The following is a 57,671-nucleotide window of genomic DNA, read 5'->3' on the forward strand; positions in this document are numbered from 1 at the left end:
GGTTTTTGTGGCGTCCGGGGGGGCCGGTGGGGGGGGGGGGGGGGCCGGGGGGGGGGCGCCCCCCCGGGGTTGGGGTGGGGTGGGGGTGCTGGCTTCGGGGGTACAGGTGGCCGACGGTGCGGATGCGTTCGCGCAGGTCTCGGCTCTGCGCCGGGAGCAGCGGGGTCAGCGATGCTCGGGGCTGGAGTCAGCGCGCCACGCGGTGTGGCGCTCGTGTCCCTCTTCCAGGGCCGCGTCCTCGTCGTCCGCCTCGACGGTGAAGGCGAGCATCCCGTCGTCCTGGCCTTGCGGGCTGTACAGGAGCGCGTCGTAACGCTTGCCGCGCTCGGCGGGGTCCTGGGGGGCCGGGGTCACTTGCGTGCGGGTCAGGGTGTCGTCGGCGCTGTAGCCGGTGACGAAGTAGTGAGGCATGGTCTTCTTCCGATCAGGGGCGAATTCGGCCGCGTCCTGCCGTTGTTGGCGGAGGGGCGCGGCATTCCACGTGCCTGCCTGTCAGGCGAGGTTCGCGGCGGCCAGTCGCCGACAGATGCAAACTATGTAATCCGTAGAATCTGTTCAATGCGTTGGGAGAGGTGCGACCGGCCAAGGTCGGGCGGTTGTGGGTTCAGGGGTCAGCGTCTGCGCGGATACGGGTGAGCTGCACGTCCTGGAGGACGGAGCGCAGGTAGTCGGGCCATGTGGCGCGGGGCCCGTATTCGGTGGCGAGGGCGTCGTCGGCGGCCTGGGCGGAGTCGAAGGTGCGCGGGGCCTGCACGTCGGGCGTGGTCCAGGTGCGGTGGCCGGTCCAGTACAGGTCGTGGCGGCCTCCGCCGAGTTTCGGTGAGAGCTGGTCGGGCCTGACCCAGGCGTAGCGCAGTTCGGGGTTCTCGTAGCCGGGGAGTTCTGGTTGCGTCATCGGTCGTCGTCGTGGGCCTGGGCGGTGGCTTCGGTGTCGGGCTCCCCGAAGCCGTGGTAGATGTGCCGGTCGCTGCCTTCGTAGGAGTCGAAGTCGGCGGGGTCGGGGCCGGTCGCTTGGGTGGCTGATCCGGTGCCTGCGCAGTGCGGGCAGGAGCCTTCGGGGTGGGTGAAGGCGGCCTGCTGGTCGGTGATGAGGGCGGTGAGCATCCGCAGCAGTCCGGGATGGATGTCGAGGGTCGTTCCGGCGACGGTGACGGGCACGGGGGTGGTGTCGCTGGCCTCGGGCGGGATGGCGTGCGGGTGGCCGGTGGCCCACGCGTGCAGGGCCTGGATGAACTCGGTGACGGGCACGGTGTGCGGGGTGCTGGACTGGGCGTGCATCGGGCTCCTTGCGCGGGTGGCGCGCGGCGCCGGTGCGGCGCCGCGCGGGTCGGGTGGGCAGGGTCAGATGGCTTCGCCGTTGACGGTGGGCGGTTCGATGTGGTCGTCCGGCTCGCACGCAGTGCCGTGCTGCGGGCAGATGGCTTCCGGGTCGAGGGGAATGCCCAGCGGCTTGCGCTCGGCGGCCACCTCGCCGTCCCGCATGGCCTGCTCGGGCAGGAAGTGGAAGAACTCGTACCGGCTTATGGAGTCGACGCGCTGGAGGAGGTAGAGGACCGCAGCCGGGTTACGGGGGTCGGTGGCGCCCCACAGGGCGCCGATGTCGTCCGGGACGGCTGGGAGTTGCGTGCTGCCCCGGTAAGGGTTGAGTCGGCACACGGTCTTGCCCTGCGCGTCGCGGATGGAGTTCAGCATGACGTCGTCGTCGTTGCCCTCGTAGTCGGTCGGCCGGGTGAGGACCAGGTAGGCGCCGGTGGGGTACTGGGCGCGCAAGGTCCTGGCGATGAGAGTGAGGGCCGCGCCGGCGGCGGTGCGTAGCTGTGTCTCTGCGTCGTCGAGGACGGAGAGCGGGGCGAGGTCGGCAGTGGACACATGGGGGCGCGCTGTCTGGGCGCGGGCGACGACATCGGCGGGGATGACGGCCATGGGCCGGTTGCGCAGGACGATGGTGCATGGCTCGCCGTCCTGGGACGGGGCCAGGCACACGAAGCGCCAGCCGGCGTCGGCGGTACGGCTGTCGTCGCCGAGAGTCCAGGCGGTGGTCTCGTCGCAGGTCTCGCAGCCTTCGCAGGGGCAGGCGGGCAGGGAGTGCGGATCGGCCGGATACGGGCCGGGGATGTGCTCGGTGGGGCGGACGCCGGTGCCGTCGGTGAACTCGGCGACCAGGAGGTCGCCGGGGCGGACCTGGTGGGCGCGGACGGCGACCGTGTCGGCGAGGCTCAGGCCGTGGGGCAGGGGGGCGTAGTCATCGGTGGTGGGCCGCTCGGGCAGGGTGAGCGGGCCGGAATGGCCGGCGAGAGTCAGGGTGCGCATGGGGGTTGCCTTCCTGGCGGTGCGGCCCGGGGATGCCCGGTGGCCGCACCGCCGGTGCGGTGGTGCGGGAGGGGTGCAAAGTGATGGCGCGGAACGGCCGGTTACCCGGGGCGCGGCCTGCCGCGGCGCCCCAGGCCGGGGAACGTCAGTACGTGTCGGGGCGACCTTGGACGTCTAGGTGACGCGGGCGCTGAAGGCCCGCGCCGATCCGTCAGCCGATCTCGTCCGCCGGGACGTCGTCGACGCTGACCAGGTCGGCGCCGTCGGCCTCCCCAAGCGTGACGTGCCCAATGACGTGCCCGCCGCGGGTGCGCACGTCCACGTCGAAGTCCTCGTACTCGATCACCTGCAGTGCATCCCGGGCGGCGGTCTCATCGGCGGCGTCCACGTGCACGGTGACGGTGCCGTCCAGGCGCAGCGCGAACCGGTGCCCGGCGGCGGGCCGTTCCGGCTCCCCGTGCGCGGTGACGACCGCCTTCACGTCGTCGGTGAGTGCGGTGTAGGCCAGACCGTCGGCACTCGTGTCGACCAGCGGCCGAGGACCTCTGAGGGTGACCCACGGCTGGGTCGCGCCGAGGAGTTCCACCTCGTCCCCGAACAGCGTGTCGGCCTCTTCGCGGCCCAGGGCGTCACCCGTGTTGATGCGCCAAGCCCAGCCGTGTGCTCGGTCGCCGAGCGGCCGGTAGGCGGCGGCCACGCTGATGACGGCGTCCGGGTCGGTGGCCACGGAGTGCGTGAGCCACGCCAGGAGGGTGGACACCTCCGCCGGGTTGAACCGCATCAGGTAGTCGTCGAGCACACCGGCGACGGCCAGGCTGGACCCGTTGCTCCGGTGCAGGGTGATCGTCATGCGCGGGTCGTCCTCGTACACGGAGTTGAACGCCCCAACGAACAGTGAAGCGGCAACGGTCTCGGGCGCGGCGACGGGAGCGGGAGAGGTGGTCATGCGGGATGTGCCTTTCTCTGGAGTAGGCGGCGGGCTGGTGGGTACGGGCGGGTGGCGCGGGCTTGCTGGGGGGCTCAGGGTGCGGCACGGAGCGCGGCCGGCGGGCGCGCGCAGGGCGCGCCCGCCGGGCGGTGCGGGCCTACAGGTGGCCGACAGTGCGGATGCGCTCGCAGATTCCGCGGGCGGTCTCACGCGCCTGGTCGACGTCATCGGCGAGTACGCCGAGGACGTAGTGCTTGCCGTGGATGCGGGAGTTGTCCTCCCAGTTCCCGATCTGGTTCCAGGCGTGCGCGTGGGCCTTGCGGCAGGGCACGGTGGTCTGGAAGTAGGGGTCGGTGGCGCGGGGAGCGCACATGTCGCACGGGTGGCCGTCTCGGAAGCCGTTGGCGCCCCGGTAGCGGTCCTGGTCATCGAGGCTGACCGCGAGCCACCAGCGGCGGTTGCTGGGCTGTGGGTACTCGGCCTTGACCGACTGGTGCTGGGCCAGGGGGACGGTGAGGGAGCTGTTCCAGGGCTTCAGGATTCCCATGGCGTCGTCGTGGGAGAGAGCGACCACCATGAGGTTCTGACGCTCGTTGTGGTCGTCGCCGCTGTACCAGGCGTTGAGGACCAGACGGCGCGCGCCGTCCGCGTGCAGGACCATGCCGGGCTTGACCGCGATGCGGGGGGTGGACAGGGCCCCGGACATGTCGTCGAGGAGCGCGGTGGCGTCGAACTCGGTGCAGGTGGGCACAGGGGTGCTCCGTTCCGTTCGGGTGTGGGATGCCGGGCAGTACAGTCGGGCGCGACCAGGGTGGGGAAACGCGGGCCGAACACAGCCGGACAACCGGTGACAGCTGCCAGTGACCCGGGCGGGGCCGGGACCGGGTTGGTTCCGGCCCCAAGCGCGGTCAGCAGGGCTCCGCGGGTAGGCTTTCCGCCCCGGCGGGGGCATCGAAGAGCTGCCACCGCCCCTTTTCGGGGTAGCAGTAGCTCTCCTCCTCGTACGCCTTGATCTCCAGGAATCCGGCCGTCCCGGCGACGAGCCAGCCCTTGAGGACGGTGCCGTGTTCCTCGGTGGTCTCGATGAGGCGCCGGAACCCGATCACCTCGCCGAGCCGGTCCCGCTCGCGGGCGGCAAGGCGGCGCACGCGGTCCTGATCCAACGCGGGCCATTCCGCGTCCAGGTGGGCGAACATCCAGGCCGTCAGGCCGGACATCGACTCGAACGAACTCTCCTCGGGCTCCACCCCGCACTCACACATGCCTGCGTAGCCCTCGTAGGACGGCAGGCGTCGAAGCATGTGGCGGCCCGGGCGTGCGTCGCCGGCGATGATCTGCCGCACCGCCTCCCGCACCCAGCGCGACGCCGGGGTGTCGTCGTCCCAACCCAGTTCCACCATCTTCGGCACGTCCATTCCACTTCCGCTGTTCCATGCGGCCAACACCGCCCAACACCTGCAAACTATGCAACCGGGAGGATATATTCAATGACGGATGTCCGGTCAGGCAGCTCATGCGGCCGGGAAGGCAGCGGTGAGAAGGAGAGGAAGCGGGATCAGCACCCCCCGCTCCCCCCTTCTTACTGCCGTTCCGGCACCGCCCGCCGAGACACCACCATCCGCAAGGCAGCACCGGCTTGCACAGGTCCCCGCTGGACGCCGCACTGGGGTATCAACGGCCGTTCGCCCGCCCCCGTGCAGCCCCCGCGCCCACAGTGGGCGGGCAAACGGCCGCTGATGCCCGCCGGAGCGCTGAGGGGCTAGTTGGGGTTGTGTGCGGCCAGTTCTCGCAGCAGATTCAGGGCCTGCTCGTCGTCGGGGTCGCAGAGTCGCCGGGTCTCGGCCTCGCTCAGCGCAAGGAGTCGCTGCGCGGTCTCGCGGAGGGGGGAGGTCATGCGGTAACGGCCGATCGCGTGAGCGTGGCCGGGCACAGTGTGCAGCGCGTATCCGGCGAGGTGGCAGACGATCGCCGCGGCGGTCAGGGTGACGCCGGCGGTGGCGGGGTCGGCGTCCTTGGACAGGTGGGCGAGGCGGCTGCCGGGGCGGGCACCCAGGGCGCCCATGCCCTGCTGATCGTGGATGCCGGGGTGGCTGGCGATCCAGTCGAGGACCTGCCGGGCCAACAGGCCCTGGTCCGCCTCGGACAGCAGTCCCTGCGGCCAGGTGCCTTCGGCGTAGGTGCGCCGTTCGCGGTTGCTGTCCTCGGCCAGGTACTCAAGGCCCTTGCGGTCCAGCTCGGTGGCTGCCGGGCAATAGGCGTAGGTGCCCTGGTAGCCGTCGTCGGTGAGGACCGACTTGCCGGGGCCGCAGCCCCCGCCGGACGCCTCGCAGTGACGGGCATGGGCTACGACAGCGGCACCGGTGTCGGCCTGCGCCGACGACAGGGAACCGTTCGCGCGGCGGGCGAGATCGAACACCGACGGGACCGGGATGGTGATAGGCATGTGGGGCCTTCCTCGAAGGATCGGAGGGTGCGGGGCGGAGCGGCGGGGGGATTCACCACCCCGCCCCGGCACACGCAAACTATTTAGTCAGGGTCCCGCATTCAATAAGACGGGGGCTTCAGAAGACAGATTTTCGAGGTGAGTACCACGGCATCTCCCACAGAGGCACGACGAGTTCGGCGGCAGACAGGAAGAGGGAATGACCAGCGCGGCCACTCCCTCTTCCATCTGCTTTGCTTCTCGTCGGCGCCTCGCGCGGCAGCACAGGCGCTCGCCCCGGGCCGAGCTGGAAGTCAGCGAGAAGGACCCGCGCAGAGGACCTCCTCACAGGGGCGCGGGGGCCGGGGAACGTCAGCCGCCGAAGACCGGGAGCTGGTCGGTGATGTCGGCGTCCGCGTCGAAGAGGACGTAGGCGCAGTCATGGGCGCGGGCCATGCGCACGATGGGCAGCAGCTCGTCCGGCCAGCCATACGTGCGGGCCCGCTCATCAGCGGATTCCGGCGCGTACATGAGCCAGCCGTGTTCGAGGCGGTAAGCCAGCACTCCCTCGATGGAGTTGAGGGCATCGCGGGTGGTCGGGGCCAGGTGCTGGGTGGACAGGTCCAGGAAGGACCTCACTCGGGGTCGGCCGCTGCCAGCGGTTTCACCGGTGAGGGGGACGACGGGGATGCCGTCGGCGTTGCACTGGGCGCGGCGTGTACCGCCCTGGGGGGTGTGGGTGATGTGCAGGCCGTTGGTGGCGTCGGTGGGGAACTGGGTGATCACGAATGCGGTGTCGTGGGTGGTTTCCAGCAGGGCAGCGGCCAGGAGTTCGCCGGTGTCGGTGGTGGTGCGGGTGGCGTAGACGCGGCCGGCGTGGACGGTGGTCAGAAGGTCCGGGTCACTGGCGACCGGGTCGGCGGCCAGACGGTGTTCGTTGAACGCGTCGATCACCGCCTCGTGGTCGGTGTCACTGGTGGCGTGGATGACGGCCTGGACGATGGTCAGGTCGGGCACGGGAGCGCCTTTCGTTCGTGTGCGGGCGGGGCTGGGCGTTGTGCGGCCGGGCCGGGGCCGGTTCGGGCGGCTGCGGCTGGCGGGGCCCTCGGGGGGCTATGCGCCGCGCTCGTCGGCGTACACCTCCAGCGCGCCGTTGGTGAGGAGCGCCTCGGGTGAGCCGTAGGCGCAGGCGAGGGCGATCAGGTCGCCGACGAGGAACACAAGGGCGCGCACGTCGTAGGTGACGGAGTGAGGGAAGCGGTCACCGGCGCGTGCGGCGTGCAGGTCGAGGACGTCTTCGGGGTCCATGTGGTGCGCGTCGGCCGCGTGGTGGAACGCGTCTGTGATCGCGTCGCGGGCCGCTGCGTGGATCATGTGGGCGGCTGTGGGGTGGTCGTGGCGGTCCTGACGGGTGAGGCGGCCGGTGGCGCGCAGGGCGGCGCGGCCGGCCTTCGCGGACGGCTTCGGGGCGCGGCCCGATTCGGGATGGGCGCGGTTCGCGGTGAGGGCGGTGACGGTGCGGGTGCCGGGGTTGTCCGCGAGGGCGTCGGCGAGGTTCCCGGCGGCGGCGGCGTAGCGGTGGGGCTTGGAATCACCGATGTAACCGTGGTTGAAGACGTCCCGGTAGGCGGCACACGCTTCGAGTTCGGCGGCGACGTGTTCGGCGTGGGTGAGGACATGGCTCATGGGTGTGCTGCTCCGTGCAGTGTCTCGTGGTCGTGCAGGACGGAAGAGCGCCGGGGCCGCCGGACGGCGCCGGGGCGGGGCGGCGGCGGACCGGTGTACGGACGGCGCCGGGGCGGGGCACCGGGACGCGTGCCGGGCGGGGCGGAGTCGGCACCCGGCCCGGCCTCGCGGCTTGCGCGGGGCGGGGCGGGCCCGGTCCGAGGGCGGCAGGCCCCTGCCGTCACCCGTCCGCAACACCCCACACCCGCACGGGAACCGGCCGGCCCCCTGGCGGCGCGGGCCTGATGCGAGTGCGGGCAGCGTCAGCGCTCGCGAAGCGTCGCTGTCTCGGCGAGAGGGTCCCCGACCCCGTGCCGCTGGCGGCACTCCTGGGTGGAGCGAACGTGAGCGGCACGGGGTTGGGGTTCAGGCGTGATGGGGGTGCGTCGGGCACCCGTCTTCGGTGCAGCGGTCGTTCACGAGGTGACCATCGCAGCCCTTTCGAGGGCAGGGCTCGGCCAGTTCCTCGCCATCGACCTTGTAGAGCTCGGGCCGGGCGTCCTCCAGAGCAAGTTCGTTGAGGACGTGGCCCTTGACCGTGGTGAAGCCGATGGCGAACTCTTCCTGATCAAGCTCTTCGTAGGCGGCTCGGGCTTCCTGCTGAGTAGGAGCGGTAATGGTGACCAGAACGGAAGCGTTCGCCAGAAACGTGAAATGGCGGTTGTCGGCCGCGTTGTTGGGATGTATCACTGTTGGGTCCTCGGCATGTGGGGCTTTCCTCGTAAGGATCGGAGGGTGCGGGGCGGAGGGGCGGGGGGATTCACCACCCCGCCCCGACACACGCAAACTATGCTTTCCAAGCTCACCATTCAATAGATATTGCGGGACGTCAGGCCCTGCTCCTCCTCGGCTTGCCCTGCGGGAAGCGCAGGAGGGAACACCGGTAACCGCGCAGTGCGGGGTAACGATGACCGACTACCCGGGGCGCGTCTCGTTCTTGGAGCGACGCGGCACTTCGTCCGTGGCGCGGTGAGACTTGGGTCCCTGCTCGGTCGGGTTCCTGGTAGGCATCTCGGCTGCCATCTCGGCGACCTTACTCTCGGCACTGTCGACGGCGTCTCGCAGAACGTACGACAGGGCGTCACGCAGGCTGTAGGGGTTGTGCCACTCGGCAAGGAACCAGGCCCGTCCCACCGTGACGCCCGCGACGTCGACCGAGGCGGACACGATCACCTCGTCGCCCTCGGCCGTGGCGTTGTAGTCGGCGCGGTCGTCCTCGGTGGTGTAGCGCACGCGGACGTCCACGAGGTGTCCGTCAACTTCGAACCGGGCCGTACCGTCCGGGTTGAGACGGAAGCCAGGGTCTGCCAGCGGGCTGGGGCGAAGCTGCTTCCAGGGCAAGGGCTGAGACGGAATCACTGCTCCCCCTCGGTGGTGTCGGTGGCGAGGCCCAGCATGTCCAGGTGGCCGAGGGCCTCGCGGTGCTCCTCCGCGGTGATCCGCCCCAGGGCGGCCAGCCCGGCGAGGTGCACGCGCAAGTGGTCACTCTCGGCCAGCCAGCTCGACGTGATCCGGGGGGTGTACGCCTTGCTTGCCCGTCCGCCGGTGATGACCTCCGAACCGACGAGGGCGTTGACGCGGGCTGCGGCGTTCTTGAGAGGCATCTCGCGGGCTTCCCGCGCCTCCCGCTCGGCACGGGCCTCGGCGGTCTTGCGCTGCTGCTGCTCCCGAGCGGCCGCATACGCGGCCTGCCACTGCGGAAAGCGTGTATCGGCCACGATCCGGGCTCGCAGTTCCTCGGGCTTGCCCAGGTTGGCGATGCTGCGGGCCGAGGGCACCTTCATGCGGGTCGGCTCGCTGGTGCCCGTCCAGGGCTCGCCCAGGCGGGTCAGGTCCGTGTCGAAGCCGCCACGCGGGGCGACGGCCGGCACAGCCTCAATCATGGTCGTGCCGCGCTTCGCCGTGACGGTCATGAACGAGCCCCCGCGTTGCGTAAGGGCTTCTCGGGCCGTGCAGTTGGAGAAGACGTCCCAGTTATACACGCGCTTTTCGCTGTCAGGCTCGATCACGTACAGCAGGTCACCGGCCTCGACTCCGTCGGGGCTCTCGACGTTGGCGAACCGGTCCGCGGGCCTCGGCCGCTGCTCCTCGGAGAAGCGCTGCGACGGCGGGCGCTCAAGGGTCTCGTCGTGCGGGAACAACTCGCGGAACAACCTCAGGGCCAGGTCAGCCGCGACGCGGGCGGGGTCTTCGATGGTGTCCATGGAGTCATGCTCCTGTCTGGTGGGTGAATGCCCTGGGCAGGGCCTTTACGGGAGGAGGAAGCCGGGGCGCCCGCCTGAAGCGGGCGGGCGCCGGTGCTGGCGGTCAGCGGCACTGCTTGATGGCTTCGGCCGCGCTGGCGGCGTGCACCACTCCTGCGAACCGCCTCATGTTCCTGGGCAGTTCGTCGTCCAGGTCCTCGGGGATCTGCAAGCCGGGGAAGACCGCGGTCACGGTCAGGGTCGTGTTCGTCCAGTCGTCGGTAGTGGTCTGCAGGCCGGTCACGGTCCACTGCGGGAGCGCGGCAGTCCTCGGGTCCATCACCATCACGATTCCTCTCGAAGGTGGGCTGGTCGCAGGGTGGCGGTCACGGGCAGGTGCACCCCTTCGGGGTGAGGCGGAAGACTTCCGGCGGGGTGAACAACTCGCCACGCGCCATCTGGTGGGCGAACTTGAACAGGGGGGTGGCGTAGTGTCCGCGTGCGGCGGCGTCCTCGGTGTCCGCGCGCCAGAACACGGTGCCGTTCTCAACCTTGTCGACGGTGCAGCGGTTGGTCTTGCCGATGCAATATGCAAACTATGCTTCTCAGATACGTCATTCAATGCATGGGAGGCGGCCTCTCTCCGAAGGACGTCCGCCCGTCACCCGTTTTCCGCCGACAGGAAACGGTGGCACCCACAGGCACATGCAGCACCGGCCCGACCGCCCGCCCCCTCCCCTCCCTTTTGCTGCTTCGCCCGCCGCGGGCGGGACGCGGTCCTGTGCGCCCCGCCGTTCGGTGAGGTGGGACTCAGTCGGTGAGCTCCACGGTGACATCCACGCCCTCAATCGGACGCAGCAGCTCTGCGAGGGTTCCGAGCGTGGCTGACAGGACCTCGTCGTACAGGTCGGCGGTTACGGAAATGTCCTTCTCCTCGTCGTACAGCTCCACCTCGTTGACCCGGTAGTCAGCGTGACCCATGCCCAGTTTGGAATCGCGGGCATCGAAGACGGCGTGCGTGTACCGGCGGCCGTCGGCCGGCGTGAGGAGGCGGACCCGGCGGGCGATCGCTTGGTGGAGGGCGGCTTCCTCGGCTTCGGCGACGGTCTCCCGCAGCTCGGTCAGCATCACCGGGTCCACGGTGTCCAGCAGGGCCCGGAGTGCGGTTTTGCGGGCCCTTGCGCGCGCACTGTCGGCGGCGACCTGGGCGCAGCACTGCGCGCGCCAGCACACGCAGCGGTGGCAGTCGAAGCAGTCCTCGGTGCGGTCGCAGCCGCAGCGGCAGTCGAAGGGGCGACAGTAGGCGCCGTGCTCTGGCTTCGGCGTGTTGGGGATGGCGGACAGGGAGCGGGACAGCTCGGTGAAGTCGCGGTCTTCTTCCACGAGGTTCGCGGCCAGTGTCTGGCTTTCGTCGCGGAGCATCGCGGCGAGGTGGTCGCAGGTCTGGCGACGGATCACGAGGGCGTACACCTCGACCTGGGCGCCGACAAGCAGCGGGAGCGAAGCCGGGATGTCAGGGGCGTTGTCGGGAGCGCCGGGGGCATTGTCGGGGGCGCCGGGAGCATTGTCGGGGGTAGTCACGGTCGTCTCCGGTTGTGGGTGGGGGTCACGGCGTGGGGAAGTTGGGGAGGGCGGGCTGATGGTCGTAGACGGCACCGATGGCCGCGGGCGGGTAGAGCCACGCGCCGTACTCGGCGTAGGTGACGCGGGCGTTGAAGGAGGGTACCCAGGTCGTTCCGCCGTCGTCGCTGCGCATAGTGGGGCCGAGGTAGGTGGCGGGGTGTCCGGCAGGGTCGATGATTGTGTCGCCCGGCCTGATCTCCTCGCCCGTGGCCATGCGGCGCAGGCGGCGGACGGGTTCGTGTGGCCGGTGGAGCTCCGCGCGCAGCGGGCTGCGGGTGAGGGTGTAGGGCCGGGCCTGGTCGGCGGCGCGGCGCTGCTGGTAGTCGGCCAGGGCGGCGCGGCCTTCGCGCGTAATGTCGATGTGGTCACCGCGGCGGGTCAGACAGCCGGCGGTGAACAGCTCGGGAGGGGGCGGGGCGAGGTAGCTGGTGTGAGGGCCGGAGCGGTCTTCGAGATAGCGCCAGGCGCCGTACTCAGTCACCAGGGTCAGGGCTCCGTTGCCGGCTGCCGTGAGGTAGCGGGCGTCCCGGTCGCTGATCGGGCGCGGGGGCTCGGGTGAGTTTGTCTGTGGCATCGGGTCCTCTGAGGGCTGTTCGAGCGGGGGCGCAGCGGGCGCCGCGCCCCCGCGGTGTCAGTTGGTCGGCCTAGTGCGGGTCAGTCCCAGCGGGTGAGCTGTCCGGTGTCGCTGATGTACTCGCTCGGGTCGAGACGGCGCGGGGTGCCGCTCTCCACCACCCACACCGTGTAGCGGCCCCCGGCCTCGTCGGCGAGGTTGAGCCCTCGGCAGACGGCTTCAGCTTCCAGTGCGCCCAGGGCCGTGCGGACGAACTGGCCAGTGGTACCGTCCCCGACGTTGAACGTGAGCGGTGCGGCGTTCTCGGCGACCAGCGCGGCCAATCGGCTCAAGGCCGCGAATGGGTGGGAGGCGGTGTCCTCCCCCATCCGGGTCTGCTCGATGTAGTCGGCGCGCTCACGGGCGATGAACTCCTCGACCACGATGCGGATGTCGGTGAGGATTTCGGCGGTCATCAAGGTGCTCATGGTGTCCTTCCGCATGCGGGTGGGCGGTGGCCCGGCTAAGGGTGTTGCTCTTCCTCAGGGCTAGGGGTGCCGGATGTCCGGTGGAGCGTGTAGGAGCCCACCGGGTGCGGGCGGTGGTGTCAGGCGAGGTTCGCGGCGGCCAGCACCAGCGAGCCGAGGGCGGCGAACAGGTGGGCATCGCCATGGCTGTATCCGGCTTTGAGGCCGTGGGCGCGGGCGTTGGCAAGGTGCGCCATCCCCCGGATGCTGTCGTCGTCGTCCATGTCGCCGTACTTCGCTTCGGCCGCCTGGATCACCTCCCCAAGAAGGTCGGACAGGTCGGCGGCGTAGCTCATCTCCCAACGTCCGGGGATGTGCACGACCGTCCCGAACGTGGCGGGCGCCCACGTGGCGAGCTGCACCCGGATGGTTTCGATCAGCGCCGCTTCGTTGATCGTGCGGCGGTCGTCGTTGAACGGGTCCAGTTCGAACCGGCCCTCGTAGCTGTCCCGGAGGTAGGCGCGGGCGACGATGAGCGAGTACAGGGCTCCCAGCAGGTAGGCGTCGCCGTGGCCGTGAGCGGCGTACAGGGCGTCGGCGTGGGCGTTGAGCAGGTGCGCAATACCCCACGCTTCAACATCCCCGTCCGCCTCCACGCCCCAGATGCGGACGTGTTCGGCCACCGCGGCAATGAGCTGGGATACCTCTTCGGCGGGCGCGGCGGCGACCATCTCAGGGCGGGGGACCGTGATCCCGAACTCGGTTGTCACCCAGGTGCGGAGCTGCACCCGGATCGCTTCAGCCAGCGCGCCCGTGTCCATGACCGGCTTCGGGTGCGGGTAGGTACTCAACCCGGCCGCGATGCCGTCGGCGACGTAGGTGTTGGCGGACTCGGTCATGAAGTCGTCTCCCTTGTGTCGGGGTTTATTGGTGCGGGGTGGAACACCTGAGCGACGGGGAATCACCGGCGACCAGCAGCCGCAAACTATGCTTCTCCGCCTAGTTATTCAATGAAAAAGCGCACAGATGCTGACGCGCCAGGCGGCCCGGGCAGAGGCGCGGCAGACGCCGCGCCCCTGGAGCGCCGACCGAAAGGACTGGAGCGGGACGGTCCAGTACCCCGTTCAAGGTCGTAGCGGTCACGTGGTGTCAGTCCCGGCCGCGCCCGGCCCGGGCTGCGTGCGGCTGGTCGCTACCCCTTGGTGCACACAGTCTCAGCGGGGCGACTGCGGGGCGCTGTAGGGGCGCAGGAGGCGTTCGCGGTGGTCTTCGTTTTCGGTCTCCCACCGCTCAGGGCGGGCCTGCGGGGACAGCAGCAGGCATGGGATTTCGCCCTCGCCGTCGCCCTCGTTGCGCAGGTCCTCGGGGAAATCGTCGAAGACTGCCCCGCTCACGCGCAGGGTGCGCAGGACATGACGGATCTGGAAGGCGTCGGCCGGGTCGTGGCTGCCCCACCGAGCGCGGAGGGGGTGCCTGGCAGGCAGCGGCGGCAGAGAGTCGGCATCCGTGAAGTCCGTCAGGATCTTTCCCTCGCCATCGCGGATGCTGCTTGGGAAGAGGTCCGTGGCGAGATCGCGCTCGGGGTCGATCCACAGGACAAGGTAAGCGGCCTGGGGGAACTGGGCACGCAGAGTGTCGGCAACGAGGTGGGCCACATCACGCGCGGCGGCCCGCTGGGTGTGGACGGTCTGAGTCCACGACGCGATGTCGGTGGCACGGGGGGGGATCGGGCTGGAGCCAGCGGGAGTCGCCGGCGGGGAAGTGCGGGTCCATGGCGGCAGGTTCCTTTCCAGGACGGGAGACGGTGGCTGCAGAGTGGGGCGCGGCGAGGTACCGCGCCCCTGGGAAGGCAGGGGTCAGGCGCAGCAGCCGGCGGCGGGGGTGCGGTGCGTGGCGCAGGTGGTGCGCTCGCCCGGAGTGATCACGCCGTACTGCTGGCATATGTCCTCGAAGGTGAGGAGGAGCACCGGGTGCGTCCCCTGGCGCGGGTCGTAGTCGGGGGCGGTGAGGTCGGCGTGGATGGCGGTCAGGAATTCCAGGGCCACGCGGGGAGTTTTTTGGGGGGGCTGGGTGGCGCCCAAACGTTCCGCGGCGGCGAGGGTCACGGCAAGGGAGCGGGCAACACGCAGGGCGGCGCTGCACTCGTCCATGGCCGACTCGGCGGCGGTGCGTGGCTTTTGCACTCCTTCGGGCTGGGAAAGCGCGGCATCCGCCCTGGTGGCTTCGTAGACGACGACGGTGACGTGTCGTATCGCGGGGGTACCGTTGGGCGCGGGCATGGCTGCGTCCTCTCGGGACAAGGAGCGTGGGTGAAGGAGGAGGGCCAGGCGGGCGGCATAGAGGTGCGGGGCCGCCCGGCGTCCTGCAGTACGCGGCGTCGCTACGCCGAGGCCGCCGGGGAGCGGCGACCGGTGTTGTCCTCGCGCCGGTGCGGGACGACCAGATGTAGGACGCTTCTCCGGTACTCCAGCGTCGTGAACGTCTTGCCGTCGGCCAGCTCATCGGCATGCTGGTCGGCCCACCACTTCCTGGCGGAACCCCGCCGCGCGGCAACGGGCCTTGCCCTCGTCAGCCATCTAGCGGCGAGCACCTTCACGGCCGTAGGGGCGCGTTGTGCCGATGGCTTGCTTCCCTCAGCGCGCACCCGGACCGCCCTGCCCGGGCCGGTTGTTGCACGGCGGCACTGAGTCGGTCGACAGCGGCACGGCCGCCCGGTTTGTGCCGGGCGGCCGAAGGATCCCACTTCGACGTGGGCCCACCGCCCGCCCACAGCGGGCTCGGCCGGGGTGAGCTCTCTGCTGTGCGACGGGTCAGGCGTCGCGACGTTCGGCGAGGCGCGCACCTCGCCGAATAGCCTTGGCGTCGTCCCAGCCGAGCGCAGCGGACGCCTCGAACACGACCTCTGCGGCAGGGGCCAGCGTCTCCTGCGCCTGAAGCAGGAACATCAGCCGACCGCGGTCGGCGCTGCCTTCGGGAGCACCGAGGAAGGGGGCTTCCGGCGCGCGGAGGGCGGCGGCGCCGTGCTCGGTGACGTGCTTGATCTGGGCGATGTATCCGGCCCAGTAGGCGCGGCTCGTGGTGCCCTGTCCGGCCGCATTCTGCAGGGCCTCGACGAAGGCGTCTGCGGCGTTCGTGAGCCGCTCGATCGCGTCAAGGGCTTCGTTGGTGACCTTCTGAGGCATGGTGTCCCTCCGGTGTCTAGAGGTGCCGCAGGGCGGCGCGGCGGTCTCCGGGGAAACCCCGGCAGTCCTCGGGCCAGGACGGCAACGTGCCGAAGGTTCCGAGCGGGTTGGACTGAAGCGAACATATGAGCTGGGTGGGGTTCATTCAACGGTGAGTTGTGATGGATCCCGGGGTGCTCCGACTGAGGCCGGCCAGTGGTGTCCCTGCACTCCGTGCGGCCACGGCCTGAGCTGCCGTCCCGGCCTCTCCCCCAGGTAGGTCCAGGTCAGCGGGCGGCTGCCCGGATGATCTCTTCGGTCTCCCTCGGGCCGTACTGCACGACGAGGTAGTCCACTTGGCCACTCAGGCCGCTGTTGTTCACATCGGCGGCCTGACGTCCGGCCTCGTCGTAAATCGCGTCGGCAACGACGGGGTCCTCGGCCTCGCTGGTGGCGTTGCAGTGATCGCTGGCGTAGCGGGCGGCCGCGTCGTGCACGGCGTCATACAGGCCGACTGGGTCAATGCCGATGCTCTCGGCTAGTGCGAGGAGGCGTGCGGCGTCCGCAGCGTCCTGCGACCCGAGCGGCGCGGTGGCTTCGATGTCAAGTGCGGTGTCGGGCATCAGCGTTCTCCTCGTGGTGAGTCACGTTGGATAGTGAGGGCCCGCCCAGCCGTCGTGACTGAGCGGGCACCAGCGCCGAGGGCTTCTGGCGTGAGGCGCGCCGACTGCGGGCAGCGCCTGGCTGCGGAGCGCGGGGCGATTAGTTCGTTGCCTCATGCGGGAGGGCGTGGTCAGGGGAAGCACAGGCCCACGTGGTCGACGGGCTGCGGACAGCCGTCGAGGCACTGGTGTCCGGCCCGCGCCTGGCAGGTGTGCAAGGTCTCGTGGCAGTCGATGCAGAACGCGGGGTGCCCGGCCCACTCGGTGGCGCGGGCCAGGAAGCCGACGCGCCTGCAACGCTGACAAACATCGCTCGCCAGAGGCGGCCAGGTAGTACCGAGGTAGGTGTAGACAGTTTGTGGGTCAGGGGTGTTGTTGGTGGTGATGTGGGGGGAGGCAGCGAGTTCGGGGAGCCTGGCGGCGGGGACGATGAGGTGGTGCAGGCGTCGGTCGCCGTACGGTGAGACGGGGGTGCAGTTGAGATCTCCGAGGATGCGGCGGGCGTCATCGCGGCCTCGGATGCTGCTCGGGTGGACAACGGCGGCTTCGGCCAGGCGGGGCACATAGCGGTGGCCGGCGGCGGTAGTCCATGTGCCGCGGTCGTCACGCCAGAAGCCGCGCGGTTCTCCGGGCTCGCGGGCGTCATCCCAGCCGGCGACGATGAACCGCATCGCAGCGGGGCTGATTCCCCTCGTGCCACTGTGGCGGGTGCCGTCGATAAGGAGGTCGTGGGTTACGCCCCACACTCGCCGGGCCTCCCATGCGGCGGCCACTGCGAAGTCGCCGTCGGCAAGTCCGTAGGCGGCAGCATGTGCCACCTCCCAGTCAACCGTTGGCGTTCCGTCGGCGAGTTGGTCGAGTGCGGCGATCACCTGCTCAGGCAGCAGGTCATTGCAGAACAGGCGGGCAGCATCGGACTGAGAGATGTCGAGTCCGGTGCGAGCCGCGTCTTTGATGGGCAACCGTGCGGCCCCCTTGCTGGCCCATCCATCCGGTCGCAGCACGTAGTTGGAGAGATGGGCGGCCCAGTGCTCAACGTACATCGTTGCGGGCCGGTAGTCGGGTTCGTGCCCTGTGCCCGAGGCGGCTTCGTGTGGATCAAGGACGGTGAGATCTGCGGCGCCTCTGGCTTCTTGGTCTTCCTGGGTCATGTGCTTAAGGACGGCTCGGGCGAGTGCCGCATTCGGCATGGTCAAGTCCTTTCAGGGTGCAACGGGCGGGGCGGTATGGGCGCCAGTTCAGGAGCCGGTTCTGGTGTGCATCGGCCCCTCCTCGGAGGGGCCCGTGTAGGGGGCGCGGCAGGTGGGGCGCGAGTGGCGCGCGTGGCGCGGCCAAGATTGGGGCGGTCCAAAACCCGACCGACGTCGGCAAACTATGCAAGTCATCCCCTTCATTCAACAAATGGAGAGTCTGATTCATTGAGCACTGACAGCCGGGGAGACCGCCCGAAGGAGCCTCTCACCCCGCCGCCGCCTGATAGAGCAGGGGCACAAGGATGCAGCCCAGGGCCTTGCTGCCCCGCAGGGGAAGCGGATGCCGCCGAGGTGCTGCTAGAACGCGCATTCACGCTCGGTGGGCTCCAGGGGTCAACGAGACACAAGCCTTCCTTTCTCATGGGACCCGCGATAGGGACTGCGTGTGGGTGAGGAGCCGGGCCTGTGTGATAGCACCGCCGATGGCGGCTGACTGCCTTCCCTTCGCCACAACATTCAATGAACGGGTCGACGCGTGAGTGCAGGGAAAGGCGTGACCTTGCGGAGCAGCGGCGCGTACAGGGGGGACCCGAGGGGCTGCGCGGAAGTCCTGCGTGGATGATCCTCCCGGCCCTCGCAAGTCTCAGCGCCGGCGCAGCAGGGCGCGGTCTGAGAGCCCACGAGGGGCCGTCGCGTGGGGCGAATTTCGGCTCCGCCCTTGGTCGCCCGATTCGACGGACCCGGGCCTCGGAGCCCGGGTCCGTCGTAGGGTCAGTGCCAGGCGATCAGCTCGTAGGGGGCCGCGGCGAGTGGATGCCACGGGCTGGGGACAGGCTCCTGTGCGGGCCCCGGCGCTGAAGAGAGTGCCTCGGGGAGGGCAGCACGCTCCTGGAGGGGTCCGTCGAGCCGGTACAGCGTGGCCTGGTAGGCCGCCGTCGGCTCGTACCAGTCATCGCCCTGGACGGCGGCGGAGAAGGCCGCACCGTTGAACACTGAGACGCCGTCCGCGATCATCTGGGCGATGTTCCGGGTCCCCTTCGCGCCCGCGCGGGTCGGGATGTAGGTCCACGGGTAGTCGCGGCGGAAGCCCACGAGCGCGCCGAGTTCTGGCAGGCTGATGGTGACGGTGCCCTCACCCTGAGGTACGTCCGCCGGACGGAACTTGATGCCGTACCACGGTGCCGTGACGCACTGGCCAACGTCGTTGAGTGGGAACGATCCGCCGCCCAAGGGCTTGCCGGTCTTGGGGTTGATCCCGCGCTTACCACGGGTGTCCGCCCACCAGTCTTCCGGGAGGTTGAGTGCGGTCGCGACGGTAACCTTCGGCAGGGCAGGGCGGCCCTGGTAGGGCTCGATCCGGCGGTCGAGGTCCGGCGTCCAGTCCGGCAGTCGGCCGGTGCGCTTGAGGACGTGCGCCCACATCTCGCGGGCTGCCTCGTCGCCGTCCACGTGGTCGGCGTAGCGGGGCCACCCGTAACGGGTGGCCACCATCCACGCGCGCTCGCGATGGGTAGCAGCGCCGAAGTCGGCGGCATCCGCGACCTGCCATGAGCACCAGGCCCAGCCGAAACCCTCCACGCTGGTGATCTCGGACTGGATGGCCTCCGCCAAGGCCGGGGACTGCTTGAGCAAGTTCGCGCTCTGCTCCATGGTGATGGAGACCAGCGGGGCGCCGATCTGGACGAGGCACATCGGCCAGATCAGCATCTCGGCCATGAGCGCCGTACGGTCGTCGGTGACGACGCTGGCCGCCCACTTCCGGAAGTCCGCGGGGGTCATGCAGGGGGGCAGGTGACCGCCGCCGCAGAACTCGCCCAAACCGTCGGCGTCGGGGTGGTCCTCCATGCCGTCAAGGACGTCACCGAAGTAGCCGTGCGGGCCGCCGTAGAGGCTGCACAAGTCGTCCACCTCCAAAAATCCGAACGCCTCGCTCGCCTGCCACATGATCGACTGGAGCTGTGCGACCTCGTCGGAGTCCCACCCGGACCGCTTGCCCGCGCCGGAAAGGGTCTGGCACGGCGGGGAGCCGTGGACGCGACTGACGCCCCGCAGGACTGGGTGGCGGGGGTCGAGCGTGCGCACGTCCGCCTCGACCACCCAGTGACCGGCCGCCCGAGCAGTTGCGGCAGCGTCGCGGTTCCACTCGATCAGGACCCAGTCGCCGCTACCATCCACGAGTCCTCGGCCAGCGGCCATGCCGCCGGGCCCTCCGAAGATCTCCACGCCGCGTTCCGGCTCGCCCTCCTGCCGGTCCCGTGCCCAGTGCGGGGGGTACGGTGCGGCGAAGGCCGTGCAGTCCTCGCAGTCCGCGCACGCCCCACCGGCTCCGCAGCGCAGACAGTCGGCGCAGGTCCACCCGTCCCACTCGAACACGGCAGGCCGAAACCCATTCGCGTACGGACGTCCCTCCTCATCCGTCGCTTCCACTGGAGCCTTCACAGTCATCGCACTCACTTGGAACCCCTCCCCTGTCGGTGTGCTCAGGGCCGCCCTCCCGGCCACACCTGTAAACTATTTAATCGCCAGCATCTATTCAATAAAGGGCCACGCAAAGGCGCTCTGACCTTCAGATATTCCCCGCTCTACAGTCGGCCCACTGCCGCCTCCCCCGTCGACACCTCCGCCCTTCTTGCTGCCATTTCTTCTGTCTCTCGCAATGCCGGGCAGAGGCGCTCAAGGGCGGCAAAGGATCGCGTGGGTCCCGATTCGCCGCCATACGACATGGCATGCTCCACGAATGAGCTCAGGACCATATGCCCAGGTGGCCCGGCCGTTCGGATTCCACGTCAGCTCGAATACACCGCGCGCCACCTGAAGGCCCTTGATCCGCAATCCGGGACGAAAAAGACCAGACTCAAGATCGGGCACGAACTCCTCGAGCACCACTCGCTGGAATCGCCGGCGTTGGACCGGGGTGAGCTTGAGGAGATCAGACGCGAAGCGCGGCGACATCTCGTAGGTGGGCATGACCTTCTCCGTGAATGAGAGGATCGCCCCCGGCTGTTGCCGGGGGCGATCTCGGTTGATGCGTGCCGGTCTCCGGCCTCAGGACAGTGGATGGAGTCATCCCGAGAGAGGCGGGGTGCCTTCCCGGCGGGTGCCGCGAGGGCGTCCCCCTCAGCGGGAAGAGGGGCGGGACTTCCCTGCGGCAACCCAGTCGATGGAGGACACCCCCGCTGCGATCTGGATGAGCGCGGCGCGCGCAACGGTCGGGATAAGACTGCTGTCGAAGAGCCGCTTGGCGTCGACGGGGTCCAGGCCGAGTGCGGCTGCGGCTACTTCCTCGACGTTGAAGAGCAGCCCTTGGAGCCCGACCAGGCGACGCCAGGCAAAGCGGCGGGAGTGGGTGTAGCCAGCAAGGTACGCCGCCCAGCCGGCTGTGCACATGCGCACGCCTTCGGAGAGCACGTCCCCTGGAAGGAGTTCCTCGGCCCCACTGAACCAGCAGGTTTGGTCGAAGTGACGGGGCTCGGTCTCGATGCGGTTGATGAGCATCTGGGCGAATTCCGCCGCAGGACGAGCGGCGGGGGCCGGACGAGACATCAGCGGCATTCCGGTGAGTCGTGTGAGGCGCCCGCTGCGGCGGCGGCTGAAGCACGGGGTGTGACTGTCCCGGCCCAGGACGTGCAGAACGTCCCCAACTCCGATGGCTCGCGTGTTGTAGGGCCACGGGGTCCCTTCGTCGTCGTGGCCCTGATGGTTTCCGACTAGGAAGGCGGCCTCAGCTGCCTCTCGCGCGCTCGAGCCCCGGATGACCAGCTTGAGGGGGCGGCCATCCTCGGGATCCGGGTACGAGGTCAACCAGTCAGTGGGCTGGTAGTCGGTGTACTCGGCTTGCTGAGCTGGTGGGTTGCTCTGATTCCGTAGGGGGGTGACGATGAATACCTCAGACATGCCGAACTCCTGTTCGGTTGGGTTGGTAGGGACAGGCCCCGGGTGCTCGGGCATCTCAGTGGCGCAGGTGCTCGACGTCGCCGGTCCGCAGGTGTACACGAAGGACGTCCTCATGGTCCGGCGGGTCGAGCTCGGCGAGCCGGCGAAGGGCGTTGCGCAGATCGGGATCCGTCAGTTCGGCGGCTAGGCGCGCTTCCTCGGTGGTGTAGGACTGGGTGCTGGTAGCCGCGCGGCTGAGGGTGGGGCGGTCTTCGCTCGCAGCCAGCGCAACGATGAACGGGCTCCAGGTGGACTCCCCGTATTCCTCGGTGGTTGTGAAATACGCTGTCCCGTTCATGTGTTGGCCGCCTGCGTCGTCCAAAAAGGCGCGGACGCGCTCGGCCAGGAGGGCCGACAGGGCCCCCTGCATGGCAGGGGGGATTGCGTCGGCGAGGGCGTCCAGAGCGCCAAGGGGAAGCAAGCGGAGGACCTGCTTGGCCTGCTCTGGAGTTGAAAGGATCGCGGCAACTTCAGCGGGCGTTGGGAGCATAGCGAGTCTTCCTGAGTTGCATGCGGGCCACGCGGGTGGGCGGATTACCCCACGGCGAGCCGCAAATGAATTACAGGCATTCATTCATTAGAGGAGCGAGGATCGCTCGTGTTCAGTGCCAATCAACGAGGTCGCTGGGCGCCGCGGCGAGAGGATGCCAAGGGGACTCGAGTGCAGACGCTGGCAGGGAAGCAAGAAGCCGGTTCCGCCAAGCCTGCGCGTAGCGAGGGCAGTTGGAGCAGCTCTTGTGTGTGCAGCCGGGGAGAGGCGGTCGGCGACGGGCGCTGAAGGACCAGGCAAGGGAGTCACTGGAGTACAGCTGGTGACACGCGGCGCGGAGGCCGGTCACCTTGAAGCCGAATCCGTGAAGCCTGATGCCCATGCCGGTCAGGGTCTCAACGATGATGACAGCCTCGCGGGTGCTCTGACGTCGGCACACCGAGCCAAGGCCGACGCGCGGCTCCGCGGTGAGGTCGATGCCCATGGCGTCGTACATCTCGACGCACCGAAGGTAGTCGTCCCGCGTCCATCCCTGTAGGACGGGCATCCAGGGAAGGTCTTCGTCCCGCCACAGGAGGTTGATGTAGCTGGCGACGGTCCGGCACTGGTGGTCGTAGATGGTCTGGCCAGTGCGCGTGAGGATTTCGGGTTCGCACATCCAGTCCTGTATCGAGCAGAATTCCAGTTCGCCGATTTCATCGTTGTAGCGGCGCACAGCGGCGGCGTAGTCCTTCGAAGACACGGTCCATTCCCCGTACATGGACAGTTCTGTGAAGGCTCCGGAATCCAGGAGCCAGGGGGTGACCGCACGTGGAAGCGTGCGCCGGTCGGCCAGTCGGCGGTGCGATACGCACAGGGGGATGACGCGGCTACCTCCGAACTCCTCGCGGGCCAGCCAGGACGGCTCATGTGTGCCCAGGTAGGTGTTACGGTCTGTCTCTTCGTATTCATGCCGCTCCCGCCATCTTGGATTGGCGACCGGGTCCGGGCGCGCGGCGTCCGTAGAGTGACTGTGTGCGGGGTTCGGGCGGCAGGTGGTGGAAGACGTCACAGGTGCTGCTCCATGGTTGTGCGGTGGGCCCGGCGGCACATCGCCGTCCGGCAGGTGCTTGGTGTGAGTGAGGGGGCAGGGCCCCGCCGGTGCGGGGCCCTGCCCAGGGACGTTGCGGCTCAGCGCGCGGCGAGAGCGAGAGCGTCGAGGGCCTTGGTTTCGAGGACGTGCGCGGCGTCGGCGTCCTCGACGGTCTGGGCCACGGAGGTGAAGGCCTGCATGACCCCGCCGGCCGTAGTCTGGCCGCCCTTGATGAAGTGGCGCAGGATCGCGTCTGCGGTCTCGTCCGGAATGCTGAGCTGCCTGGTGACTTCCTTGACTGTCGTGCCCGGGTCCGTGATCTCGGTCGCGGCCTGCTCCGTGACGCGCTCGATGACTTTCTCCACGTAGTTGTGCGAAAGGAAGTGCGCGACGGCGTCGGCGGTCTTGGAGGTGATGAGTTCCAGTTCCTTGGTCTGCGTTGCCACAGACCAGTCGATCGTGCCCTCCTCCACTCGGGCACCAAGGTGGACGGCCTGCATGGTGTCCTTCTCGATCGTCATGCCGTTGTTGCAGACGCGGAACACCGCGCGGGGGGTGATGCTGAGCCGTCCGCAGCCGACTTCAGAGTTGGTGATGACCAGGCCGGCGTGAACTTCCGGGAGTTCCGCCCCGGTCTGGTTGGAGAACGGAGACCGGTAGTCCTTCAGCAGCTCGCGGGCAGCGACTGCGACCTGCGGGGCTTCGATGCGGACATACATCTTGCGGTCGCTGAGGTCGCAGCCGGTGACCTCACCCAGATTGCCAGCCTGGCGGATGCCGTCCAGCGCCGCTACGAGGACGTCGAGGTTGTCCATCACCTTGTACTTGTCACTCAGCAGTGCGCGCGCCACCCCAGTCCCCCGACTGCGGTCCTGCAGTGTCCGGACCATGAACTTGCGGGTCGGCGTGCTCGCGAGCCAGCCGTTGATGTTCGCGTCGTACAGGCCGATCTGCTCACGCCGGGTCTTCTTGAGGTAGCCGACCGGGATTCCCAGCTTGGCACCGGCCTGCTCGTCAAGGACCTCCGTCGGCAGGAGCCGCGCCTCCGCGCGCCCCACACCGTTCGCGGTGATCGCCGACGGGTCTCCGGCGATTCGCAGGATCCCTCCCTCCATGCGCAGGTCGGACGCGGAAGTGACGATGTCCACCTTCGAGCCCCGCTGGGCACGCAGAAGGGACACCATGTCTCCGAGGGTCGCGTTCCGCGCTCCTGTGAGGCCGTCCACCGTAGGTGCGACGCGGGCGATGGCTCCGGCAGCCGCGTCGCCCTGGGGCTCCGCCGCAAACAGCGTGTTGAGGTCGAATTCCATTTTCCGTTCCTCCGTCTCAGCGTGTCCGGACCACCCGGGCACAACTGCAAACTATGAAATCAGTGGCTTGCATTCAATGATTCTCAAGGAACTTCGGCGGCGCGGCCGAGACGAGGCGGAAGCGGCAAACCCAGACCGCGCGAAGTCGCCTCGCCAGCCCCGGCGACCTGCCTTGAAAGGCTGGGGGGCGTAGGACCGACTCCCTTCTCGCCAGCTGCGCCGTGTGCACTGACATCGGAGAGACGTCCGTAGCCCCTTACGGCCTCTGGATTGCCGGTGCGGGCCGCCGCAGCGGCCCGCACCACAGAGACATCCCCCGGTTCAGGAGTTTTGGCGCACCGAGGCGAGCCGGCCGGAGTCCGCGATCAAGTGGCGGGTCGTGCCGCACCAGGACGAAAACAAGGAATGCAGCCTTGTCGCGATCCTCCTCGACGACTGCTCCCTTCCCTGCCCCGAGCTCGGCGATCCCTCCAACAGCGCCGACCCGGCCGGCGCCGCGTTCGAGGACTTCCTGCGCTCCCACGCCGTCGTCCTCACCCCGCCCGCCCGCGCCTACCTGGCCGGGCTCTCCGCGGCCGGGCCCGGCGAACTCCCGCTGCGCCGGCGCCACGAGACGGCCATGCGCGCGGTGTTCGCCGTCGGCGGGGAGGCGGCCGACCTGCTGGCCGCCGACACCGGTCCCCTGCCCGACCACATGGCCTGGATCGACCTCCTGGACGTCGCGGCGCTGGAGCGGTTCCTTACTGCCACGGAGCCCGATCAGCCCCGGTGACTGCCCGAGGCCGGCGCGGCCGCCAGAGCGATGACCGTGACGTCGTCGCGGTAACCCTCCTCGTCGGCCTCAGCGGCAGCGGCCAAGGCGTCGGCCAGGGCCTGGGGATCCGCCGCGTACGCGCGGACAGCACCTCCATCCGTGCATGGCCCACCTGGTCCGAGACGCCGTCGGACAGGAGCAGGACCAGGCGGACGGCTCCCGGGATCTGCGCCTCACGGCACATGGCCGCTCCTGCCTGGGCGAGACCGGTCCGCGACCAGTTGTCATGCTGCTCCGAGAGTTCCACGACCACACCATTACGGCGCAGGTACTCGCCCATCGTCTGGTCGGTGCTCCATTGGATGAGCACGTGGCCGTCCGGCCGTAGGCGCGACAGTCCCCGATCCAGTGGATCGTGGTGGGCTGGCCCGGCTCCATGCGGGCGTAGACGGCCGAGGCGTGCGGCGGGACATCGTAGGCGTGGGCCATCTGCCCAGCCGTGGTCAGCGCGGCCAGCCCGCCCATGGTCATGCCGATGTGCGTGATCACCGGCGGCGTGATGCGGGCGTAGCGGACGACGGCCGCGTCGTGGCCCGCGCCGTCGACGACGGCCGCGCACACCCGATGCCCGCGACGTCGGACGTCGTACCCGTCCGCACAGGGGGACTTGCAGCCGGGCACTTCCCGCGATCCCCGCGCGCGGGTGAACAGTGCTGCAGAGGCCGGGCGTTGTCGTCCCGGTGGTCTCCCCCGTACCACCGGGACGATGCCGTGCTCAGCGGTCGCGGATCTGGCGAATCCCGTCGACCGGCGCGGATGCGCTCGCACTGCTGCTCGGGCCACTGGGTGCACTCGTCCCAGCGCAGGCCGCCGAGGTAGAGGTGGGTGAGGTCTGCGGACCTCAGGTCAGCGCCTCGAACGTCATGGCACGCGTGCTCGAGGAGTACTTCTGCCTGTGCGAGATCGTCGGCCAGGCGGGCGAGCGTCCGGCGGGCAGCACGGGGCGGCCCGGGGACTGCAGCGGCGCGGCGGGCGGCGCGGGCTGCGTCGGCAAGCTGCCGCGCGCCGGGGGCAACCCAGGCTGGGTGGCATTCCGCACACGGTTTCGCGCAAGCCCCCCGCACGCTGTGTGAATCAGCTCGAGATCGCGCTTGGCGGGGTCGTCGGACATCTGGATCGGGTAGGCCGTTTCTTTCGAATCACCGCGGCGCACTCAGCGTCCCCCGGCGGCCTCGGTCAGCGCTCGCAGAGCTCTCAGGAAGGCTTCCCGGTCGCCGACGGGCAGTCGCGCGAGCAGGCGGTTTTCGTTCTCCTGGATGGCGGCCTGGACAGTGTCGCGCAGCCGGCGTCCTTCCGGAGTGAGGGAGAGGAGGCGGGCGCGGCGGTCCTTGGGGTCGGGTACGCGGCGGATCAGCTCGCGCTCCGCGAGCGCGTCCAGGACGGCGATGATCCGGGTCTTGTCCGCGCCGATGGCCTCCGCCAGCGCGGCCTGCGTGCGGATCGGGGCCTCGTCGAGATGGAGCAGGACGGCGTAGGCCCACGTGGTCAGGCCGTGGGCGTCGAGGACCGGCCGCTCCGCGGCCATCAGGGCGCGGCCCAGCGGCACGACCATCGCCGCGAGATCGGGGCGAGGCTCCTCGCTCGGGGGTGCGTTCTCGGACATGGATACGAAAGTACCCGTTGACAAACCATATGCCCACGCACACTGTAAGCACATGCCTACTAATATTTTAAGGTCCCACTGGACGCCGGGCCTGCTCCCGCGCCCCGCCACCGCGGTTCCCGCGTCCCTCACGGTCACCGTGACGGCCTTCCAGCCCCACCGGATCGCCGACCTGCCGGGCATCTACGGCGCCGCCCGTGCCCTGGCGGCGCGGTGGACCGAGCTGGAGGGCGCGTACGGCATGTGGCTCTGGGCGCTCCCCCTGTCGCGCCGTGTCGGCTCGGTCGCCGTCTGGCGCGACGAGGCGGCCCTCCGGGACTTCGTCGGCTGGCCGCCGCACGTCGAAATCATGCGCGCGTACCGGGGGCGGGGGGCGCTGGCCACGACGGCCTGGCGGCCGGAGACGTACGACCCGGAGGCCATCTGGGCCCGCGCCCGCACGTTTCTCGAACACTCACGGCACGAGACAGCCTCATCCAAGGACCTGGACCGACCGGACGATCCGAAGGAAACGCCCTAGTCGTCCCAGTAGATGCCCGGGTGAGGCATGGCCGGGGTGGCTGCCGAGACGCTGGCCTCCTTCGCCGCGGCGGCGGCACCCCATGCTTTGGCGGCGCTCTCGTCGTCCTGTCCGCTTGCTGCCTCATTCGGGGCGAAGGTCTCCAGGACACGGCAGCCCTCTGCAGGGGCTTCCGTTGTCAGGCAATCGCAGCCCGCCGCCGCATGGCGGAGCAGGTGTATGCAGCTTGTGCCGTGGAAGTGCCCTGACGCATTGAGTGTCGCCAGTTCGCGGCGCACATCCGGCAGTAGAGCGCGAGCGGCTCCAGGAGTAGCCAGCGCGTCGCAGAACTCCCAGCCGACGGCGATGCCGTCGCGCTCGGCGTACAACGCGTAGAGGCCGGGGATGGCGGGTGGGGATGCGTCGGCGCCCTCAGGGTCCGACAGGGCTGCTGCCAAGTTCACGGGGTGCTCCGGTTGATAGGAGGGCGGATGGCTTGCCGCCTTCACGACAAGCGCCCCGTAAACTATGTATTTGGCGAAATACATTCAATAGTCTGGTTCCGCTGCCGCAGACCGGTGCTCCAGGCGCCTTTGAGGGTTGTCTGGTGCCCTCCTTGGGGCGGTCTGCCTGCAGGGCAGTGCACCGCTCGACGAGCGGCCCGCGCACCAGTCAGCGTGCTAGTGCGGGGCCTTGACGTCCCAGGCCGGATCTGCCAGCACGTGAGGATCGGCGGAGTCCCAGGCGGGGTCTCCCGGTACTGCGTGACTGATGACGCCGGCCAGAAGGGCGCTGTTGGCTGCGATGCCGACGGCCACGGAGAGGCTCAGTGCTGCCGCAATCCTCGCGGCTCTCCTTCGGACCGTGCGAGAGCGGATGGAACGCTGGCCCGAGGGATGCGGCGCCAGGCGTCGGAGGTGGCTGGTCGCGGTTGCTGTGGACAAGGGAGCCTCGCCTCCATCTGTGGAACTGGTCTGGACGCCTAGTTTGCACTCGCGGAACGGGACACGCGAGGAGCAGCGGCAGAAACCGCTGCGTCCATCCCGCACGGCGCTGCAGGGAGGCTCTACCGTCCCGTCCGGTGGGACGACAAGAGGTGGCAGTGCTGCCTGAAACATGGCGAGGGGCCAGCAACCACCCCGGCACTAAGTGCTCGAGGTACCGCGATCGATACTGTCACGGCCTGGAAGGGGTTGCTGGCCCGTCAGTCCATCAGGGTAGCGCGCCCCGGCCGTGGTCCGCCACGGCCGGCTTTTCCAGCTACTGCTCGCGTGCGTCCGTGCGGCGCCGGTGCCTCCTGGTTCTTGCGACGAAGGCCGCGGCTGCAGCGTACCCGAGCAGGGAGTACCAGCCGTCCGGCGCTACTACGCGCCAGCTCCAGCCGCTGCCAAGGTAGGTGGCGCCAAGCACGATGGTCACGGCGAAGTAGAGCAGGCCGACCACCATCACGAGCTCGGCGAAGGTGAGTCTCCGTCGCATCACGGCTTCCCTTCTGCTCTGGGCCGGGCGAGGTGCGCCAGCCGCAAAGTCAATAGATCATACGGGACTTGGTTCAGCCCGCGCTCTCTGGTATTGCGGTCAGGGCGGCGTGGTGGCGCAGCAGTCCCATCCGGGCCATTCCTTCGGCCAGTGTGTGTCGGCTTTGAGCTGCAGTCTCGGGCCGTTGGCGGCGCCATGAGGCGACCGCGTTGTCGGCGCATAGGAGGGTGAGGCAGGGGTTTCTCTGCTCGTTCCGGGTCTCGGCGAGCCAGAGCCAGGTCTCCGCGGCGGCCTCGAAGTTCCCGGTGAGCCAGGCGAGGTGCGCCCAGTCCTCCGCTGCGTGGAGGGTGACAGGGTGTTCGGCGCCGTACTGCATGGTCAGGTCGATGACGAGACTCTGGGCGTGATCGGCTGCCGCCATGGGGCCGCCGTTGTCGGTGAGTTGCCTGGTGGCCATCAGACGTGCCTCGAGTTCGGGTGGGAGGCCGGCGGGCAGGGGACGGGCCGGTGGAGCCTGATCCGGCGGAGTGATGGGGAGGTGCAGCGTCTCCGGTGAGCCTTCCTGTTCGATGTGTGCTCGCAGGATGAGTTCGGGCCGGGCGCGGGCCCTGAGGTGGGCGAGGGCGGTTTCGGTGGGGGTGCGCCCTTCCGGGACGGGGATGGCACTGCCGTCGACGGTCACGGTGTTCGACCCGATGGCCAGGTGGGTGGAGATACTGCGCGGCTTTCGCGAGCCTGGGGCTTGGGGGGTCATGATGCTCCTCTGGTGTCGTCAGATGGTGATGCCGCGCTGGCGCATGTACTTCACGGGGTCGATGTCGCTGCCGTAGGCAGGCCCGCTGCGTGCCTCGAAGTGCAGATGTGGTCCGGTGCTGTTTCCGGTCGATCCGGTGAGCCCAATGACTTGACCGGCCCTGACCTTCTGCCCTGTGGAGACACTGACGCGGGAGAGGTGGGCGTACTGGGTGTAGCTTCCGTCGGACATCTTGAGAACGATGTTGTTTCCGTAGGCTCCACCCCATCCGGCCTCGACGACCGTGCCGTTGCCGACTGCGTGGAGTTCTGTACCGGTGGCGACCGGGAAGTCGACCCCTGTGTGGCTGCCGGAAGACCACCTCGAGCCGCCAGCCCTGTAGTTGTTGGAGGACTTGACGCTGACCGGGGCATGCCAGGATCCAGTGGCCTTGACTGCCTTCGCGCTGTCGGCAGGCTGCTCGCAGTCAATGACGTCCGCGCCCCAGACCTGGGCGACGAGCTTGCCTGCGCTGGTTTCCCACTTCGCGTAGTAGTCGGGGTATGCCGAGCGCTGGACGCCTTGGGCCACGTGGGCAAGGTCCTTGGTGTCCCAGTTCGGGATCTTTACGAGCGCGTCATAGAACTTGTTGCTCGCGTAGATCGGGTCGAGCACTTGGCTCGCCGACCCCCACCCCTGGCTGGGCCGTTGTTGGAAGAGCCCCCTGCTGTCCAGGTCTCGATGCTTCGGGTCCCGTTCCAGCGTGGCCTCCTGCATCGCGGTCGCCACCGCGATCACTGCTGCCCGAGGCTTGAGGTTCCTCGTCCGGGCCACATTCGTGATGATGGCGGCGTTCTTCGTCTGCTCCTCATTCCAGGAGGGCTGGGTCTGTTTTCCCTGCGGGTTCAGCGGGACCTGAGGGCGCTGCGTGGCTGCTCCTTCAGCCGTGGATGCCTTGACGATGCACTGGCTGGCCCCGGTCGCCGTCATGTCGTTGTCGTCTGATCCGCCGGCCCCGGCCAGTAGCAGCACGAGTGCGAGCACCACGAGGGCTGGACTGAGCAGGACGGCTATTCCGATCAGCGGTGCTTTCCGCATTTACCCCTCCGAGCGTCCCGCTGGACGGGCCGCTTCGAGAGCGGGTTTCCCGTGGTGCGGGCAGCGGCAGTGCATCGTGCCCGCCAGGCGGAAAGGAGGGCGATGCGTGCTGAATTGGCCTCTAGCGTCGTGCGCCGTCAGCTAGTCACGGAGGTATCCGGAGAATCCAAGGCGGGACTTTACTTCACGCACCGAGTGAACAGTCAAGCCCTTCCCGCGTGACGGGAATTGGGGCACGGCTATTTATCGGGTGTGGATTTCTTCCTGCTTTTCGGACCGAGTGGCAATAGTGCGGCGCTCGCCTCGTGGCTTTGAGCGCCGAGTCAGCAGGGAGGCAGGCATGGTCGGGGCCATACAGGACGCCACCACTTTGGCGGCGGGCGTGGGCGACCTCGTGAACGGGCTCAGTCCCGACTGGGGTCCGTTTGCTGCGGTCGGCACGAAGGCGCGGGTCATCATTCAGGTTCTGATGGCGGCCGTGGTGCTGATCCTCTTCGGCATGGCGATCTGGGGCGCCTGGCAGATACGCGTCGGCAATTCCCAACAGAACACCATGGACGTAAAGCAGGGAAAGACCATGGTGATTAGCGCTCTGGCGGGCCTGTTCCTCATCGCGTCCATGTCGACGATCTTCGGAATCGTCTTCGGCATGGGGGTCTGATGCGCAAGAAATCAGATGGCGCCGCATCCGGAACCCGGATGCTGGTTGCCGAGCCCCTGAGGGGCGGATCGGAAAGGCGTCGGCCTCCGGTGCGTCTCTTCCTCGGGGTGTTCGTCGCAGCCGTGCTGTTCGTCGCGTTGCTGGTATCCGTGACCGGCCAGTCCGGCGGCCCTTCCCAGAACGGTGGCCAGGGCGCCACCACTTCCCAGCCGCCTGCAAAGCCAGGTGGGAGCGGCGGGAAGTCGAAGCCTGCGGGTAAGGCCGCCGGCGTGCCAGTCGGCTATCCCCAGTCCAAGGAGGGGGCGGCAGCAGCGGCCGCCAACTTCGAGATCGCGCGCTCCAGCCGGTCCTACATCACGGACAAGCCGTACCGAGACAAGCTGATCGGGCAGATCATGGCGCCGGAATCGGTCGCGAACCAGATCAGCCGCGATGATCAAGCCACGGCACAGCTCATCGCAGGCTTCGGCCTGCAGGATCCCAAGGCCTCCGGGCTGCTGCTTCGCTCGGCCTGCCTGGGCACGCGGGTGTCGAGCTACTCGGACCAGGTGGCGTCGGTCGACGTGTGGATGACCTCGGTGGCTGGGGTTCCCACGGAGAAGGCCAAGCTGCCCGTCTCCGCCCGCTGGACGACTTACACCTACAACCTCCAGTGGCGTGACGGCGACTGGAAGGTCACGTCGATCGCCGCCATAGACGGGCCCACTCCGCTCCAGTCCGACGGCTCTTCGCCGTCCTCGATGGAGACTTTCCGAACAGCTGAGGAGGAGTTCAATGCGCCGCCGTATGTCGGCTAACGCTGCGCGCCGCCTGGCAGCGCTCCTGCTCGGGCTGCTGGTAGTGGTAGGCGCTGGGTCGCCCGCCCTTGCGGCCCCTGTCTCGGCTGCTCCGGCGGCTGCTCCTGCTGCCGTTCCCGCACTGGGAGGCATCGATATTCCCTGCGTCTTGCCGGCTGGCATGTGCAAGGACATCAAGGAGACCGGCAAGAAGGCCATCGACAAGACGATCGACGGCGCCAAGTGGGTCTGCGACAAAGCCGAGAAGGTCTGCGAGGTGGCTGGGGATGCGGCCAAGGGTGTGAAGGACGGGGTCGAAGGAGCGGTCGAAACCGTGAGCGACACCGTCGACTTCGCCACTGACCCGCTTGGCTACCTGGCCAAGAAGTCGGCGCCGTCCGTCGGCAAGCTGGTCGAGGCCATAGCCACGGACGGGATGTGATCCCGTGCTGCAGATCGACTGGAGCAACCCCGGTTTCATCAAGCTGTACGGCATGGTCTTCGCCCTGGCGACCGTGTTCACCTGCATCGCCTGGCTGATCGCCATCGTGAAGCGCGTGGCCCGTGGAGTGAGCCCGGCCGCCGCCATCGGCGAGTCCATCGGGAACCTTCTGCTGTCGGTGATCGTGACGGCCTTCGCCCCCGCGATCATCGCGACCGTCGTCGACCTGGTCGACGAGATGGCCATCAGTATGTTCAAGCCCTTCCTCGCCGACATGGCTCTGACAGGCGCGTTCATCGTGCTGTTGCTCGCCGGGCTCGCGGCTTCCGGGTGGGGCTTGCCGATCGCGCTGGCCTTGATCGGGTTCTTCCTCACCGTGGGGCTGGGGCTCTTCCTGATGCTCGTCGCCCGTAACGCGTTGATCTTGACCGGCGTCGTCTTTGGCCCGGTGGTGTTCGCCGGCCTGGTGGACAGGGACCTGTGGGGTCACACGAAGAAGTACATCGGCATCATCACCGGCATCATCATCTCCAAGTGGGTCATGATGGTGGTCCTGGCCATGATCCCGGCGCTGTTCGGCGGCATGTTCCGCGACCCGCCGGACGGCTTCGGCAAGATCCTGAGCACCCTGCTGATCATCCTGGCCCTGTTCATCATCGCGGGATACGCACCGTGGCAGGTCTCGAAGTTCATCCCGATGTTCGGTGACGAGATCCAGAACCTCGCCCAGCACCGCGATATGGCGATGCAGAAGGGCAAAGAGGCCTGGTCCAAGTTCGGTGGCGGCAGCAACAGCAGCGACGAGATGCAGGACAAGGACTCCTCCGGCGGCAGTGACGGGCCCAGCATCGGCCAGGGCAGTGAGGCCGAAGCTGCCGGCGGGTCTGAGGCAGCCGCCGCGGGCGCCGGCCCCGCTGGGCTTGCCGCCATGGGCGCGGAGAAGGCCAAGGAGAAGGCCGATGACGCCAAGGAGGCAGTCAAGGGTGCCGTCGACCAGGGCTTCGACAGCGCCAACATGGGCAACGACGACGCCGGGTCCATGAGCGACGGTAGTGGCATGCCTGGTGATTCAGGCGGTGGTTCCGGGGATGGCGAGGTCGGCCCCGACCAGCCCGGTGGTGCTGGCGGGATGGGTGGGACACCCCAGCCCGGCGGCGGCGAAGGCGGCGGCAGTGGCGGTGGCGGTGGCGGTGGCAGGTCGTCTCCGGCTACGAGCGACGCACCGCAAGCTCCGCCCCCTCAGACGAACGTCCTGTCGGGCGGAGAGGCGCCCGCTCCACCGCCTCCGCCCAGTGAGTGGCCCGACGAGAATCCCTCATCCCCCGCCTGACTCAGGCTCATCTGAACTGGAGGTGAGCTTGCTGTGGCACGCTCATTCACGTTTCCGAGGCCCCGTCCGCGCGGATTCCTCGGTCGGAGGTTCGAGGCCGACGAGCAGTTGGTCCTCGGTGTAGGAGCGATCCTCACCGTCATCTGCCTCGCCGCCCTACCGGGCATTCCCCTCAAGATCGTAGGCACGCTCAGCGTGGCCCTGTTCATCGCCTGGGCGGTGCTCATCCCCTTCCGCGGCCGCACCTACCTGCGGTGGTTCGAAATCCAGCGCTCATACCGCCGGGGACTGCGCAACGGATCACTCCTGTATCGGTCCACCGCCCCGCTCACGGGACGGTGGGGCGATGGTCGCCCCGCCGCCGTCAGGGCGCCGGCAGGGGTCCCTCCGCAGATGGAGTGGTTTGAGGCGCGCACCGGGTTCGGAACGGTGGCCATACTCCTTCAGCCCAGTGAGGCGATGTTCAGCGCCGTGGTCGAGGTCGAGGGCATGAAGCACTTCGGCGGTCTGGACTCCGAGGACAAGGAGAGCCTCATCAGCGCCTGGGAATTCCTGTTGCGCAGCACCGCCGAGTCAGGAGGTCGCATCCAGCGCGTGCAGTGGTTGTCCAAGATCATCCCGACGGATCCCAACGCACACATCCGTGACGCGGCCGCGCGACGCGATCCCGGCGCCGCCAGTTGGCTGGACGCCTCGTACGAACAGCTGCTCAAGCGGGTGGCCATCTCCGCGGAGGACAGGCGTCTGTTCCTGGCCCTCGGCATTCCCTACAGCCGCGACCTCGTGGAAGAGGCCAGCCGATACAGCACCCTGGCCGAGGGGTACGGCATCGTCCTGGGCAAAGAGATCGAGACCTTCATACGCAATTTGGGCCGTGCCCAGTTGCGCTGGGTCCGCAGCCTCGACGAGGCGGCGCTGTCCTCGTTGTTCCACCACAGCTATGCGCCCGGGCACTGGCTGGACGACAACCGCGGCATGGACCGCTCCACGGCCTGGCCGGCCGAGGTCGACGCGCGTGACGAGACCTTCATTGCCGCCCGAGGCTTCGAAGCGGACGAGCCCTGGTACAGCGCGACCGCCTGGGTGAAGCAGTGGCCCACGATGCCGGTCGGCGTGAACTTCCTGGCGCCGCTGCTGCTCTACGTGCAGGACATGATCTACACCGTCGGCGTCACGATGGAACTCGTCCCTGGTGAGCGGGCCCTGGCCGAGGCGCTCTCGGACGTGACCTCGGAGATCGGCCAGGCCGACGACACCCCAGGCAAGCTTCAGGACCCCCGGGAACGGCGGGAAATCCGCGCTGCTGCGAGCACGGTGGAAGAGATCGCCGCTGGGGCCTCGGGCGTGCGCCTGACGGGCTGGGTCACGGTGACCAGCTCCGACAAGGAGGAGCTGGTTCGCCAGAAGAACGACATTCGAGCCGCAGCCGCCAAGTGCCAGTTGACGCTGGAGTGGTGCGACAAGGAGCAGTGGCGCGCGTTCGCGAACACGTTGCCCCTCGTCGGCGGCATTCTCCCCGAAGGGCGGCGGTGACGCATGCTGCGCATGATCCTGCCTCAGTCCGCCACCCGCCGGCGTGCGGTACGCACCACCACGATGCAGGCCTGTGGTCTGTATCCCGCGGTAGGCGCACCCAGCTTGGACCCGCGTGGCGTCATCATCGGCCGGGAGATCTACAGCGGGCGCGCCTGGATCTACGACCCGTTCGTGTTGTATGACCCGACGGCGCGCGAGCGCCTTGCCAGTGGGCACGTCCTGGTGCTCGGCAAGTCCGGGCACGGCAAGTCCGCGCTGGAAAAGACGTACGTGCTGCGCCAGTTGCGGTTCCGCAATAGATCGTTTTGCATCCTGGACGCCCAAGGGGAGGATGGCCGCGGGGAGTGGGACCAGATCGCCCGCAGCCTCGGGATAACTCCGATCCGCCTGGTTTACGGCGGCACCGGCCAGGGGGTTCGACTCAACCCTCTGGATCCGCGGATCCCGGCCCGTCACCAGTTCCGCGTGCTGTCCTCAATGGTCGAGATCCTGGCCGGCGCTCTGTCGTCGGAGACCGACTTCGCCCTGTCGCAGGCCCACTCGGTAGCTCTGCAGGTAGCGGCTCGCGAGAACCGTGTGCCGGTCTTGTCCGACGTGCACAACGCCCTGACGCACCCCGTGGCGGCCAAGCTCGGTCAGCGCGAGATCAGCGCGGAGGACTTGGTCGTGTGGGGCCAGCCGGCTTCCCTCGCCTTGGACAAGCTGTGCGCCCCGAATCGTGAGCTGGCTGGTCTGTTCAACGGCCCTACCTCGGAGGGAATCGACCTCGATGCACGGTTGATCGTCTTCGACCTGGCGCAGCTGCCCCGCGAGGGTGTTGCGATGCCGCTCCTCATGGCTGTGATCGGGCCCTGGCTCAGGTTCGGTTGGCTGAAGGAGGACGACGACGTCAAGAGGACGTTGATCGTAGAAGAGGCCTGGCACATCCTGTCCCACCGCGCTGTGGCGAGGTTGTTCGAGGAGTTCATGCGGTACGGCCGCAGGCTAGGGCTGAGCTTCTGGTCGATTCTCCACCACCTCGGCGACCTCCTGATCACCGATGCACCAGAGGCCGCGGCCATCCTGAAGCTCAGCGCGACAAGGGTGATCTACCACCTCGACCAACACGAGGCCGAGATCACGGCCGACTACCTGCAGCTGCCGAAGTGGGCAGTAGCGGCGATCACGGACCCAGCCAATCTGTGCGCGCCCGGAAGGGCCGTTTGGCAGGTCGGCAAGCGGGTGCTGCTGGTAGAACATATCCGGTCCCAGACCGAGATCCAGCTGACGAACACCGACAGCAGGATGACGGAGAAGCGCACGGAGGCGTCGGGGAGCTTCACCGCTCCGGTTGTGCCCCTTCGTAAGGGGGGTGGCGCGTGAACGGCAAGGTTGTCACGCCCCATAGCGGGATACGCCTGCACCTGTTCCGCGACGGCTGGTGGCTGTTCGGGATCGCCGCGGTGGTCGCCGGGTCCTTCCTCATGTGGGTGACGGCGGCCGTATCCGGTCTGCTCAATCACGGTCGACTCGCTGCAGTGTCCTGGTCAGAAGCGGGCCAGGCCCTGCTACGACTGCCGGCCGACCCTCTCAGTCCAGGGAAGGCATTCCCTCCGGGTGCAGGGGTGGGCCACGCACTCCTCTTCTACCCCGTGCTCCTGGCGGTCGCGTTCGGCACCGCGGTGGTCGGGCGCAAGGCTTGGCGTAGGTGGTCGGCCTGGAACTCCGAGGGTACGGACGGCCTGGCCACCAAACGGGAGCTGGAGGCGGCGCTCGGCGAGGGGTACGCGCTCTCCCGGCTTCCTGCCCTGCGCCCCAGTCTTGCCAAGCAGGCCAAGGCGGCAGCCACCGCGTCCGGCAAGGCCAAGGCTCTGCTGCCAGCCCGGCTGCGCAAGGATGATCAGAAGCTGATCGTTGCCAGACCCAGCGTCAAGACCGTCGCCGTCCACATCGGCGTCTCGGATCCAACGGGTGTCCCACTGTGGGTGCCGATCGAGGAAACGCTTCTCCTGGTTGCACCGCCCCGAGAGGGCAAAACGAGCCAGATCATCATGCCGGGAATCCTCGATTTTGAGGGAACCGTCCTGGCGACCAGTTCGAAGGTCGACATCCTCTATGCGACGGCGAAATTGCGGGAACGACATGGCCCGGTTCAGGTTCTGGACCCGACTGCGCTTTCGGGATGGCCGCACCAGCTGCGCTGGTCTCTAGTCGACGGCTGCGAGGATTTCACGACGGCTCGAAAGCGTGCTGAGACGCTGACATCCACGACGAAATCTGAGGAGGGCACCAAAAACGGCGGCTATTTCGCGATGAACGCCCAGATTTTGATAACCTGCTGGCTTCACGCGGCCGCCCTGGAAGGGCTCGGGGCGATGAACCTCCTGCGCTGGGCCACGGCACCCAGCATCCGCGAGCCGGTGGACATCCTCGCCCGGCACGGCCGGTCGGATCTGGCGCGCGCACTTGCGGCCCAGCACGCTGCTGCCCCGGAAGAGCGCAGCGCTTCGTGGCGTACAGCGGAGCAGAGCTTCACGGCCCTGTATGACCCGCTGGTGGCGCAGATCTTCGCCGCAGACCCCAAGGACCCGTCCCTGTTCAGCATCGAGCACTGGCTGCGCACGGGCGGAACGCTGTTCCTGATCGGTGAGGAGGATGAAGGAAGCAGTCTGGCCCCGATCATGGCGGCGTTCACCAGGTCCATCCTGGACACGGCCAAGAAGGTTGCCGCGAAGATGCCTAACGGCCGGCTCGACCCGCCGCTGGGGTTTTTCGGCGACGAGCTTGCAAACGTCGCGCCACTCCCTCAGATTCCGTCCCTCATGAGCGTCAGCGGATCGCAGAACATATTCGTTGTTGCCGTCCTCCAAAATCTTGCCCAGGCCCAGGAGAGGTGGGGCGAGATCGGCGTTCGCAAGATGTTCGCCGCGGCCACAGTCAAGGTAATCCTGGGTGGCGTCAGCGACGAACAGGAACTCAAAACGTACAGCGCTTTGGCGGGAGAATTCGAGGAAGACACGGAGTCCATATCAGACAGCGGAGACAGCATGTCCGTCTCCGTGTCGACCCGGCGCCGAGCGGTGCTGGAGCCAGCCGACATCAGGATGATTCCCGAGCGGCACGGTCTGGTGGTACACCGTCGTACCAAGGTCACCAAGGTGAAGTTCGAGCGCATCCACGAGAGCTCTCGCGCTGGAGAGATCAAGGCCGCGACAGACGCCGCCCTTCGGGAGGCACAAAACGGTGGCTGAGAACGAGGACCTGGGCCTGGAGGAGCCGGAGGAGGACGCCTTCCAGCCGCTGCTCGACGCATTGGACGCCTTCAATGGCGAACAGAAGATCATTACCAATCGGCTCACCGAGATCGAACGGCAGCTCAGCATGCTGCCCCAGCAGGGGGCCGCTGGGGCAGTGGGTGGTGGTCCTGCGGCCGGCGGAGTCCCCGCTGAGGGCGAGCGAGTGCCGGGCGCGGCCATCGACTGGCGCACCGTGCCAGAGGATCAGTACCAGGAGTTGTGGGACAAGTTCGTGGACTGGGTCCTGTGGCTTGCCGACGAGTTCGAGCTGTCGACGGACCAGCTCCCACGGCAGTGCTGGTATCTGCATGGCGCGGCACGCCAGGAGCTCACGGCACTGTGGACCGGCTGGGAGTCTGCCTACAACCCGACGGGACAGGATGCCGCTGCTGGACCGTACTTGTGGCACGACGCCCTTGCACGAGTGCTGGAGCGTCTTCCCCGGATGTACCTGGGCGAGTGTGCGAACGGGTACCACCAACCGCGTACCCGGGTGCCGTTCTCAGGCAGCGCTGAGTACCGGGATGCGGTGCGGGGGCAGGTGAGTCCGCCGCAAGGCGCTTGAGTCTCAGCGCGGCCCGTACGGGGGCGGGCCTGCCAGCCTCGGATGACCTGAGGTGTGCGGGCCCGCCCGCGGTCGGGCCGTGAAGGGGGGGGGCGCGGGCGGCGGGGCGGGGGCGCGGGCGCGGGGCGGGGCGGGGGGCCCCCCCCCCCCCCCCCCCCCCCCCCCCCCCCCCCCCCCCCCCCCCCCCCCGTACGGGCCTTTCAGCGTGTTCTGGCGGCCATCGTCGGGGACTGCAGCTCGGCATAGTAGTGCTGCGCGCGGACAGCCGCAGGGGGCGGTGGGGCCGCGGCGGCGGCCCGCTGTGCCGCCTCCAGCTGTCGGAGCCGCAACTGTGTCTCGGTGACGACCTGGGTGTGGCGCCGGGCCCGCTCTGGTCTCGGCGTTACTGCGTCATCGGGTTCCTGCTCCTGAGGCATGTGATGCTCTCCTCTCCTTCCTTGGGGCTTCTGCTAGCGGGCCGTTAACCGCGACCGGCTCCTGCAGCCCTGGCGAGGGGCTGCTGAGTCTGCTGCGCGGCCTGGTCCTGAGGCCTGATCGGCGTGACAGCCGGGCTCGATTCCTGCGCCGCATTCGCCTGCGGGCGTCGCGTGTTGAGCACGTTGACACGTTCGCCGCTGTCCTTGAGGAGGCTGGCCAGCCGGGCTTGGGTGGACTGGCGTGCGCTCCGCTCCGGCTCAGGTGCGCTCGCAGGCTTCTCCGGACTGGCTTCCGGTGTTGCGGGACCAGCTGCTGGCTGCGGCTCGACGGACGGAGACGTGGCTGCGGAAGGACCCTGCCCCGCCGTGGGTGCCGCGCTCGCGGGAGGCTCGGCAGAAGGCCCATCCGGTTCCGGCGGTGTCGCGCCGGCCTCTGGGGAGGCTGCCTCAGCCGCGCTGGCTTCGGCCGAAGGTGAGGTCACGGCCTGTGCGGTCGGTGCCTGCTCCGCCGCCGCACCGGTGGGCAGGCTGGCACGGTAGGCAGCCAGTTCTGCATCGGTGCCCAACAGGACCTGCTGCAGTTGGTCCGGGTCGGTGATGAGCATCGCGCGGCGAGACGGCCCCTCAGGATGTGTGGCGTCCGCTGCTGAGACGATGCCCATGCGCTCCATGACGGCCAGCGCGTGCTGGGCACGCTCGAAGGTCTCGGGATCGTCCGCCAGGACGAGGGGCGAGGGCTCTTGAGTTGCAAGGGCTCGGCGGGCGAACTCGTGGATGTCCGTCTCGGTCAGCCGTGCTGCGGAGGCGGGGTCCGGTGTGGTGTCTCCGCTGATGGTCTGGTGTACGCGCTCGGCCCAGGCATTGAGCAGTTCGCGCCGCGGGTTGCGCTCCGACAGCGTCTCCGCGAGCTCGAGGACAGCGGTACGGATGCGGCTCCACTCTCCGATACGCGCTGGGCCGTCCACATTCTTGAGCAGGAAGCCGATGCGTTCGGAGGGGTCAAGGGCCATGTCGAGACCGTTGCTTTCACCCCGCTGCGCCGTGTAGCTGAGTCGGGCCAGTAGAGCCCGGGCGTGGATGCCAGCGCGAAGGGTAGGGGCCTCGGGGTCGTCTGGGTCAAGCGCCTCCAGTTCCTTCCATGCCGCACGCGCCTGCTGGACGGCCGTCTCGTAGACAGGGTCGTGCCTCTTGTCCGTGTAGTAGCCAGGTTCCCGGGTCTCACCTTCGCTGATTCGGCCGCGGAGAAGGTCGACGGTCTCGCTGGCCCAGTGGTGAACCCCCTGCCACAGTGCCGCACTAAGGCGGTTTCCCTTGCGCTCGGATACCTCGGCCAGGTGACCGGCCAGCGCTGCGATCATTTCGGCGCTTCGGATCTTCAGCGTCCGTCCGAGACCATTGAGCCTCCGGTCGCCCTGGAAGCGTTCCAGCGCGGCATCCAGGCGCGTCCAGCGGCGGGTGAGATCAGCTGTGACCTGAGCGGCCGGCGACCGGCGCAGAGTGGGGAGCGAGTGACGCAGTGCATCCCAGGTCAGTGCCTCGGGCCAGCTGGGAAGCGGGAGGTGCCGCTGGTTCGGGGGGGCAAGAGCCTCCAGAGCGGTAACCAGCTTGTCCATTTCCCGTGTGACGGTGAGGTAGTGCGTCAGGCCGACCCCGGGCTCGAGAATCCCGGCAGCATGGTCGGCAGTATCGGTGGCCGCTCGGGTGAGCGCGCGGAGTGTCTCGGGAACCGGGTGGTTGCGGACGCCCTCGCGCGCCAGCTCCTCGGAGAGCGCCGTGCTGTTGATACTGATGGCGCGGGCGACCGTCGAGGTGAGTGCAGCCTGCCGACGTTGACGGGTGTGCTGGCTGCTACTGGTGTCGGTTCGGATGGCGGTGAGCGCGGCGTTGGCGGCGGCGACGAGCAGGAGGATCTGCTGGTAGCGCTGGTCTTCACGCAGCGGGGGCCGTTCCAGGACCGTCTGGCCTTCCAGGGCGGTCAGGGTCTCGAACTCCTGCATCAGCGGCTGGAGGTCGAGGGGGACTGTGAGCGTGACCTGCTCCCCTGCGGCGGCGAGAGTGGCGTCGGCCTCCCGTGCCTCTGCCACCAGGCGCTCGCGGATGGGCATCGACGACGCGGCAGCGGCAGCCTCCGGGGCCACGGTGGCGGGTGCTGTCTCATTGGATTCAGCTGCCTGGATGACGGGCTCGAGGTCGGCGGCCAGCTGTTCCGCAGGCAGAGTCTGTGCGGGCTCGGCGGTTTCGGTCGCTGCCATCGGGAGTTCCTCCTGGGAGTGTGTCGCCTGCTGGGCGCGTTGGCGCTCCTCCATGACCTGATGGATGGCTTCGGATGCCCGGCGGAAGGCCGAGTCGGCGCTTTCGTGCTGGTTGCGTTCGGTGAAAGCCGCGTAGGTGGTGTGCTCGGCTCCCATCTCTAGGGTGTCCTGGAGGTGCAGCGCCAGCTTGATCACGGTTGCCTCGGGCAGCCGGGCTGCGCCGAGCATCATTCCGATCTCCTGAGCAGCGTCGACCGGAGGCAGGAGGCTCTTCTCGTTCTGCATCTTCTTGAGTGTCTCGGCGGCGCGGAGTTCAACGATCTGTGCGAGGGCCTCGTCGAGAGGGACAGAACCTTCCGTGAGGGCTCGGTGCAGGGCTGCATCGCCCTGCTTCAGGCGCAGTTCGTCGGGGTCCTTGGCCCCGTCGATGAACACGGCATGGACGGGGCCGTCCCATTCGGCGGCCAGTGCTGCCTGGCGGAGCAGCGCGTCCTGGCCGCCGCGGTCGTTGTCGAGGACGAACACGAGAGGCTGCGGGCCGTCGTGGAGGGCCGCGAGTTCGGCGATGTGGTTTGTGGTGAGTGCGGTGCCGCAGGGGGCGACGGATACACCGGGGCGCTCGGCATCCGCATGACCGATGGCATCCAGGGCAGCGGTGTTCGCGTTGGCGTCGAAGGGCCCCTCGCTGAGGTAGATCGGGCCGCCGCGTGTGGCGGTGGCCTGCCAACCATCCGGCCCATACAGCTGCTCGCCCTTCTTGAAGACGAGGGTGTTCTTGGAACGGTACTTGCCGTAGTCCTCGATTGCCTTCGGATCGAGGGCACGGCCGATGAAGGAGATGACGCGGCCCTGCTCATCGCGGATGGGGAGCACCACGCTGTCGATGAACTGGTCGACCTCCTTCCCCTTATCGGTGATGTTCAGCAAACCCGCGGCGACCAGTTCGTCCTTCGTGAACCCCTGGTTGCGCAATTCGTTGGTGATCGCGCGCCACTTGCGGGTGCGTGGACCAGCGGGCGCGTACCCCAGGTTCCAGCGCCGGGCTTCGGCCGGCTCGGTGATACCGCGCTTCTCGGCGAGGTGGGTCTGTGCAGCCGCCGCTTCTGGAGCGGCCAGCGCCTGCTCGAAGAGCGGGAGGGCGGCTTCGAGAGCGTCGTATACCCGGTCTTTGACCACCGGTTCCCGCTTCGGTGCCTGATCCGGCTCGTCGGCAGCGCCGGCAGGGGGTGCGACGGTGCGCCGGGGGCGTGGGGCTTCCTCGGCTGAGGGTGTCGTCTGGGTGCCAGAGTGAGGAGTGGTGGGCACTGGAGTGGAAAGGGCGGGCGCGGGCGCCGTCTCGGGGCGATCCTGCGGCGCGGGCGCGGCTTCGTTCGGTGCTGGCGTCGGATCGGCAAGTGCCGGTGCGGGTGCGGTGGTGTCCGGCTGGGTAGCGGAGTCCGCTTCGACGCGGTTGCGCTGGGCCTGTAGCCACACGCCCAGTTGCACTTCGCCGAGGGGGCCGCGGGTGTCGACCCGAGTCTCACTCAGGCCCTGTCCATCCGACTGGGCGATGATCCGTTCCAGAGCAGCTCGGTCGCCGACCTGGCTGGCGGCATCCCCCAGACGCTGAGCTTGGGCGCGGGCGGCCGGGGTAGGGCCTATGGGCGCCTGCGGGACAAGCCTGGGTCCGGGCGGCGCCGTCTGACCGGTGGCCTCCAGACGGGCCGCAATGGCGGCGACAAGGCGCAGATAGGGGGATTCCTCACGACGCGGGCTGACACCGGACTGGACCGGCGTCATCTCGGAGGGTGCCACGGTCAGCACCGGCTCCGCATCCCCCTCGAGGGTGAAGACGATCCCAGTCGGCGTCGCCTCCCAGAACAGCGGGAGCTGCGCCTTGCCGATGTTCCCGTACAGGACTCGCTTGGCCGGGGCGCCGCCGTGGTGCAGGGCGTTGCGGACGTCTACGCCGAGCCGGTCAGCAGCCAGCTCCTGGAATGCGTATGAGTCACCGTTCACGGTGAGGACGACGACACGGCCAGCGGCAGGCGGGGGTGCGGGGGCGGTGCGGGGCTGCGCCGTCCTTGCGGGCTGGGCAGCCGGAGGGGGTGCAGCCATGGGCTTCTCCATCGGCTCGGTGGTGGACTGAGTGGGCTCCGGCGCGGCCGTATGCGGCTCCGGGTCGGGAGTATTCGAGGTAGCGCTTGGGGCGAGCTGGTCGGTGGGGGGTTCGGAGACAGAGGAGATGAGAGCCATCTGAGCCTGAGGGCTCGGGCCAGGGTCGGCCGGCTTCTGGAGCGCTGTGAGCACGGTGAGCAGCGCCTTGGGGTCCGGCAGCTGCGCGACGAGTTCGTGTCGGCGGCGGCGCCGCTCCGGCGTTCCGGTCACCGTCCGGGCGGCGCGGAGTGTGAAGACGGTCGTGTAGTTGGCGACGGCCGTCCCCTCAGGGGTGATTGCGATCGACCCGTCCCAGCCTGTGACGTAGTCAAGGTGACTGCAGACCTGGGCGGGATCGAGACCGAGCATCTCGGCCTCGTCCGCGGCGCGGGAGCGGTGCCCGGCCACGATCGCAGCGAGCTGACTGATGGTGGGGGGCGCCTGGGTCGTGTCTTGGAGCAGGGTCATGAGGTCGGCGTGGAGCGCGCGCTGGACCTCGCCGACCAAGCGGTGCTCTTCGGTGTCGGTGAGCTGGTCAAGGACCGCTCGGGCGTTCTCCTCGAACTGGGCCAGCGGATATGCCTCCTCCCAGGCTGCCTGGCCTATGACCTGGTCTGCGCCCTCTGCCAGATGGGCGGCAGCGAGCGCCGAGAGGTCTCGGCGCGGCGTCCGTGTGTAGCGGCGCTGCGCGGTGTCGAGGGAGGGCCAGAAGCTGGCGTCGGCGGTACTCGCGGGAACAGGAGGCGGCGGCTGGAGCTCGGACAACTTCAAAGCTGCCCGGGCCTTGTTGTGCTTGTCCAGCCAGCCTACGCGCTGCAGCATCCATGCAAGGCGGTCGTGGGCGGAGCGGTAGGCGGCGTGAACGGGTGCATTCAGGCGCTGTGTGTTCAACAGCCGGCCGTCGTTGATGCTGCCGTCCCACCCGGCGGCGTCGGCCAGCACCGCGGTCACCGCGTCCGTGTCGAGGCCGCGCCGTCGTGCCTCGTCTTCGGCTTGCTCGACTGCGTGGATGAACGCGCTGTGGCTGCGCTGGTAGGCCCGTTCGGTGGGTACGTCGCGCCCGTATCCGCGGGCATAGTGCAGGATTCCGGGTGCGGTCATCGCCGTCAGGAACTGTTCACGCGCCTCGTCGGCGCAGGCGGCGAGTTCCTGGCGGAGTGCCTGCCCCGCCTGGGAGGCAAGCGCTCGCACGGAGGAGTTGCGGGTGCGGCTGAGCGCGCTGGTGAGTGCAGCGTCGAACTCGGCAAGCGGGTTGAGCTGCTGGAACAGGGCCCGGGCATCACTGCGGAGCTTCGGGTCCGTGATGTGTCGTGTTGCTTCGGTTCGGGGATCGGTGTGGGCATTGGTGGTCGGAGGCAGGGCGGCGCCGCGACGGCGCCAGGCCTGCAGCTGCCTTCCGCTGATACGGCCGATCTGAGGCCACTCGCCGATACGGAAGGGGGAGGGCATCTCTTCTGCGGCTGAGGACGGAGCTTCCGGGGCGGTACCTGGACCGGTGGTCGGGGTCTCTGCGCGGGGTCCGGCTTGGAGGGCTGTTGCAGTTCGCTCCGGTGCGGGGTCCTGGTCCTGTCCGCGGGTGGGCGCCGTTGTCTGGTCGGCGGTGATCTCGGTTCCAGCGCCACCCTGGTGTTCGGCGGGCCCGGTCATCTCGCGTCCGTCCTCGGGTTCCGCGGCAGCGCGTCCCCCGTCGGCGTCCCAGGCGCCGATACCTCCAGGGTCCGAGACGACGTCGGCAAGAGCCTCAGGTGCGGGAGTCTTGAGGGCTTCAGTCTCGGCGTCTGCGCCGTCTGCGGTGGTCATGCTGAAGAGCGCGTCTCCCTCCTGCCCTGAGCCGGCTGGAGTGTGCCGACGGCGCCGCTGTGCCAGCCGTGCGGTGGTTTCGCTCGCAGCTGCGGGCGGCGCGGCCGTTGCACCGTGAGGCGGTGCCGTGGATGAGGGAGCGTTTATTTCGCTGCCTGCCTCGGACGGCTCGTCCGCGAGATCCTCGGCGATGCTACGGCGCCGCATGGGGGTGGAAACTGCGTCGACGGCGAAGAGTGCGTCCTCGTCCGCTGACTCGGGCACCGCCTGCGTGGCTTCGTTCGGCGCGGTCGCCGTCGGCGCCTCTGGCGTTGCCGTCTGCGGCGCCGCGTTGGCCGTCTGGGTCTGCGTCTCCGTGGCAACGGTGCGCTCGGCGGCGCGCTGCTCAAGGTAGGCGACGTCCGCATCGAGGCGCTGGGCCTGGACGTCGAGGGCCGTGCATAGGTCGAGAACGTCTTCGCCGAGTCCGGACTGCGTCCGTACGGGCAGCGGCAGTGCGGCATTGATGCGCTGGACCAAGGGCAGCGCTGCGCGCAGTGCCGCGGCTCGTTCACGGCAGCCTTCGGCTCCGTTGCCCGCAGTCTTCAGCGGTGCGAGCGCCTGCTCGACCTCGTCCAGGGCAGCGCTGAGTCCGGGCACGATCTCCGAGCGCCGCTCGGCCTCCTCCTTGAGCCGGGCGACCAAGGAGTTGGGTGCGCCGATGATGCGGCTCATGTCGAACTGCATAGCGCTGATCGAGGGATGCTGGCTGAGCCGTGGCAGTCGTGCCAGGTCTTCGGGGCGGCGACGTTCCCTGGGGACGATGGCCAGTTCCTCGCTGGCTTCCGGGAGGAAGGGGTATTCGTCATCGCCGAAGCGAAGGCCGATATGAGGCGTGCGGTTGGTGACGTGGAAGATGTCCGTGACCACCAGACCGGTGCGCCCGCGGGCGACAAGGTCACCGATGCGAACTTGATCGGCGCGCCGGGGTTCGGGCCGCAAGTCGTCGCGGTACTGGCTGGGGTCGACGAGAACGGTGGTCGGCAGTCGCGTGATGAGGACGTGCGGCTCGTCAGCAGCCAGCACTTCCCCGCTCTGGGCGTCCGTAAGGGTGACCTGGAGCAGCGCGGCAGAACTCCAGGGGTGCCCGTCGTACGACGGGGACACCAGGCCTTGGATCCTGACCTCTTCTGGGGTCTTGGCCAGGCCCCGGGTGCTGTCCGGCCACTCGAGGTTGCCTGGGCCGACGATGAGGGTCACGTGGTCGCCTGGCTGCATCTGCTTCGGCGTGATCTCGTGGGGCTCTGGCGTTTCCGGGCGCGGGACGGCCTCGTGCGCGTACTTGTCACGGGGCTCGGGCGCATCGTCGTCGAGCTGCACGAACTGGCCGAGGCCGTCCAGGTCGCTGAGGGTGAACGTGACGCTATCGCTGGTTTGGACGAGCGGGCGGCCGTCGATGTCGAACTGCCTGAGCCCCGTGGCGCTGTGGTCCACTCGGGCAAGGGGGCGTCCGCTGCCGTCCCACAGGCGGATTCCGTCGAGCCGGATCTCTCCACTGTTCGCAGAGGCCGAGGTGACGGTCGCCCAGAGAGTGATCAGGTGTGAGGCCCCGACCGCTTCTGAGAGGAGGACGCGGCCGTACAGCGTGCTGGCCGGCGTCTGCAGTTGTACGCGCTGGCCTGCCTTAAGTTCGAACGGCAGGACGCGGGTGCCGAGGGTCTGTCCCTCGTCGTTCACTGCAGACCTCTGCGATTCACCAGGGGCCAGGGAGACGCGTTCGTCGGCGCCCACGGTGCGTGAACCTGCGGTGGTCAGCAGCGTGATCTGGTCGTCCGTGCGGTGCGTGATGGACAGCACCCGCTCCGGCAGCGTGGGGTCCGCCTCATACCGCAGTTCCGTGCCGTCTTCGATCTCCCGACCCCAGATGCGGCCGGTTCCCGCCCCGTTGTTGTCTGTTCGCTCGCGCTCAAGTTCGTAGCGTCGCTCGGCGTTGCGGTGTTGGTCGCCGAACTGAGCGGCATGTTCGGCGTCAATGCGCAGGAAGGCGAGCTTCCAGCTCTCCCCGCGGTCACTGCCCCGGTCATCTGGGCGGATGTCAGGGGCTGCCCAGTTGAGCGGGTTGCCGTCCGCGTCACGCAGGGTGGCGACGAGTGCGGCCCAGCCCTCTGCCGCTTTGCGGGTGGGGTGGGTGGTGCGTGCCTGGTGGTTAGGGTCGCTGGCCGGGATGAGGCTGTTGCCGCTGCGGGCGGTCAGGACGAGCCACCCAAGGGGCGCCGAGATGAGCGCAAACTGTCCGTCCGCGGAGAGGTGCACGGTCTCGGGAGTCTGGGTGGCGACGTTGCGCAGCGCGTTGCGGTGAGCCTCGGGTAGCGTCGGGTCGGCGCCTTGAGCCCAGTAGGCAAGCAGATCGTCGCGGCGGCGGAAGGGGCCAGTGCGCGGGTCGGGGTCGGTGGGCCGCTGTGCCTCGAGCGCTGCGTCTTCTGCGGCGGCTCGCTGGGCCTGGAAGCGTACTCCGGTCTTGTTGTAGATGTCGTCGTAGGCGTAGCCAGGGACGCTCTGGGTGTAGCGCAGCTCATCGCTGGTGGTGAACTGTGCCCAGTTGATGGTGTTGCCGTCGGCAGTGGTGGCCTGCTCCAGGAGGTCGGCGAACTCGGTCGCGTCGCGCTTGGTGTCGTCCCCGTCTCGGGAGGAGATGAGGGTTCCGCTGGCGATGTGGACGGTGTACCACTTGCCTTTGCGGTACAGCGGCTTTTCCTTGGCCGTGGACTTGGCGACGAGGAACGACCCGCCCGCGGTGACGTGTGCACGCGCCAGGTCAAGGTTGGAGAGGAACGCCGGCTGAAGGGTGGTGAGGCGGTCGATGGCCTCCTGGCGTGTTTCGGCGCGCTGCTGAGGGGTCGGCTCGGTTGGTTCAGCGGGAGGCGTCGGGTCCGCGGGCTTCTCGGCGGGCGTCGCCTCGCGGGTGGCGGGCGCTTCCGGCGCGGTGTCCTGGTTCGCCGGGGCGTAGGTGACATCTGTCAGGGCGGCTGGAGCGTGCTCGGGGGCGTTCTTGAGGAGCCACCGAGCGTGTGTGCCGTCGGGGTCGAGCCCAGGTGTGAGGGTTCGGATGACCGCCACGGCTGTTGGCCAGTTCCGGCCGTCGGCGTCGCGGAAGCCGCGCAGGCGCTCCGTGAGACCTGGCTGGTCGAAGTCGAGCGGCTTCCCCTCGTGGTCCCTCAGCGACTCGAGGGCGGTGGCCAGGGTTTCCGCCTCGCGAAGGGTGCGGACGGGGAAGACGCCGGCAATGGTCTGGAGTCGATGTGGCGACTGGAGCACCCAGTTGGAGACGATCCGGGGCGCGCTGTCGCCGGAGTCCCAGAGTTTGGCCCGGTTGTGCTTGAGGGACGTCTCAAGGTCAGCACGGGTCCGGGTCTTCGTGTCACCGCGGTGTAGGGCGATCCTCTTGCCGGGTGAAAGGCGCACCGGGGCGAGGTCGATGGGCTTGCCCTTCTCGTCCTTCGCCTCCCGGCCGGCGGCACGACGGCAGTACTCGACGATCCGCTGCTCGGCCGTAGTGGCGGCGTCGGGCAGGGTCCGCAGGTAGGCACGGAAGGCCACGCTGTTGGCGAAGCGTGGTGCGGTCGTCTTGGCCTGGGAGCTCTTCGCGGCCGGGTGGTGGTCGCGGAAGTAGGCAGCCATCGCCCCATGCGGGCTTCGGTAGGTGCGCTTTTCCGGGCTCCCGTCGCTGTGGTGGACGCGGTACCCGTCGGTGTCCTGGACGATGTGCGCGACGGCGGTGTCGCTGCGGTCGAGGATCGCGAGGCGGCCGTGTGCGTCCCGGGCGCCCAGGTGGAGGTGGTGCCGTGCGCGCTCCAGCGTCATCGTGCCGACGGTGTGCAGGTCCTGGGACAGGCCACTGCGCTGGGCGCGCTCGGCGTCGAGCCGGGTGCGGAGTTCCTGGACGGTGATGAGGCGCCGTGTGATCGGCTCATCGGGGTCGATCTCGGTCAGGGCATGGGGGTACGCGGCGTCCAGCCAGGACGTGAGCTGGCCGATCGCCTGGTGCAGCTCGACGTCGGTAAGCGCCTCGGGTGGCCCGATGGAGGGGGCCGGGGGCAGAAGGGTCTGGAGCTCTTCGTCGGTGGGCTCGTTCAGTTCCTCAATGGCGTCGGCAACGGTGGCTAGCGCCACTTGGTGGTCTTGGTGGTCCTTGCCGCGGACAGCCAGGACCTCGTGGAAGCCGTGCAGTTCCGGGCCGGTGTGCAGGGTGAAGGCGTTGACCGTGGTGACGGTCTTCCACTGGTCCCCGATGAGGACCTCGAAGGAGGGCTCGAAGGAGGACGGGGCCCAGGCCATGCTCCGCTGTGCGTAGGGGAGGGCGCGGAGTACGTCTCGCTGCGTTGGCGTCAGGTCGGGCCAGTCTTGCGATGCGGTTGGTCCTGCAGGGGTGCCGACCGGGGTGATGACGGGGCTGCGCAGCAGGGTTTGGGTACGGCCGTTGCGCCGGTGTGCGGGTTCAGCGACGGTGCCGGTGATCGTGACTTCCTGGCCGGGCTGCAAGTCCGTGGGGGTGTAGGGCGTGGCATCGAGGCGCACGGCGAGGATCGTGTTGTCGTGCGCGCGGATGGTGATCCAGTGGTAGTCGCCCTGGGCCGAACTCTTCTTGCGGTTGCCGACGACCTGTCCGCTTCGGGTGACGGTCTCGCCCAGCAGGAACTGGCCGTGGGCTTCGTCTGCCGGGGGCGAGGGATTCTCCTCCCTGTCGGGCTCCAGGGAGGCATCCGTTGCCTCGGCGACAGCGGAAGGGACGGGACTAGTGGTTGGCGGCTGCGCGTCGGCTGGGACAGGAGGTGCGGTGAAGGCCCTGTGGGCTTCGACCAGTGTTTCGTGGAAGCTCAGGCCGCTGTTAGTCCGGAACGTGGTGAGTTCCGTGGCAAGAGCGGGGCTGCCCCAGTCGATAGGGGTGCGGGTGTGGTCCACGAGCTCGCGTTCCAGATGCTGAGCCAGAGCGTGCGCCTGGTCGCGGTCAGGCATCGCTGGCAGCCCGAGATCGAGCGCGGCGGCCGCGGGGAGGATGTGCCAGGCGGAGTTGTAGCCGCGGTCTGCACCGATGACCAGACCGCCCGCCGTGAGCTCGAAGGTGTCGTTGGGGGTGATCCGGCTGTGAGGCCAGGACTCGACTACGTCACGGAGGGTGCGCCGTTGGCCGGCCGCCTCGCTCGCGGAGTACCACGTCTTCTCCTGGAGTGCTGTCACCGTCCTGATCAGGTCTTGGTGCGTGGCGAGCCGCTGGTCGATGCCGGGCGAGGTCCAGTCGAAGGGCTGCTGACCGACGGCGATGTCTTCCAGCGCCTGTGCCAGCTTCAGGGCCCGGTCCGGATGGCGCGTGCTGGCCGTGGTGACGGTGAGGCTGCTCCCGGTGTGCTTGATCACGAAGAAGCCGCGGGATTCATGCTGGGTAACGACGAGGTGACCGCGCTGGGTGAGCTGGCTGGTGTCGTCCAGGTCGTCGGCCGCCCTGCGGGCATTGTCTTGGTGGAGTGGGGCGTTGGCGGTGTCCGGGCTGTTCCTCCAGTGCGTGCGGACCTCGTCGATGCTGGTGAACCGTCGCTCGGTCGGTAGCTCCTTGGGAGTCCGAGAGGTGGCCTCCAGGCGCTCGTGCAGGATGCGGCAGTGGTGTGCGACAGCCCTCAGCGCCTCCTGGTCGGCCGGTTCCTCATAGGTGTGTTCCAGTGCCGCTTCGACCCGGACCGCGTTGTCGGTGGCCTCCTGAAGGGTTTCGTTGAGAACGCGCAGGGGGCGGCGGTTGTCCAGGACCCAGAAGACGTGATCGAGGTTCTTGTCCAGATTCTCGCGGGCGTAGCGCAGGCTGAAGCCGCGGTCTGTGTTCGCGCTGGCGGTCTGCCGCCAGGTGTCGATGCTCTGCCGCAGTTCGTTGACGGCCTGCTGGAAGGTCTCGCTGTCCAGGGGTGGGAAGTCTGTGAGCGTGTCGACGCTGTGGCGGATGGATCGGGCCAGCGCCTGTTCTTCCGCCTCGGTGGGGGTCTTGAAGAGGCGGATGTCGTCGTGGTCGACCGTGACTCGCCATTCGCCTGTCGCAAGTTGGCGTACGGGCTTGTCGTAGTAGTGCGCCTCGCGGGAGAAACGTAGGACGGCCTCGGGACCGGTCCAGATCTGGTTGCCGTGCTTGAGCTTGCGGTCGGGCAGTAGGTCTGCCGCCGGGACCCGGGGCGGTGGGGCGTCGCTGGCGAGGAACGCAGCGTAGGTGGTGGTGCTGCGGGTCTGCCCGCACTGGTCGAGGTGCCGGCGGAGCTCCGTGACGAGGTCCTCGCGTCGGTCAGCGACCTCTGGGCGACGGTAGTTGTCGTGGTCGAGCGTCGTGAGGTGTTCGAGGAGGCTGTCGTAGATGTCCTCGTCGGTCAGGTGCCGGTCGGGCTGGCCGTTGCTCTCATGGGTGTGCTGCTGCTTCTGCAGGGCCTGGACGATGGTCGTCTTGGCGGCCTCGACGACGACCTGTTCCTGCAGGTAGTGCACGCGGGTGGAGAGGGAGTGCCCTTCCATGTACATGATCCAGTCGTGCAGCTTCTTGAGGAGCTGGTCCTCGCTGATGCGGTGCTCTTGGCGGGAGGTGAAGGGGCCTTCCTGTACGCGCCGTTCCTGGGAGCGGTAGTTCTCGACGCGAGGCTGGCTGTCCTGGATGTCGGAGGTCACGTTGCGGCCGAGGGCCTGCAGTCCGTGGACCGCCTGGATGGCGCGGCTGCGCCGGGTCTCCGACTTCCAGTTGCTGGGTGTCTCCCATCCTCGACCGCCGCTCCCCCGGATCTTGCGGTAGCCGGCTGCGCGCAGTACCTCCTCAGCTCGGGTGTCGTTGGGGGCGATACCGCGGACCAGGCTCTGCAGAGGGTGTCCCCGGTGGATCACCGAGATGCTGACGGCGTTGAGGGCATCCTCGTCGGTGTCGGTGTTGGGCTCGCTCTGCTGGGGATCGCCCGCGGTCTCCACTGATTCAGGCGGGGCTTCCGTCGGCTGCGCTTCACCCTGGGGCGTTGTGGTGGCCGGCTGTGTGGGGGCCGGGGTGGGCTGCTGGGCTGTACGCAGTTCCACGGTGCGTCCCAGGGCACGCAGGCCGGACAGGGCCTGCTCGGCGAGCGCTCGGCGCGCGTCGGGTTCCGTGCGGGCGTCGGTGTCCCAGTTGACGCCGCTGGAGCCGGTGATCGGCCGGAAGGACGCTGCGCGCAGGACTGCGGCTGCGGCCAGGTCGTGCCGGGCGAGGCCTTGCACGCGTGAGCGTGCCCCGGGGGTGTCGTCGTGGACGACGACAATCTGTGCCCCGTTGGTGATGGTGTCCGGCGTGGTGGGCCAGTTCTCCTCCTCGCGGGCCCACTGTTCGCGCGGAGCGCCGTTCTCCCATTCCTCCAGGGTGTCGAAGAGCTGCTCGTCGCTCATTCCAGCTAGGGGGGACGGCTGTGCCCGGTGGGAACTGATTTCGGCGAGGATGCGGTCGAGCTGGTGGGTGCGCTGGTGCAGCAGCAGGGACCGCAGGTGGTGGCTGGCGCCGAGCAGCGGCACCAGGCCCGGGGGCATGTAGACATCGATGGAGTCGACGGTCTCGCTGACCTGGTCTGCGAGGGTACGAGTCGCCTGCAGCAGGAGGGCGTAGTCGGACGTGGTGATCGCGTGGTTGATGTCCTGGAGGAGCCCGGGTAGGGCTGTGGCAAGCGGCTGGAGGCGGTCGTGCTGCGGGTAGGCGGGGTTGGCGGCGGCCAGGAGTGCTGCGGCCTGGTCGGCGACCTGGGTCATCAGCACGATTGCTTCCGGTGACGGCCGCTTGGCCTTGTTTGCGTCCGCGTGCTCCTTGATGGACAGGGGCCGGTCCGTCATCGTGTCGAACGCCGCCTGATCAACGGTGATCTGGACGGTGCGCTGCCCGAGCCTCCAGATGACCGGGGCCTCTTCGCCGTAGGGCCGCTTGCGGTCAGGGGTGTGGTTGGCCCAGGTGTCGCCGTGTACCGCAGTGACGGCCTCCACTCGGGCCTCGAGCTGGCCGTCCGGCGTGGTGGTGAGTTCGCTGATGCGGCCGCGGAGATTGTACGCCTGCCCGTACTCCAACTCGGGCAGTTCACGCTCGCGGTTGTAGCCGACCGTGGCGTCGATCTGGATCCACTGGCCCGGCTTCAGGAGCGCGGACTCGACACGATGGCCAATGACGCGACCGCCGGCCTCCGCGACTTCGGTTGGCTCAACTGTCGGGCGGGCATCGTTGCGTGGAATGGCAACGGTCTCCCCGTCCTCCAGCGTGAGCTCGACCTCCCCGCTGGGCAGGGACGTCACAGCGGTGACAAGCACCTCACGGGCCGGATGTCCGGGGCGGGTCGGCATCTGAACCCAGGTGTTTGCGGGGATCTCGTCAGGCCACAGATGGCCGTGCGGCGCCTCGTCTCGGGAGGCGCCCCGATCCTCGTAAGGCTGGTAGATCCGAGCCGCAGCGTGGAAGGGCTCGCGGCCACGACCGCGGTCGAACTCGACCCTGAGGCGCGCCAGTGCGAGTTGGAGTCGCTCTCCACGGTCGCTGCGCCAAGTGTCGAAGGCCGAGGCGAAGTCAGTCGCGGCCCAGGGGAGCGGCGTGCCATCCGCCCCGGTCACCTCGGCAAGGTGCTTGGCGAAGGCCTCCGCCTCTGTCTTGCTGGCGAAGCTGAGACTATCGGCGGTGCTGCCGAACGGTATGCCGGCGCCGGACGGTGCGAGACGCCAGTTGCGTGAGCTGCCGAACCTGATCAGTCCCCCGGCCATGACCTCCATAGACGCGTCGGCAGCCCGGTGGGTCCACGCCAGCTTCAGTGGGCCGTTAGTGGTGTGCTGAGCCCGCTGCCGGTAGTAGGCACGCAGTTCTTCCAGAATCTGCGGAGCCTGCTCGGGAAGCGTCGAGGGGGCCTGTGCGCTGGAGGGCTGACGCTGTGCTGCGGCCTGGGCCTCGGGGGTCGCCGGGGACTGGGGATCGGGCATCGGGGCTGCGACCTCCTTCTGGCGCGCGACGGCGAGCCGCCAGATGACGGGGGCGCGCATGGTGTGCTCGTCGAGGGCTGCGAAGTCACCCGAGACGTCGTAGTTGTTCCGGTCCGCCAAGGCGAGCGCCTGAGCGGTGCGGGCGGTAGTGATGTGGCGCCCGGGCTTGAGCAGGGGGGCGGACTGACGGAAGTTGCCGAGCCGCTCGCCGTGACAGTCGCACGAGAGGTAGTGGCGGATGCGGCGGTCTTCGTCGGCGGCGAGGTAGAGCCACCGCGTCTCGCCGCTGCAGCCTGCACGGTGGTACTGCGGGGTGTCCTGGTCCTCGCTTGCCGCGTCGTCCTCCGGGACCGTGGGTTCGGCCGGTTCCTGAGTCGTGTCCTCCGTGCCCGGGAGGGGAACCTGGCCGGGCACGGGACTGACGGGCGGCAGCGCAGGGTCCACCGTGGTGCGGCGGGTAAGGCCGTACGCGCTAGGTTCCATCTGGCGCCAGTCCGGGCCTCCGCCACCTTCCAGGGCGGTCGGCGTTGAGTTCTCTTCTTCGGGAGTTTCTCCCGCCGGAGAGGTGCTCTGAGTCTGGTCAGCGGCGGATACGGTCTGCCCGTCCTCGACGGTCTCGGCAGCGTTCGGGCTTGCCGGGTTCGCGGGGTCGGAAGGCATATGTGTTGCATCCGGCCGTGGGGAGACAGGAGTGGGGGTTTCGGGGAACATCTGGCGCCAATACGGCGAGGCTGCCGTGGCCACAAGGTTCCGCGCGAAGGCCATGACGGCGCCTTCCAACTCGCGGGCGCCCGGGCCTTCGCTGGCCACTGAAGTAGTCAGGCTATGCAGCCGACGGGCGGCGTCGAGGACAGTGCGGAAGAACGCGGTGGGGCGGGTCCGGGACGTGGTGCGGATGAGATGGGCTGCTTCCGCAACAGCTTCGGCTGCCAGCGGGTTGCTCTCTGCCCATGCTTCCCAGTGTGCATCGGCGAAAAGCTCCCAAATGCGGTCGGTAACCGCATGCCTTGCATCGTCCAGGGCGCTGGTGTGCTTCCAGGGAGTGCCCGGGCCGAACTCGGTCCCCTCTTCGGTTGTGGACACCTGGTCGGCGGAGGTCTGGGCGAGTTCGAACAGGCCTTCCGGTTCGTCTGTCTCCGGCCGATAGCGGCGCCATGCGGCGGCGAGTTGCGCCGCTGTCGGCGGCGGGGCGTCGTCCAGGGCGGCAAAGATGGACTGTTCGGTTGTCCGCAGGCGGTCGCGTGCCGGGGACGATCCCTTTATCAGCTCGGCAGTGGGAACTTCACGAAACTCCTGCTGCGCCGCGTCGAGCTGTTCGCGGAGGGCATCCGTGAGGCCGGTCTCGATCCAAGCGGTGATGTCTTCCCAGGGAACTGTGAGAGCGGGGCCCTGACGGTCCTCAATCCGCAGCACAAGTCCCTCGGGGGCCTTGTCGATGCCTTGTGGGCGACGGGCCATCAAGGAAAGCGGGATGCTCGGGTCTCCGAGGTACAGGTGGATGCCCCGTGGGGGGTCGTAGAGGTGGCCGTTGACCCACAGTCGGTGGGCTGCAGGGTTCTCGAGTGCGTTGAGGTAGGAGGAAAGGAGGGAATCGTGGGTGGCACTGCCGAACCAGCGTCGAAGGATGAAGCGTATCTCCTCCGGGGTCAGGAGTTCGGATTCGGCGGTGGTGGCGGCCGGCGTCGGCGGGGCTGTGTCCGCCTCAAGGCTGGGACCGGTCGCCGTTGGCGTGTCTGCGGACAGGCTGTCGCGGGCGGTGGCGAGCACAGAGCGGAGCGCGGACAGTCTGCTGCGGAAGTCGTCGTCGGCTGCGGACAGCGAGCCGATCAGAGCGTCAACGTTGTCGAGGGCATCATCCAGGGCGCCGGCCATGGTGCCTGGGTGCAGTGGCCTGCGGACGGCGGCCAAGGCGTGGCGCTTGATTGCTTCCAGGGCGGGAACGTGGTTGACCGGCATGATGGGTGCCCCGCCGACCGTGTCGACGGCCGTCCGGATCCGTCGGCGGAGCGCGGTGAGTACCAGTTCATCGGGGCTGAAGGCCCAGGCTCCCGTCGCTTCCCGGAGGATGCCGTGCTGGATGCGGCTGTGGTGGATGGTCTCTCGTGTCGGCTGGCCGTTTCGCTCTCCGTGGAGGGTGACGGTGCCGGTGTCGGACCGCTCCAGGCTGTTGAAGATGAATGGTTCGCCGGCGAGGTCCCCGTCCAGCGTGTAGCGCAGGGTGCCCGGCGTGCGGCGTAGTCCCGGGATGCGCACCCGGGCGCCGGGGTCGAGGTCGCTCAGGAAGCTGGGTCGCCAGCCGTCCGGTGACGCTTCCTGCCGCGCTTCGAGATCGTTGAAGGCCCACTGGCGGGCCTGATCGGCGTTGCCTGCCGCTGGCGTGGTGTGTCCGTCGGCGGACAGGTAGACGAATGCCTTGGGTTTCATCCGGATGATCGCGCCGAGCAGTCGGCCGGACTCGTCATGGACGAGTTCGCCGCCGCGCTGTTCCAGGGCTTTCGGCGTGCCGAGCAGGGCGACAACGGTCTGCCGTTCGGCCTCCTGCCGCTGTGCGGCGGCTCGGCGCCGGTCGACCACTGTGGTCAGCGTTTCACGGCGGTGGCGGATCGCTGTCTCGTGCTTGGGGCTGCGGGCCGGGAGCGCGAGGTTTGCCAGTTCTGCGGCGATCTCTGTGTCGGTGCGGTTCTTGGTGTCTGCGAGCAGCGGGCGCGCGTACCCGGTCTCGGGGGCCGGGTCTGTCCAGCGGGTGATGGTGCCCGCACGCCGCAGGGCATAGACGGACGTGACCATGCGACTCGTGCCGTCCGCAGTGGTCAGGTTGAGGCCGTCGACCGCGGTGACGCGACGCCAGAAGCTGTCGCCGCGCAGGCAGACCTCGTCCCCGGGCTCGAAGTCGGCGACGGACCAGCGGCCTTCGTCGATGCGGAGGTGGCTCTGTGCCTGCCACTCAAGGTCCTGAGTGGTGAGGCTCTGGCCGTTCGGTGCCGGAGGCGTGTCGCGGTCGGTGGGGTTGGCGTGGACCTCGATGACACGGCCTTGGGCGGCCAGAGTCCGGATCAGGATGTTGACGGCACGCTCACGTGCGCCGGGGCCGCCTGCCCGGGGCTCCATCGTGCCGGTTTGACGCTTGTTGATGAACCCTGCTGCCGTCAGCGCGGCCTTGGCCTGAGGGTCGGAGTCGGTGAAACCGTGGGCGCGGGTGGTCTCCTGGTTGTGCTCGACCCACAGCGGTTCGCGGCCTCCGTGGTTGGGCTGGGTCTGCAGAT

The 57,671-nt window shown here is 68.7% G+C and carries 48 protein-coding genes (1 of these 48 running past the window's edge); 10 read left to right on the forward strand and 38 right to left on the reverse strand.

From position 1 onward, the window contains the following. Window positions 1-165: 165 nt before the first annotated feature. From ACFYOJ_RS24415 to ACFYOJ_RS24565, 31 genes are all read right to left on the reverse strand, one after another. Complete coding sequence (locus ACFYOJ_RS24415; RefSeq protein ID WP_356558413.1) at window positions 166-411, reverse strand: hypothetical protein; 246 nt, start codon at window positions 409-411, stop codon at window positions 166-168. A 193-nt stretch (window positions 412-604) separates the two neighbouring features. Next, window positions 605-895: a hypothetical protein gene (locus ACFYOJ_RS24420; protein WP_356558412.1), complete on the reverse strand. Its 291-nt coding sequence runs from the start codon at window positions 893-895 to the stop codon at window positions 605-607. Beyond that, window positions 892-1,278 (reverse strand): hypothetical protein, encoded by a 387-nt coding sequence (locus ACFYOJ_RS24425; protein WP_356558411.1) that lies wholly within the window; start codon window positions 1,276-1,278, stop codon window positions 892-894. Before ACFYOJ_RS24425 ends, ACFYOJ_RS24420 begins: the two co-directional genes overlap by 4 nt. Before the next feature lie 63 nt (window positions 1,279-1,341). After that, the gene (locus ACFYOJ_RS24430; RefSeq protein WP_356558410.1) at window positions 1,342-2,310 is read right to left on the reverse strand and encodes a hypothetical protein; all 969 of its coding nucleotides are present in this window, start codon (window positions 2,308-2,310) and stop codon (window positions 1,342-1,344) included. A 211-nt stretch (window positions 2,311-2,521) separates the two neighbouring features. Continuing rightward, a complete protein-coding gene (locus ACFYOJ_RS24435; RefSeq protein ID WP_356558409.1) occupies window positions 2,522-3,256 on the reverse strand; it encodes a hypothetical protein in 735 nt (244 codons plus the stop codon). Window positions 3,257-3,395: 139 nt separating this feature from the next. Continuing rightward, window positions 3,396-3,989 carry a hypothetical protein gene (locus ACFYOJ_RS24440; RefSeq protein ID WP_356558408.1) on the reverse strand — a complete coding sequence of 198 codons (594 nt, stop codon included), beginning with the start codon at window positions 3,987-3,989 and terminating at the stop codon, window positions 3,396-3,398. Window positions 3,990-4,146: 157 nt separating this feature from the next. After that, on the reverse strand, window positions 4,147-4,653 hold the full coding sequence (locus ACFYOJ_RS24445) for a hypothetical protein (RefSeq protein ID WP_356558407.1): 507 nt from the start codon (window positions 4,651-4,653) through the stop codon (window positions 4,147-4,149). A gap of 344 nt (window positions 4,654-4,997) precedes the next feature. Continuing rightward, the gene (locus tag ACFYOJ_RS24450; protein WP_356558406.1) at window positions 4,998-5,681 is read right to left on the reverse strand and encodes a hypothetical protein; all 684 of its coding nucleotides are present in this window, start codon (window positions 5,679-5,681) and stop codon (window positions 4,998-5,000) included. A 351-nt stretch (window positions 5,682-6,032) separates the two neighbouring features. Beyond that, complete coding sequence (locus ACFYOJ_RS24455; RefSeq protein WP_356558405.1) at window positions 6,033-6,677, reverse strand: hypothetical protein; 645 nt, start codon at window positions 6,675-6,677, stop codon at window positions 6,033-6,035. Window positions 6,678-6,773: 96 nt separating this feature from the next. Next, entirely contained in the window at window positions 6,774-7,346 is a 573-nt protein-coding gene (locus ACFYOJ_RS24460; RefSeq protein WP_356558404.1) for a hypothetical protein, read from the reverse strand. A 405-nt stretch (window positions 7,347-7,751) separates the two neighbouring features. Beyond that, window positions 7,752-8,075, reverse strand: coding sequence for a hypothetical protein (locus ACFYOJ_RS24465; RefSeq protein WP_356558403.1), 324 nt, complete (start codon window positions 8,073-8,075; stop codon window positions 7,752-7,754). Between the two features lie 225 nt (window positions 8,076-8,300). Next, entirely contained in the window at window positions 8,301-8,630 is a 330-nt protein-coding gene (locus tag ACFYOJ_RS24470; RefSeq protein WP_356558402.1) for a hypothetical protein, read from the reverse strand. 110 nt (window positions 8,631-8,740) lie between these two features. Then, window positions 8,741-9,589, reverse strand: a complete 849-nt coding sequence (locus ACFYOJ_RS24475; RefSeq protein ID WP_356558401.1) for a hypothetical protein — start codon at window positions 9,587-9,589, stop codon at window positions 8,741-8,743. Between the two features lie 103 nt (window positions 9,590-9,692). Continuing rightward, window positions 9,693-9,908, reverse strand: coding sequence for a hypothetical protein (locus tag ACFYOJ_RS24480; RefSeq protein ID WP_356558400.1), 216 nt, complete (start codon window positions 9,906-9,908; stop codon window positions 9,693-9,695). A 46-nt stretch (window positions 9,909-9,954) separates the two neighbouring features. Continuing rightward, window positions 9,955-10,104, reverse strand: a complete 150-nt coding sequence (locus ACFYOJ_RS24485; RefSeq protein ID WP_356558399.1) for a hypothetical protein — start codon at window positions 10,102-10,104, stop codon at window positions 9,955-9,957. 274 nt (window positions 10,105-10,378) lie between these two features. Beyond that, on the reverse strand, window positions 10,379-11,149 hold the full coding sequence (locus tag ACFYOJ_RS24490; RefSeq protein WP_356558398.1) for a hypothetical protein: 771 nt from the start codon (window positions 11,147-11,149) through the stop codon (window positions 10,379-10,381). A 25-nt stretch (window positions 11,150-11,174) separates the two neighbouring features. After that, window positions 11,175-11,765, reverse strand: a complete 591-nt coding sequence (locus ACFYOJ_RS24495; protein ID WP_356558397.1) for a hypothetical protein — start codon at window positions 11,763-11,765, stop codon at window positions 11,175-11,177. Between the two features lie 80 nt (window positions 11,766-11,845). After that, entirely contained in the window at window positions 11,846-12,232 is a 387-nt protein-coding gene (locus ACFYOJ_RS24500) for a hypothetical protein (RefSeq protein ID WP_356558396.1), read from the reverse strand. Window positions 12,233-12,351: 119 nt separating this feature from the next. Beyond that, window positions 12,352-13,110: a hypothetical protein gene (locus ACFYOJ_RS24505; RefSeq protein ID WP_356558395.1), complete on the reverse strand. Its 759-nt coding sequence runs from the start codon at window positions 13,108-13,110 to the stop codon at window positions 12,352-12,354. A gap of 315 nt (window positions 13,111-13,425) precedes the next feature. Beyond that, window positions 13,426-13,866 (reverse strand): hypothetical protein, encoded by a 441-nt coding sequence (locus ACFYOJ_RS24510; RefSeq protein WP_356558394.1) that lies wholly within the window; start codon window positions 13,864-13,866, stop codon window positions 13,426-13,428. Between the two features lie 201 nt (window positions 13,867-14,067). Beyond that, complete coding sequence (locus ACFYOJ_RS24515) at window positions 14,068-14,490, reverse strand: hypothetical protein (RefSeq protein WP_356558393.1); 423 nt, start codon at window positions 14,488-14,490, stop codon at window positions 14,068-14,070. 101 nt (window positions 14,491-14,591) lie between these two features. After that, the gene (locus tag ACFYOJ_RS24520) at window positions 14,592-14,807 is read right to left on the reverse strand and encodes a hypothetical protein (RefSeq protein ID WP_388597833.1); all 216 of its coding nucleotides are present in this window, start codon (window positions 14,805-14,807) and stop codon (window positions 14,592-14,594) included. Window positions 14,808-15,021: 214 nt separating this feature from the next. Continuing rightward, entirely contained in the window at window positions 15,022-15,393 is a 372-nt protein-coding gene (locus tag ACFYOJ_RS24525; RefSeq protein WP_356558392.1) for a hypothetical protein, read from the reverse strand. A gap of 266 nt (window positions 15,394-15,659) precedes the next feature. Beyond that, window positions 15,660-15,995, reverse strand: a complete 336-nt coding sequence (locus tag ACFYOJ_RS24530; protein WP_356558391.1) for a hypothetical protein — start codon at window positions 15,993-15,995, stop codon at window positions 15,660-15,662. Between the two features lie 170 nt (window positions 15,996-16,165). Beyond that, the gene (locus ACFYOJ_RS24535; RefSeq protein WP_388597836.1) at window positions 16,166-17,224 is read right to left on the reverse strand and encodes a hypothetical protein; all 1,059 of its coding nucleotides are present in this window, start codon (window positions 17,222-17,224) and stop codon (window positions 16,166-16,168) included. Window positions 17,225-17,998: 774 nt separating this feature from the next. Then, a complete protein-coding gene (locus ACFYOJ_RS24540) occupies window positions 17,999-19,423 on the reverse strand; it encodes a hypothetical protein (RefSeq protein ID WP_356558389.1) in 1,425 nt (474 codons plus the stop codon). Between the two features lie 477 nt (window positions 19,424-19,900). Beyond that, window positions 19,901-20,194 (reverse strand): hypothetical protein, encoded by a 294-nt coding sequence (locus tag ACFYOJ_RS24545; RefSeq protein WP_356558388.1) that lies wholly within the window; start codon window positions 20,192-20,194, stop codon window positions 19,901-19,903. A gap of 150 nt (window positions 20,195-20,344) precedes the next feature. Then, the gene (locus tag ACFYOJ_RS24550; RefSeq protein WP_356558387.1) at window positions 20,345-21,121 is read right to left on the reverse strand and encodes a hypothetical protein; all 777 of its coding nucleotides are present in this window, start codon (window positions 21,119-21,121) and stop codon (window positions 20,345-20,347) included. A gap of 55 nt (window positions 21,122-21,176) precedes the next feature. Further along, the gene (locus ACFYOJ_RS24555; RefSeq protein ID WP_356558386.1) at window positions 21,177-21,650 is read right to left on the reverse strand and encodes a hypothetical protein; all 474 of its coding nucleotides are present in this window, start codon (window positions 21,648-21,650) and stop codon (window positions 21,177-21,179) included. A gap of 112 nt (window positions 21,651-21,762) precedes the next feature. Then, window positions 21,763-22,392, reverse strand: a complete 630-nt coding sequence (locus tag ACFYOJ_RS24560; RefSeq protein WP_356558385.1) for a hypothetical protein — start codon at window positions 22,390-22,392, stop codon at window positions 21,763-21,765. Between the two features lie 428 nt (window positions 22,393-22,820). Further along, window positions 22,821-24,032, reverse strand: coding sequence for a DUF932 domain-containing protein (locus ACFYOJ_RS24565; RefSeq protein WP_356558384.1), 1,212 nt, complete (start codon window positions 24,030-24,032; stop codon window positions 22,821-22,823). Window positions 24,033-24,411: 379 nt separating this feature from the next. On the opposite strand from ACFYOJ_RS24565, the gene ACFYOJ_RS24570 reads away from it, so the two are divergent. After that, window positions 24,412-24,804 (forward strand): hypothetical protein, encoded by a 393-nt coding sequence (locus ACFYOJ_RS24570; RefSeq protein WP_356558383.1) that lies wholly within the window; start codon window positions 24,412-24,414, stop codon window positions 24,802-24,804. A gap of 883 nt (window positions 24,805-25,687) precedes the next feature. Here ACFYOJ_RS24570 and ACFYOJ_RS24575 read toward each other — a convergent pair. Next, entirely contained in the window at window positions 25,688-25,957 is a 270-nt protein-coding gene (locus ACFYOJ_RS24575; protein WP_356558382.1) for a hypothetical protein, read from the reverse strand. A gap of 42 nt (window positions 25,958-25,999) precedes the next feature. Further along, the gene (locus ACFYOJ_RS24580) at window positions 26,000-26,449 is read right to left on the reverse strand and encodes a MarR family transcriptional regulator (RefSeq protein WP_356558381.1); all 450 of its coding nucleotides are present in this window, start codon (window positions 26,447-26,449) and stop codon (window positions 26,000-26,002) included. A gap of 139 nt (window positions 26,450-26,588) precedes the next feature. Between ACFYOJ_RS24580 and ACFYOJ_RS24585 the strand changes: the two genes are divergently transcribed. Then, the gene (locus tag ACFYOJ_RS24585; RefSeq protein WP_388597843.1) at window positions 26,589-26,969 is read left to right on the forward strand and encodes a hypothetical protein; all 381 of its coding nucleotides are present in this window, start codon (window positions 26,589-26,591) and stop codon (window positions 26,967-26,969) included. Here the strand turns inward: ACFYOJ_RS24585 and ACFYOJ_RS24590 are convergent. The 4 genes from ACFYOJ_RS24590 to ACFYOJ_RS24605 all read right to left on the reverse strand — a co-directional run bounded on the left by ACFYOJ_RS24590 (window position 26,966) and on the right by ACFYOJ_RS24605 (window position 30,258). After that, window positions 26,966-27,496, reverse strand: coding sequence for a hypothetical protein (locus tag ACFYOJ_RS24590; RefSeq protein WP_356558379.1), 531 nt, complete (start codon window positions 27,494-27,496; stop codon window positions 26,966-26,968). The two genes, ACFYOJ_RS24585 and ACFYOJ_RS24590, sit on opposite strands and share 4 nt — an antisense overlap. 712 nt (window positions 27,497-28,208) lie before the next feature. After that, window positions 28,209-28,427 carry a hypothetical protein gene (locus tag ACFYOJ_RS24595; RefSeq protein ID WP_356558378.1) on the reverse strand — a complete coding sequence of 73 codons (219 nt, stop codon included), beginning with the start codon at window positions 28,425-28,427 and terminating at the stop codon, window positions 28,209-28,211. 73 nt (window positions 28,428-28,500) lie between these two features. Beyond that, a complete protein-coding gene (locus tag ACFYOJ_RS24600) occupies window positions 28,501-29,181 on the reverse strand; it encodes a hypothetical protein (protein WP_356558377.1) in 681 nt (226 codons plus the stop codon). Window positions 29,182-29,199: 18 nt separating this feature from the next. Further along, window positions 29,200-30,258 (reverse strand): M23 family metallopeptidase, encoded by a 1,059-nt coding sequence (locus ACFYOJ_RS24605; RefSeq protein ID WP_356558376.1) that lies wholly within the window; start codon window positions 30,256-30,258, stop codon window positions 29,200-29,202. Window positions 30,259-30,598: 340 nt separating this feature from the next. Here ACFYOJ_RS24605 and ACFYOJ_RS24610 point away from each other — a divergent pair, with 340 nt between their 5' ends. From ACFYOJ_RS24610 to ACFYOJ_RS24645, 8 genes are all read left to right on the forward strand, one after another. Next, a complete protein-coding gene (locus ACFYOJ_RS24610; RefSeq protein ID WP_356558375.1) occupies window positions 30,599-30,919 on the forward strand; it encodes a hypothetical protein in 321 nt (106 codons plus the stop codon). An 89-nt stretch (window positions 30,920-31,008) separates the two neighbouring features. Beyond that, the gene (locus ACFYOJ_RS24615; protein WP_356558374.1) at window positions 31,009-31,716 is read left to right on the forward strand and encodes a hypothetical protein; all 708 of its coding nucleotides are present in this window, start codon (window positions 31,009-31,011) and stop codon (window positions 31,714-31,716) included. Continuing rightward, a complete protein-coding gene (locus ACFYOJ_RS24620) occupies window positions 31,694-32,137 on the forward strand; it encodes a hypothetical protein (protein WP_356558373.1) in 444 nt (147 codons plus the stop codon). Before ACFYOJ_RS24615 ends, ACFYOJ_RS24620 begins: the two co-directional genes overlap by 23 nt. A gap of 4 nt (window positions 32,138-32,141) precedes the next feature. Next, entirely contained in the window at window positions 32,142-33,467 is a 1,326-nt protein-coding gene (locus tag ACFYOJ_RS24625; protein ID WP_356558372.1) for a hypothetical protein, read from the forward strand. Between the two features lie 33 nt (window positions 33,468-33,500). Further along, window positions 33,501-35,000 carry an SCO6880 family protein gene (locus ACFYOJ_RS24630; RefSeq protein WP_356558371.1) on the forward strand — a complete coding sequence of 500 codons (1,500 nt, stop codon included), beginning with the start codon at window positions 33,501-33,503 and terminating at the stop codon, window positions 34,998-35,000. 3 nt (window positions 35,001-35,003) lie between these two features. Next, window positions 35,004-36,365, forward strand: a complete 1,362-nt coding sequence (locus ACFYOJ_RS24635) for an ATP/GTP-binding protein (protein WP_356558370.1) — start codon at window positions 35,004-35,006, stop codon at window positions 36,363-36,365. After that, on the forward strand, window positions 36,362-38,233 hold the full coding sequence (locus tag ACFYOJ_RS24640; protein ID WP_356558369.1) for a TraM recognition domain-containing protein: 1,872 nt from the start codon (window positions 36,362-36,364) through the stop codon (window positions 38,231-38,233). Before ACFYOJ_RS24635 ends, ACFYOJ_RS24640 begins: the two co-directional genes overlap by 4 nt. Next, window positions 38,226-38,843, forward strand: coding sequence for a hypothetical protein (locus ACFYOJ_RS24645; RefSeq protein ID WP_388597851.1), 618 nt, complete (start codon window positions 38,226-38,228; stop codon window positions 38,841-38,843). The genes ACFYOJ_RS24640 and ACFYOJ_RS24645 overlap by 8 nt, the downstream gene beginning before the upstream one ends. A 460-nt stretch (window positions 38,844-39,303) precedes the next feature. On the opposite strand, the gene ACFYOJ_RS24650 is transcribed toward ACFYOJ_RS24645, so the two are convergent. After that, window positions 39,304-57,671 carry the 3' portion of a hypothetical protein gene (locus tag ACFYOJ_RS24650; RefSeq protein ID WP_356558225.1) on the reverse strand. It continues 13,906 nt past the right edge of the window, so only the last 18,368 of its 32,274 coding nucleotides appear in the window; its start codon lies off the right edge, out of view; the stop codon is at window positions 39,304-39,306.

Origin of the sequence: Streptomyces sp. NPDC006384 (assembly GCF_042870695.1) — a bacterium.
Classification (GTDB): Bacteria; Actinomycetota; Actinomycetes; order Streptomycetales; family Streptomycetaceae; genus Streptomyces.

Bases quoted from the DNA above. Each gene is read 5' to 3' on its own strand.
- ACFYOJ_RS24415 (WP_356558413.1), bottom strand. From the start codon at position 411: ATGCCTCACTACTTCGTCACCGGCTACAGCGCCGACGACACCCTGACC.
- ACFYOJ_RS24420 (WP_356558412.1), bottom strand. From the start codon at position 895: ATGACGCAACCAGAACTCCCCGGCTACGAGAACCCCGAACTGCGCTAC.
- ACFYOJ_RS24425 (WP_356558411.1), bottom strand. From the start codon at position 1,278: ATGCACGCCCAGTCCAGCACCCCGCACACCGTGCCCGTCACCGAGTTC.
- ACFYOJ_RS24430 (WP_356558410.1), bottom strand. From the start codon at position 2,310: ATGCGCACCCTGACTCTCGCCGGCCATTCCGGCCCGCTCACCCTGCCC.
- ACFYOJ_RS24435 (WP_356558409.1), bottom strand. From the start codon at position 3,256: ATGACCACCTCTCCCGCTCCCGTCGCCGCGCCCGAGACCGTTGCCGCT.
- ACFYOJ_RS24445 (WP_356558407.1), bottom strand. From the start codon at position 4,653: ATGGACGTGCCGAAGATGGTGGAACTGGGTTGGGACGACGACACCCCG.
- ACFYOJ_RS24450 (WP_356558406.1), bottom strand. From the start codon at position 5,681: ATGCCTATCACCATCCCGGTCCCGTCGGTGTTCGATCTCGCCCGCCGC.
- ACFYOJ_RS24460 (WP_356558404.1), bottom strand. From the start codon at position 7,346: ATGAGCCATGTCCTCACCCACGCCGAACACGTCGCCGCCGAACTCGAA.
- ACFYOJ_RS24475 (WP_356558401.1), bottom strand. From the start codon at position 9,589: ATGGACACCATCGAAGACCCCGCCCGCGTCGCGGCTGACCTGGCCCTG.
- ACFYOJ_RS24480 (WP_356558400.1), bottom strand. From the start codon at position 9,908: ATGGACCCGAGGACTGCCGCGCTCCCGCAGTGGACCGTGACCGGCCTG.
- ACFYOJ_RS24495 (WP_356558397.1), bottom strand. From the start codon at position 11,765: ATGCCACAGACAAACTCACCCGAGCCCCCGCGCCCGATCAGCGACCGG.
- ACFYOJ_RS24500 (WP_356558396.1), bottom strand. From the start codon at position 12,232: ATGAGCACCTTGATGACCGCCGAAATCCTCACCGACATCCGCATCGTG.
- ACFYOJ_RS24505 (WP_356558395.1), bottom strand. From the start codon at position 13,110: ATGACCGAGTCCGCCAACACCTACGTCGCCGACGGCATCGCGGCCGGG.
- ACFYOJ_RS24515 (WP_356558393.1), bottom strand. From the start codon at position 14,490: ATGCCCGCGCCCAACGGTACCCCCGCGATACGACACGTCACCGTCGTC.
- ACFYOJ_RS24525 (WP_356558392.1), bottom strand. From the start codon at position 15,393: ATGCCTCAGAAGGTCACCAACGAAGCCCTTGACGCGATCGAGCGGCTC.
- ACFYOJ_RS24530 (WP_356558391.1), bottom strand. From the start codon at position 15,995: ATGCCCGACACCGCACTTGACATCGAAGCCACCGCGCCGCTCGGGTCG.
- ACFYOJ_RS24535 (WP_388597836.1), bottom strand. From the start codon at position 17,224: ATGCCGAATGCGGCACTCGCCCGAGCCGTCCTTAAGCACATGACCCAG.
- ACFYOJ_RS24540 (WP_356558389.1), bottom strand. From the start codon at position 19,423: ATGGCCGCTGGCCGAGGACTCGTGGATGGTAGCGGCGACTGGGTCCTG.
- ACFYOJ_RS24545 (WP_356558388.1), bottom strand. From the start codon at position 20,194: ATGCCCACCTACGAGATGTCGCCGCGCTTCGCGTCTGATCTCCTCAAG.
- ACFYOJ_RS24550 (WP_356558387.1), bottom strand. From the start codon at position 21,121: ATGTCTGAGGTATTCATCGTCACCCCCCTACGGAATCAGAGCAACCCA.
- ACFYOJ_RS24555 (WP_356558386.1), bottom strand. From the start codon at position 21,650: ATGCTCCCAACGCCCGCTGAAGTTGCCGCGATCCTTTCAACTCCAGAG.
- ACFYOJ_RS24565 (WP_356558384.1), bottom strand. From the start codon at position 24,032: ATGGAATTCGACCTCAACACGCTGTTTGCGGCGGAGCCCCAGGGCGAC.
- ACFYOJ_RS24575 (WP_356558382.1), bottom strand. From the start codon at position 25,957: ATGTCCGACGACCCCGCCAAGCGCGATCTCGAGCTGATTCACACAGCG.
- ACFYOJ_RS24580 (WP_356558381.1), bottom strand. From the start codon at position 26,449: ATGTCCGAGAACGCACCCCCGAGCGAGGAGCCTCGCCCCGATCTCGCG.
- ACFYOJ_RS24590 (WP_356558379.1), bottom strand. From the start codon at position 27,496: ATGTATTTCGCCAAATACATAGTTTACGGGGCGCTTGTCGTGAAGGCG.
- ACFYOJ_RS24595 (WP_356558378.1), bottom strand. From the start codon at position 28,427: ATGCGACGGAGACTCACCTTCGCCGAGCTCGTGATGGTGGTCGGCCTG.
- ACFYOJ_RS24600 (WP_356558377.1), bottom strand. From the start codon at position 29,181: ATGACCCCCCAAGCCCCAGGCTCGCGAAAGCCGCGCAGTATCTCCACC.
- ACFYOJ_RS24605 (WP_356558376.1), bottom strand. From the start codon at position 30,258: ATGCGGAAAGCACCGCTGATCGGAATAGCCGTCCTGCTCAGTCCAGCC.
- ACFYOJ_RS24610 (WP_356558375.1), top strand. From the start codon at position 30,599: ATGGTCGGGGCCATACAGGACGCCACCACTTTGGCGGCGGGCGTGGGC.
- ACFYOJ_RS24620 (WP_356558373.1), top strand. From the start codon at position 31,694: ATGCGCCGCCGTATGTCGGCTAACGCTGCGCGCCGCCTGGCAGCGCTC.
- ACFYOJ_RS24635 (WP_356558370.1), top strand. From the start codon at position 35,004: ATGCTGCGCATGATCCTGCCTCAGTCCGCCACCCGCCGGCGTGCGGTA.